The organism is Nocardioides sp. CPCC 205120 (assembly GCF_048654585.1).
Lineage (GTDB): Bacteria > Actinomycetota > Actinomycetes > Propionibacteriales > Nocardioidaceae > Nocardioides.
The window spans coordinates 562,747-620,417 of the sequence record NZ_JBMCYY010000001.1 but is presented as its reverse complement, the minus strand read 5'-3'; the positions used below and the strand labels follow the sequence as shown (position 1 = coordinate 620,417).

General features: G+C 70.2%; 39 protein-coding genes and 2 tRNA genes (2 of these 41 only partly in view). 15 read left to right on the top strand and 26 right to left on the bottom strand.

Features of this window, described 5'->3' with window-relative positions; genetic code table 11:
• The 3 genes from ACOACO_RS02890 to ACOACO_RS02880 form a co-directional block, all read left to right on the top strand.
• Positions 1 to 661 carry the 3' portion of a hypothetical protein gene (locus ACOACO_RS02890; protein ID WP_420294745.1) on the top strand. The gene continues 386 nt to the left of window position 1, outside the view, so the window shows 661 of its 1,047 coding nt (coding positions 387-1,047); its start codon lies beyond the left edge, outside the window; the stop codon is at positions 659 to 661.
• 63 nt (positions 662 to 724) lie between these two features.
• Complete coding sequence (locus ACOACO_RS02885) at positions 725 to 1,720, top strand: hypothetical protein (RefSeq protein WP_420294744.1); 996 nt, start codon at positions 725 to 727, stop codon at positions 1,718 to 1,720.
• 13 nt (positions 1,721 to 1,733) lie between these two features.
• Positions 1,734 to 3,002 carry an adenylosuccinate synthetase gene (locus tag ACOACO_RS02880; protein WP_420294743.1) on the top strand — a complete coding sequence of 423 codons (1,269 nt, stop codon included), beginning with the start codon at positions 1,734 to 1,736 and terminating at the stop codon, positions 3,000 to 3,002.
• A 199-nt stretch (positions 3,003 to 3,201) separates the two neighbouring features.
• Here ACOACO_RS02880 and ACOACO_RS02875 read toward each other — a convergent pair whose 3' ends face one another.
• The 11 genes from ACOACO_RS02875 to ACOACO_RS02825 all read right to left on the bottom strand — a co-directional run bounded on the left by ACOACO_RS02875 (position 3,202) and on the right by ACOACO_RS02825 (position 23,245).
• Positions 3,202 to 3,837: a DUF6308 family protein gene (locus ACOACO_RS02875; RefSeq protein WP_420294742.1), complete on the bottom strand. Its 636-nt coding sequence runs from the start codon at positions 3,835 to 3,837 to the stop codon at positions 3,202 to 3,204.
• 303 nt (positions 3,838 to 4,140) lie between these two features.
• Entirely contained in the window at positions 4,141 to 4,962 is an 822-nt protein-coding gene (locus ACOACO_RS02870) for a hypothetical protein (protein WP_420294741.1), read from the bottom strand.
• A gap of 498 nt (positions 4,963 to 5,460) precedes the next feature.
• Entirely contained in the window at positions 5,461 to 6,567 is a 1,107-nt protein-coding gene (locus ACOACO_RS02865; protein WP_420296288.1) for a DNA sulfur modification protein DndB, read from the bottom strand.
• 41 nt (positions 6,568 to 6,608) lie between these two features.
• Positions 6,609 to 8,312 carry a DrmB family protein gene (gene drmB, locus ACOACO_RS02860; protein WP_420294740.1) on the bottom strand — a complete coding sequence of 568 codons (1,704 nt, stop codon included), beginning with the start codon at positions 8,310 to 8,312 and terminating at the stop codon, positions 6,609 to 6,611.
• On the bottom strand, positions 8,299 to 11,538 hold the full coding sequence (locus tag ACOACO_RS02855; RefSeq protein ID WP_420294739.1) for a helicase-related protein: 3,240 nt from the start codon (positions 11,536 to 11,538) through the stop codon (positions 8,299 to 8,301). The genes drmB and ACOACO_RS02855 overlap by 14 nt, the downstream gene beginning before the upstream one ends.
• Positions 11,539 to 11,545: 7 nt before the next feature.
• The gene (locus ACOACO_RS02850) at positions 11,546 to 13,321 is read right to left on the bottom strand and encodes a UvrD-helicase domain-containing protein (RefSeq protein WP_420294738.1); all 1,776 of its coding nucleotides are present in this window, start codon (positions 13,319 to 13,321) and stop codon (positions 11,546 to 11,548) included.
• Entirely contained in the window at positions 13,318 to 18,030 is a 4,713-nt protein-coding gene (locus ACOACO_RS02845; RefSeq protein ID WP_420294737.1) for a DEAD/DEAH box helicase, read from the bottom strand. The genes ACOACO_RS02850 and ACOACO_RS02845 overlap by 4 nt, the downstream gene beginning before the upstream one ends.
• Positions 18,031 to 18,214: 184 nt before the next feature.
• Positions 18,215 to 19,267: a DNA cytosine methyltransferase gene (locus ACOACO_RS02840; RefSeq protein WP_420294736.1), complete on the bottom strand. Its 1,053-nt coding sequence runs from the start codon at positions 19,265 to 19,267 to the stop codon at positions 18,215 to 18,217.
• A 32-nt stretch (positions 19,268 to 19,299) separates the two neighbouring features.
• On the bottom strand, positions 19,300 to 20,373 hold the full coding sequence (locus tag ACOACO_RS02835) for a DNA cytosine methyltransferase (protein ID WP_420294735.1): 1,074 nt from the start codon (positions 20,371 to 20,373) through the stop codon (positions 19,300 to 19,302).
• Positions 20,374 to 20,516: 143 nt separating this feature from the next.
• Complete coding sequence (locus tag ACOACO_RS02830) at positions 20,517 to 21,623, bottom strand: very short patch repair endonuclease (protein ID WP_420294734.1); 1,107 nt, start codon at positions 21,621 to 21,623, stop codon at positions 20,517 to 20,519.
• Between the two features lie 608 nt (positions 21,624 to 22,231).
• Positions 22,232 to 23,245: a DUF4268 domain-containing protein gene (locus ACOACO_RS02825; RefSeq protein ID WP_420294733.1), complete on the bottom strand. Its 1,014-nt coding sequence runs from the start codon at positions 23,243 to 23,245 to the stop codon at positions 22,232 to 22,234.
• A 184-nt stretch (positions 23,246 to 23,429) separates the two neighbouring features.
• Between ACOACO_RS02825 and ACOACO_RS02820 the strand changes: the two genes are divergently transcribed.
• The 4 genes from ACOACO_RS02820 (at position 23,430) to ACOACO_RS02805 (ending at position 27,125) form a co-directional block, all read left to right on the top strand.
• Positions 23,430 to 24,713 (top strand): vWA domain-containing protein, encoded by a 1,284-nt coding sequence (locus ACOACO_RS02820; RefSeq protein WP_420294732.1) that lies wholly within the window; start codon positions 23,430 to 23,432, stop codon positions 24,711 to 24,713.
• A 31-nt stretch (positions 24,714 to 24,744) separates the two neighbouring features.
• On the top strand, positions 24,745 to 25,620 hold the full coding sequence (locus ACOACO_RS02815; protein ID WP_420294731.1) for a hypothetical protein: 876 nt from the start codon (positions 24,745 to 24,747) through the stop codon (positions 25,618 to 25,620).
• Between the two features lie 276 nt (positions 25,621 to 25,896).
• Positions 25,897 to 26,718 carry a hypothetical protein gene (locus ACOACO_RS02810; protein ID WP_420296333.1) on the top strand — a complete coding sequence of 274 codons (822 nt, stop codon included), beginning with the start codon at positions 25,897 to 25,899 and terminating at the stop codon, positions 26,716 to 26,718.
• On the top strand, positions 26,607 to 27,125 hold the full coding sequence (locus ACOACO_RS02805; RefSeq protein ID WP_420296287.1) for an SIR2 family protein: 519 nt from the start codon (positions 26,607 to 26,609) through the stop codon (positions 27,123 to 27,125). The genes ACOACO_RS02810 and ACOACO_RS02805 overlap by 112 nt, the downstream gene beginning before the upstream one ends.
• 37 nt (positions 27,126 to 27,162) lie before the next feature.
• Here the strand turns inward: ACOACO_RS02805 and ACOACO_RS02800 are convergent, their stop codons facing one another.
• The gene (locus tag ACOACO_RS02800; RefSeq protein ID WP_420294730.1) at positions 27,163 to 27,597 is read right to left on the bottom strand and encodes a helix-turn-helix domain-containing protein; all 435 of its coding nucleotides are present in this window, start codon (positions 27,595 to 27,597) and stop codon (positions 27,163 to 27,165) included.
• Between the two features lie 157 nt (positions 27,598 to 27,754).
• Here ACOACO_RS02800 and ACOACO_RS02795 point away from each other — a divergent pair, with 157 nt between their 5' ends.
• Both ACOACO_RS02795 and ACOACO_RS02790 read left to right on the top strand, forming a co-directional pair.
• Positions 27,755 to 30,244 carry an AAA family ATPase gene (locus ACOACO_RS02795; RefSeq protein WP_420294729.1) on the top strand — a complete coding sequence of 830 codons (2,490 nt, stop codon included), beginning with the start codon at positions 27,755 to 27,757 and terminating at the stop codon, positions 30,242 to 30,244.
• Positions 30,241 to 30,618, top strand: a complete 378-nt coding sequence (locus ACOACO_RS02790) for a hypothetical protein (RefSeq protein ID WP_420294728.1) — start codon at positions 30,241 to 30,243, stop codon at positions 30,616 to 30,618. The genes ACOACO_RS02795 and ACOACO_RS02790 overlap by 4 nt, the downstream gene beginning before the upstream one ends.
• A 21-nt stretch (positions 30,619 to 30,639) precedes the next feature.
• On the opposite strand, the gene ACOACO_RS02785 is transcribed toward ACOACO_RS02790, so the two are convergent.
• The 7 genes from ACOACO_RS02785 to ACOACO_RS02755 form a co-directional block, all read right to left on the bottom strand.
• The gene (locus ACOACO_RS02785; protein WP_420294727.1) at positions 30,640 to 32,634 is read right to left on the bottom strand and encodes a sigma factor-like helix-turn-helix DNA-binding protein; all 1,995 of its coding nucleotides are present in this window, start codon (positions 32,632 to 32,634) and stop codon (positions 30,640 to 30,642) included.
• Positions 32,635 to 32,677: 43 nt separating this feature from the next.
• Positions 32,678 to 38,032, bottom strand: coding sequence for a DUF4011 domain-containing protein (locus ACOACO_RS02780; RefSeq protein WP_420296286.1), 5,355 nt, complete (start codon positions 38,030 to 38,032; stop codon positions 32,678 to 32,680).
• 1,429 nt (positions 38,033 to 39,461) lie between these two features.
• Positions 39,462 to 40,337, bottom strand: a complete 876-nt coding sequence (locus ACOACO_RS02775) for an HD domain-containing protein (protein ID WP_420294726.1) — start codon at positions 40,335 to 40,337, stop codon at positions 39,462 to 39,464.
• Between the two features lie 47 nt (positions 40,338 to 40,384).
• Positions 40,385 to 41,236 (bottom strand): ARPP-1 family domain-containing protein, encoded by an 852-nt coding sequence (locus tag ACOACO_RS02770; protein ID WP_420294725.1) that lies wholly within the window; start codon positions 41,234 to 41,236, stop codon positions 40,385 to 40,387.
• Between the two features lie 81 nt (positions 41,237 to 41,317).
• Entirely contained in the window at positions 41,318 to 42,907 is a 1,590-nt protein-coding gene (locus tag ACOACO_RS02765) for an SIR2 family NAD-dependent protein deacylase (protein WP_420294724.1), read from the bottom strand.
• A 65-nt stretch (positions 42,908 to 42,972) separates the two neighbouring features.
• Entirely contained in the window at positions 42,973 to 43,992 is a 1,020-nt protein-coding gene (locus ACOACO_RS02760) for a PGN_0703 family putative restriction endonuclease (protein WP_420294723.1), read from the bottom strand.
• Positions 43,993 to 44,029: 37 nt separating this feature from the next.
• The gene (locus ACOACO_RS02755; RefSeq protein ID WP_420294722.1) at positions 44,030 to 45,178 is read right to left on the bottom strand and encodes a hypothetical protein; all 1,149 of its coding nucleotides are present in this window, start codon (positions 45,176 to 45,178) and stop codon (positions 44,030 to 44,032) included.
• Between the two features lie 173 nt (positions 45,179 to 45,351).
• Here ACOACO_RS02755 and ACOACO_RS02750 point away from each other — a divergent pair, with 173 nt between their 5' ends.
• The 3 genes from ACOACO_RS02750 (at position 45,352) to ACOACO_RS02740 (ending at position 52,855) form a co-directional block, all read left to right on the top strand.
• Positions 45,352 to 48,246 carry a PD-(D/E)XK nuclease family protein gene (locus ACOACO_RS02750; RefSeq protein ID WP_420294721.1) on the top strand — a complete coding sequence of 965 codons (2,895 nt, stop codon included), beginning with the start codon at positions 45,352 to 45,354 and terminating at the stop codon, positions 48,244 to 48,246.
• Entirely contained in the window at positions 48,239 to 51,532 is a 3,294-nt protein-coding gene (locus ACOACO_RS02745; RefSeq protein ID WP_420294720.1) for a UvrD-helicase domain-containing protein, read from the top strand. Before ACOACO_RS02750 ends, ACOACO_RS02745 begins: the two co-directional genes overlap by 8 nt.
• A gap of 90 nt (positions 51,533 to 51,622) precedes the next feature.
• On the top strand, positions 51,623 to 52,855 hold the full coding sequence (locus tag ACOACO_RS02740; protein ID WP_420294719.1) for a hypothetical protein: 1,233 nt from the start codon (positions 51,623 to 51,625) through the stop codon (positions 52,853 to 52,855).
• 505 nt (positions 52,856 to 53,360) lie between these two features.
• On the opposite strand, the gene ACOACO_RS02735 is transcribed toward ACOACO_RS02740, so the two are convergent.
• A tRNA-Ala gene (locus ACOACO_RS02735) sits at positions 53,361 to 53,433 on the bottom strand.
• 46 nt (positions 53,434 to 53,479) lie between these two features.
• Positions 53,480 to 53,602, bottom strand: coding sequence for a DLW-39 family protein (locus ACOACO_RS02730; RefSeq protein ID WP_420294718.1), 123 nt, complete (start codon positions 53,600 to 53,602; stop codon positions 53,480 to 53,482).
• Between the two features lie 165 nt (positions 53,603 to 53,767).
• Here ACOACO_RS02730 and ACOACO_RS02725 point away from each other — a divergent pair, with 165 nt between their 5' ends.
• The gene (locus tag ACOACO_RS02725) at positions 53,768 to 54,700 is read left to right on the top strand and encodes an esterase/lipase family protein (protein WP_420294717.1); all 933 of its coding nucleotides are present in this window, start codon (positions 53,768 to 53,770) and stop codon (positions 54,698 to 54,700) included.
• A gap of 72 nt (positions 54,701 to 54,772) precedes the next feature.
• On the opposite strand, the gene ACOACO_RS02720 is transcribed toward ACOACO_RS02725, so the two are convergent.
• Positions 54,773 to 55,411, bottom strand: coding sequence for a hypothetical protein (locus ACOACO_RS02720; RefSeq protein ID WP_420294716.1), 639 nt, complete (start codon positions 55,409 to 55,411; stop codon positions 54,773 to 54,775).
• Between the two features lie 44 nt (positions 55,412 to 55,455).
• Here ACOACO_RS02720 and ACOACO_RS02715 point away from each other — a divergent pair, with 44 nt between their 5' ends.
• Positions 55,456 to 56,037, top strand: coding sequence for a DUF7255 family protein (locus ACOACO_RS02715; protein ID WP_420294715.1), 582 nt, complete (start codon positions 55,456 to 55,458; stop codon positions 56,035 to 56,037).
• A gap of 46 nt (positions 56,038 to 56,083) precedes the next feature.
• On the opposite strand, the gene ACOACO_RS02710 is transcribed toward ACOACO_RS02715, so the two are convergent.
• Entirely contained in the window at positions 56,084 to 56,425 is a 342-nt protein-coding gene (locus ACOACO_RS02710) for a hypothetical protein (protein ID WP_420294714.1), read from the bottom strand.
• A gap of 71 nt (positions 56,426 to 56,496) precedes the next feature.
• Here ACOACO_RS02710 and ACOACO_RS02705 point away from each other — a divergent pair, with 71 nt between their 5' ends.
• Positions 56,497 to 56,820 (top strand): hypothetical protein, encoded by a 324-nt coding sequence (locus tag ACOACO_RS02705; protein WP_420294713.1) that lies wholly within the window; start codon positions 56,497 to 56,499, stop codon positions 56,818 to 56,820.
• Between the two features lie 48 nt (positions 56,821 to 56,868).
• Here ACOACO_RS02705 and ACOACO_RS02700 read toward each other — a convergent pair.
• The 3 genes from ACOACO_RS02700 to gyrA form a co-directional block, all read right to left on the bottom strand.
• Positions 56,869 to 56,945, bottom strand: a tRNA-Ile gene (locus ACOACO_RS02700).
• Positions 56,946 to 57,129: 184 nt separating this feature from the next.
• Positions 57,130 to 57,618, bottom strand: coding sequence for a DUF3566 domain-containing protein (locus tag ACOACO_RS02695; RefSeq protein WP_420294712.1), 489 nt, complete (start codon positions 57,616 to 57,618; stop codon positions 57,130 to 57,132).
• Positions 57,618 to 57,671, bottom strand: partial view of a DNA gyrase subunit A gene (gene gyrA / locus ACOACO_RS02690; protein WP_420296285.1) — the 3' portion only. It continues 2,637 nt past the right edge of the window; the window shows 54 of its 2,691 coding nt (coding positions 2,638-2,691); its start codon lies off the right edge, out of view; it ends in the stop codon at positions 57,618 to 57,620. Before gyrA ends, ACOACO_RS02695 begins: the two co-directional genes overlap by 1 nt.

Genomic DNA, 57,671 nt, shown 5'->3' with positions numbered 1-57,671 from the left:
GTTCGTCCGCAACGAGCGGGAGGCGCTGCAGGCCCTGCAGGACTTCACCGACCGGCCCGGCAACGGGTGGCTGGCGCCGTACTTCCCGCGGCTGATCGACACCGCCACCGTCGGCTCGCCCACCGAGCGCCGCGAGGCGAACGTGCTGGGGTCGCTGGGCCGCGCGGACGGCTTCTACTCGCTGGCGCACGTGCGGCAGGCCGCGCCCGAGGGGCTCGACGGTCGCGACTGGGCGTGGATGCAGCGGCGGCTGCTGCGCGCGCTGGCCGGCGCCCACGCGGCGGGCCTCGTGCACGGCGCCGTCCTGCCCGAGAACGTGCTCATCCACCCGCTCGAGCACGGCGTCGTGCTGGCCGGCTGGTCGTTCGCGACGCGGCCCGGTCGCCCGGCCGAGGGGCGGGTGGCGTCGCAGGCCGCGGCGTACCCGCCCGAGGCGAGCACCGGCGTACTCACCCCCGCGAGCGACGTCTTCATGCTCGGCGCCCTCGGCCTGACGCTGCTGCGGCCCGAGGAGCGGGCGCAGCGGCGGTTCGCGGAGGGCTGCATGCAGGCGGCGCCGGCGATGCGGCCGCGGGCCGCGGACCTGCTGGAGGAGTACGACGACCTGCTGGACCGCCTCTACGGCGCCCGGCGGTTCCGCCCCTTCGCCGTCGCGGTCTGAACCGCGACCCACCGACCAGCCACACAGACCGACCACACAGACCAACGAGAGAAGGAGACAGTCATGGGCAACGGAGCGTGGAGCGACCGGGACTACCGGGCGGCGGCGACGTTCCGCCGGCGCAGCGGGGCGGCGGACTTCGGCTACAGCGACGACGTGCGGCGCCGGCCGGCCTCGCAGTGGCGGGCGCACCCGACGCTGGACCCGAAGGACGCCGGCGTGCGCGAGTCGCGCGACTCGGTCGAGCACCCCAACAGCACGCCGATCGCGGTGTTCTTCGACGTGACCGGCTCGATGGGCACGGTGCCGCGGCAGATGCAGGCGGAGCTGTCGAAGCTGCACGGGCTGCTGCAGCGCAAGGGGTACGCCGAGGACCCGCAGATCATGTTCGGCGCGCTCGGCGACGCGGACACCGACTACGTGCCGCTGCAGGTGGGCCAGTTCGAGTCCGACAACCGCATGGACGAGCAGCTGCGCTCGATCTTCCTCGAGGGCAACGGCGGCGGGCAGCTGAGCGAGTCCTACGAGCTCGCGGCCTACTTCATGGCCCGCCACACCGCCACCGACGCGTGGGAGAAGCGCGGCAGGAAGGGCTACCTGTTCGTCATCGGCGACGAGATGGGCAAGCCGAAGCTGCGGGCGCGCTACGTGCGCGACCTCATCGGCGACCGGCTCCCCCGCGACCTCGACAGCGCGGCGCTGTGGCGGGAGGTGCAGGAGCGCTGGGAGGTGTTCTTCGTGCTCCCCCGGCAGACAGCGCACTTCGACAACCCGAAGGTCAACGGCTACTGGGCCGACGTGCTCGGCGAGCGGCTGCTGCGCCTGGAGGACCCGACGGCGGTCTGCGACCTCATCGCGCTGACCGTCGGCCTGCTCGAGGACGCCATCGACCTCGACGAGGGGCTCGAGGACCTGCGGGAGGTCGGCAGCGCCAGCGGCCCCGCGGTCGGCCGGGCGCTCGCGACGATCGGCGCCGGCGCGGGCTCGGGTGGGGCCGGAACGACAACCCTCCCCGCCGCGCTGGCTCGCGACCTCGACGCACCCGACGACCTGGCCTGAGAGGAGATCCGTCATGGCACAGCCGCACCGCATCGTCGTCGGCCTCGGGTTCGGCGACGAGGCCAAGGGCGCCACCGTCGACCACCTGTGCGCGCAGGGCGGTGTGAGCGCTGTCGTGCGGTTCTCGGGCGGCGCGCAGGCGGCGCACAACGTGGTGGTCGGGGACGTGCACCACACGTTCCGGCAGTTCGGGTCGGGGACGCTCGCGGGGGTGGCGTCCTACTTGAGCCAGCACGTGCTGGTGAGCCCGGAGGCGCTCGCGGTGGAGGCCGAGGAGCTGGCGGCGCTCGGGGTCGAGGATCCCCTCGGTCTCGTCGCCGTCAGCCCCGACGCCCTCGTGGTGACGCCGGTGCACCGCGCCGCGAACCGCACCCGCGAGGACCTGCGCGGCGACGGCCGGCACGGCTCGTGCGGGCTCGGGATCGGGGAGACGCAGTGGTACGCCCTCCCCGAGACCGCCGGCGACGCCGCGATCCGGGTGCGCGACTGCCTCGACTCGGCCGGGCTGCGCACGAAGCTGATGGCGCTGGTCGACTTCTACGCGCCGCTCCTGGCGCAGGGCACCCACGACGTGCCGAGCGTGCGGGAGATGGCGGTCGACCTGCTGGAGTTCGGCGCGGCGGTGGCGATCGTGCCGGACGCCGCGTACCTGCGGTCGGCCGCCGAACGTGGGTCGCTCGTGTTCGAGGGCTCGCAGGGCGTGCTGCTCGACGAGTGGCGCGGCTTCCACCCGCACACGACGTGGTCGACGGTCACGCCTTCGCCGGCTCAGGCGCTGCTGGCCGAGGCCGGGCTGGAGCGGGGCGAGGTCTGGGGTGCGACGCGCGCCTACGCCACGCGGCACGGTGCGGGGCCGTTCCCGACGCAGGACCCGGCCCTGGCCGCGCTCCTGCCCGAGCCCCACAACGGGTACGGCGAGTACCAGGGCTCCTGGCGCGTCGGCCACCTCGACCTCGTGCTGCTGGAGTACGCCGCGCGCGTCTGTCGGGCGAGCGGGGGGCTCGATCGGGTGACGGTGAGCCACGTGGATGTCGTCGAGGCTGCCGGGGGGCGGGTCGGAGTGGCGCGGGGGTACGCGTCGCTGCCGCTCGGGGACCTGGAGGACCTGGAGCACCAGGAGCGGTTGACGCGTGCGTTGCTCGGCGTGCGGCCGCGGGTGGAGGCGTTGGAGGGGGACGTCGCCGACGTCATCTCCGGGGCGCTCGGCGTGCCCGTCGGGTCCGTTGCGTACGGCGCCGCGCGTGCTGATCGGGTGGGTGCGGCGGCTGCTCAGGCTGCTTGAGGGGTGTTCGTCGAGCGGCGGACCAGCGCCCCAAGTACGGCTTCAACAGCCTCGCTAGCACCACTAGGGCGGAGGAATCAGCCCCACTTCGCCTTGGTCCACAGCACTACATCGAGCAGCCGTAGTTCACCGGTGTCGACAGGGTGCCGCGACGCGCGCTGCAACTCACGGAGTGGGCCGAGCACGTCGGAATGGGTGCTCAGGTACGCGTAAATCTGCAGGTCGGCGCTGAAGTTGCCGGGACCCGTTCGACCAGCGACTGGCCGCCGGCCAGGTGCTGGCACACCAAGGAGTCCCGCACCGGGAACAGGCCGGGGCGCTTCCGGGCGCACAGCTTGGAAGCAAACACCCACCGGTTGGAATCGCGATCGTCGGTGGACGTCAGCGTCTTGAACAAGAGGTGCAGGTCCCACATCCGGTCGAGCGTGACTGCCGACCCGAGCGGTGAATGTTCGAGGTCGGACAAGGCGGTGTCGACCGGAAGCGCGTGCAGCAGGCTAACGATGCGAGCGTTGCTGGCATCGAAGATCCTTCGTGCCTGCCGGCTGTCGACCTGGACACTGAGGGTCGACACGGCCCACAGGTCGGCGGCACTCACGTCGTACGCCGGATTGTCACCCGCCGTGGCGAAGAGCAAGCCGGAGTAACCGCCGTCGGGGTCGTAGTAGCGGTCGAGACGGTCCACGACTCCCGGCTCGAGCGCTGCGAGGGTCGCCTCGAGCGCGGTCGCGCGCATCGCCTCGGTCGTCTCCGGCCACCCGCTCGGAATCGCGTAGGTCCGGCCGTCGCCGTACGGCGCCATCCGTGTGGACGTGCCCTGCTGCTCGTCGAACATCGCTTTCCCTTGCTTCATCGGTGCGTCCTCTGGTGCGCGCTGCCGGTCTCCTGCGCTTCCGGGGGAGACCGAAGCGAAGGACGCGCACTCATGCACGCTGCGCACAGGCGCTGCGTTGGCTGGTGCAGAGGGCACCTTGGAGGCAGCGCACCTCGTCGCAGTCGTTCGCAAATTCGGGCGCATGGCCCACGTCCGGGGTGGAACGGGTATGCCACCACTCAGTCGACGGGGCAAGAGACGCCGCCGGACCAGGCGCGATGTGTGCGCCTCACCTGCACCACCCCGGGCCTGCTCGTGCCGCGCCTACCAGGAGAGTCTGTCGAACGGCAGGCCGTCGATCGCAGCGCGAGCCGACGCGGCGTCGACGCACCGCTCGCTGATCGCCCGAGCAAGCCCATCCACTTCCTCGTGACCGTCATCCGGCACATGATGCCCGTGGGGCGCCTGTCGACGGGGCTCATCGATCAGGCGCACCCCCTGCGGACTCGAGACCAGCCGGCCCGAGTCATCGAACTCGAAGCCGGCCTGCGCGAATCCCTGCCGTGCTCGCGGGACCGCCAGTCCGGCCCGCGCGACCCCGGCGTTCCGCCGCATGATCAGGACCGCGGGAACGAAATCCTCGACGTCCAGGTCCTCTTCGAGACCGTAGTCGAGACCGGCCGACGTGATCCATGCCGGCAGCAGCAGGGCTTCGAGCTCGGGGTTGTCGCACCCTCCGACCAGGGCCGCGAGAAAGCCGGGGTACCAACCGATGTCGCTGTTCCGCGCGGCGATGATCTCGAAAGCCTGGCGCCGATCCCGCTCGAGCAGGCGGAGCAGCACCGAAGCAGAGTGCTCGGTCCACTCGCTGCCCCCTTCTTCGTCCTCGCACTGCAGGAGTCGAACCACGGTCGCAGGGTCGAGGTCCGGACGCTGCCAGATCACGTCACCACCGAATGCCGCGCCCGAGGTCACCAGTTCGACCGCACGGCCCTTATCGGTGTTGGGGTTGACGGCCACCGCGGCGCCCGCGGAACGTCGAAGCCCAACAGTCGACCACTGAGAGTCATCAAGCAGCCTCGCGACCATGGCATCGATCGCGAGGCCGTTGAGCTGGGGAGAGGCAAGTACCTGTGTCATGCGCATGCCAGGAGTGTTGCGGGGACCACCGACGATCGAGAGCGAACAAACACCCCTGGTCTAGGCAGCGCTGGCTGGCCGGGTCGGGGCCCGGCCGGCGACGCGCGCATCTGCGCTGGTCTCCTTTACCGACCTGCCTCCACCTGGCCGATGTCGACGCCCCTGAGCCTCAGCACACCGGTTGGAGATGCGGCGAGCGGCGAGCTCAGGAGCCGACCGCCAGCACCCAGCGCTCGCCGCCCCCCGCCCTGAGCTCGGCGCGAGTCGACCGGCGTCTCGGAGCTCTTGCGCCGCCCACCTCGCGTCGTACTGCCACGTGTAGAAGAGGTCGCCGGAGCCGGCCAGGTCATCCGGATGCAGCGTCCAGATCTCGCGACAGACCTCGACCACCGACCCTTTCCGCCAAGAGGACGGTGCTTCGACAACCCATATTTCGAGGTCGGAGCGGACGGCCTGGACGACGTGGTGGGCACTCCTGACGCCGGGGTCAACGGTGCGGACCGATCACCTCGCGAGCACGGCCGCCAGTGCCCGCGTCGCCGCCATCACCTCCTGATTTCGAGCGCTCGGCGTACCCGTCCTGCCGACGAAGCCCGCCGCGTTGAAGAGCGGCGAGTCGGGGGTGAAATCCACCTGGCTCAGCGAGTAGACGTAACGCAATGGGTCGCTCTCGTTGTCCCGAGACAGAGCCTCACGTAGTGCTCCGGCGATCACGCGCAGCGTTGTCGTCGACAGGAGCAGCGTTGCCCGACGCTCCGCTGCCATGTATGCACCGAGGGCCGTGGGCGACCCGTCGTCCATCATGAAGGATCTGACCTGCGCCGTGACCGCCGCGAACTCGTCCCGGCTACTGGCGAGCGTGTCGAACAGCTCACCGCCGAGCTGGACGAGCGTGTCGACGTCCCTGTCACGTGGGCTCCGCCCCCGAGGGACGTTGGCCCCGAGGACGTACCGCTTGAGAGCGTCGTACACCCCGGCGAGGGAGAAGATCGCACCGCTCCGTGTGGTGATGCGGGCCTTCTCCTTCTCGACCACTCCCTTGAGCATGGGGTGCTCGTCGGCGAGACGCAGCGCGGCCAACGCATAAGGGTCACGGCTGTCGAACGCGACGTTGAGCGCCTTCGCGACGACCTTGGGGGTGGCATTCATGTCACTGAACATCTGCCGCCGCCGCATGTAGTCGTCCTCGACGTAGAGAACGACCGCCGTGTAGTCGTCCAGCAGGCGGGGATCCGCCTCGGACGCCTCCTTGATCGCCTGTCGGCGGTGCTGGCCGTCCAGGCATCGAAGCTCGGCGTCGAGCGGAAGGACCAGGAATCCGACCCCGGTTCCCTCCTGCAGCTCGACGAAGTGGTCCCGCGCGTCCACGACGTCGATCGCGTACGTGACGGCCCCGAGCACGTAGTCATCAGTGTTCTCGACCATGTAGGTCACGATGTCGCCCGCGTGTCGGGGGTCGAGGCTTCTCTGCGCCTTCTTGTCTTTCGTGTCGGCGGGTTCCGCCCCTGCCGAGAAGTTCCTCAGCAACATCGTGTTCTTCACGGACAGCAGGTACATGTCGCGATCGCCCTGCCGTCCCTTGAGTGCGGGAATGTGGACCCCACCGACCATGCTCAACGGAAAGTGCCTCTCGTCGTAGTTCGTTGCTGTTCTCACCCCGGGATCAACGCGCTACCAAGGCCGCCCTTGGTGCTGTCGATCGGGCCGACCAGGCTGACCCGGTCCAGGTAGGTGTTCCTGTGCTCGCAGCTGGTCTCGGGCAGGAGCAGGCACGTGTGGCACGCGGCCAGGTTGAGACCGTCACTCCCCGACGGCCCAGACTCGCCGCACACGGGGTCGTTCGAGCACCACGCCGCCCGGGCGAACGCGGCGATCAGAGTGTCGGCGAACCTCTCGGCATCGGCCAGCGCCGCGAGCCCGCCCAGGCTTCCAGCGGCATCGGACGACGCGGTGTAGATCAGGAGGCCGGCTTGGCCCTTCTCCGCGTAAATGCGCTCCCGCAGCGACCCGGTCGGGTACCCGGCATCGAGACTCAGCTCCTCGAGCAGCACGTGGGCGAGCGAGTGGATCGCGAGGAGGCGGTTGGAAGGCGATGCGGCCTCGTCGGCCCTGGAGTCCTCGGAGCGGCGTCGGAGGGATTCAGCCAGGAGGTCATGACGTGAACCGGCAAAGCCGCTCGCCTCCCACTGAGCGATCACCGTCTCGTCCAACCGCACGAATATGCCTTCGCCGAGTACCTCGGTGGCCGGCAGCCAGTCGCGGGGGGTTTGACTGAGTTTGGACGGCGCTCCTCCAGCTTCAGGAGACACACGGGAGAAGCTGCGTAGCGCGCGCACCTCCCGTAGTCGAGAAACCATCGACACCTGCGCGACCAACGGTCGGACGCGGCGGTCGACGTCGACCGACTCGCACTGGAACGTGTCGTGCGACCCACCATTGTTGCCGTCGATCAGGGCGCGGTACTCCTCCTCCCGCAGGTCCGCGTCCGTGGGCACCGTACGAGTCTCCAGACCCTTGCGTGTTCGCACCAGGTCGACGATTCCGTTGACGTCATACTCCGCTCGGCCGGCAATCATGGCGGGGAGGGCCAGGGCGAGGGCCCCTTCCGGAAGATGTTCAAGGACCGGCCAGTGCTTGGTGACGAACTGCGCGTTCGGACTCGACCACGGGGGGATGGAGATGCTCGATCGAACCTCGCCGAACCACACGTTGGACGAACCGCGCTGGAGGGCTCGGAGCGGCTTCTCGCACGGCTCGTCAGGCGCTCCCGGCAGCCATGGGCGTCGCCCCGCGCACTTCTTGATCTGGTTGAGGGCGTTTCGCCCGAACGATCCGTCCAGGTCGTGCGGCCTTACGCCGCAGGCGCAGCGGATGACGATGTCGGCCAGGGACGACGAAGCCCCCCTGGTCTCCAACGACAGCCTGTGGCCGGCTCCACTTCTCTCAGCTCCGCGGTGCACCCAGTTGAAGTAGGGAAAGTCCTCGATGTGACCGTTCTCGCAGCACGCCACGAAACGCGAAGGCGTCAGGTCGCGCAGGCAGTCGGGGCACATCATCTTTTTCGCGTCGAACCGCCTGTACGAGTCGAGGCGGCGGCATTCGGGGCAGTAGTGGTACTCCGGGAAGCGAACGACGGGCACGTCGCCTGAGCGCCTGCCGCTCGAGGGCGAGCGGAAGGTGTGAACTCCGAGAGAGCGCGCCAGACGCGGCTCCTCGACCGGGGGGGACCAGCGCTCGTCCCACTCGTCCGTCCCGCAGATCATGAAGCTCTGGTCGCCGGCCGGGAAGAGAGAACCCACGCCGTACGTCGTCACCAATTGACTCTGCCGAGCCTTGGGGCGCTCACTGGTCACCATTGTCTCCGGATCCCTTGCTCCTGTACGACGAGATGATCTTCAACGTGCTCTCCCTGTCGACGTTTCTGAGACTCGTCAGCGTGGGCCACGGCGCCTGGGTGGGAGGGAAGATCTCGCCGAGCGACTCGCCGCCCTCCGCCCCCGGGACCGAGCTACCTGCGGGAACCATGAGCGCCTTCAGGTCCGCGCTCTGCATCCCCCACCGTGCGTACTGCCGAACCGACCCGTCGCCGACCCCCTCTTTCCAGTTGCTGAGCAACGACTCGAGGGCGTCGCGGACCTCCGGCCCCCGCCCTGGTGCCACCTTCTCGGCTCGAGCGGCGATGACGTCGATCAGATCTGGAAAGGCCCCCGACTCCACCGGCACCTCCGCGGACTTGTCGCCGGCGGCACCCGGCACCAGGTGCCGTGCCAGGATCACGAGCAGGCCGTGGAGGCCTCGGTCCATCGCCCTGGACGCGAACGGGGTCGCGCCCGTGGCCTCGACCTGCTTGTAGAGCGATCGGTGATAGGACGTGAACGACTCGTAGTGCGACAGGTCCCGTGATCGAGATGCGTTGTACATCGCCAGGACCAAACCAGGATGACGACGCCCTACCCGACTCGTCGCCTGGATGTACTCCGAGGTCGTCTGCGGCTGCCCCATGACTGCCATGAGCCCGAGCCTGTCCACGTCGACGCCGACAGAGATCATGTTGGTTGCGAGGACGATGTCCGGACTGCCCGGTTCGGTGCACGGGGTCTGGAGCGCCTCGAGCTCCTGGGGGATCTCGGTCGACTTCTTCCGAGAGGTCAGCTCTCGCGGGTCGCTGGTCTCTCGCGGCGGAGTTCTGCTTCGGCCCGCGACCACCTTGATCCGGTCGCGGACGTCGTCGATGGACTGGATGTAGGCAGCTCCGAGCACCCGCAGACTGTTGAAGTATCCGAGGAGCGTCCAGTAGGCGTCACGGACCGTGTCCGGGGCGTCCAGGTCCTTCGCTCCCTGAAGCAGTGCTGCGTACGTCCGCACCAGCAGCGTGGCGTGGCTGGTGCTCGGCGCGAGAAGACCGACATACTTCCGGGTGCCCTTGACGGCCGGCTCGGCATCAACGGCGAAGAACGAGTCATCGGCATCCACCCCTGGGGGAGGGAACTGACGCGCTTCCCGCGCGAAGACGGCGGCCACCTGCTCGCCTGCCCGGCGGATCGTCGCAGTCGAGGCGACAACCTTTGGTCGCGCGCCGGTGCTGCGATCCGTCGCAAGATGATCGATCGCCGTCTCGTACAGCCCGACAAGCGTTCCCAGCGGACCGCTGATGAGATGAAGCTCGTCCTGGACGATGAGGTCTGGCGGGGCGTCGTGCCCCGAGCCGAACAGCCGGCCGCTCTGCTCGTTCCACGCCAGCATCGCGAACTTGTCGACCGTCCCGATCACCAGAGACGGACGCGCCCCGTAGACGTCTGAGTCGACGAGATGGACCGGCAACCCGTCCAGGCCCGCGAACCTGCACCCCGGTGCGGCGCACCGCACAGTCATCCGGTCCCGTTGCGCGTCGGCGTCGTAGTGCTCCGGCCCAAGTCGGCTCCCGCACCACGGGCATCGCAGCAGCTGCACGGGATCGCCGAGGTCGCCGGGTTCTTCACCTGCACGGCGCTTGCGGATCGCCTTCGCCGCATCCGCCACCTTGTTCGGGGTAGCGCCCTGACCGACCCACAGCCCGATGCTGAACCGCTCCCAGGTCGAGCTGTCACCTTGCTCCGAGCGCCACACCTCCAGCGCGCAGATTAGCCCAGCCGCGCGTTCGAACTGCTGGAGCGTCAGCAGTCTCAGCGTGTAGCGCATGAGGACCCCCACGCCCGCCCCGTCACCGTCCGCGCCGGCGCCCCGGAGGCGGCGGTGCACGAGGTTGAAGGCGATGAGGCCTAGGTAGGCCTCGGTCTTTCCGCCACCGGTCGGGAACCAAAGAACGTCGGCAAGCTCTCGATCACGGCTCGCGGGCTCAGCCAGACCCCTCAGGTTCAGGAGTATGAACGCCATCTGGAACGGGCGCCACACACCCATCACGTCGGTCGGCGCCTCGGTCAGACCGCGTCGGATCATCTCCTGGCGGACCCGCTGCTGCTGCATGACGGTGTTCATGGCACGGAAGGCACGCTCTGCATGCTCGTTGCGATCCAGGAGGTCGATGCCCTCCCGCATGCGTCTGGCGGCGATCCGCGCGTCGTCGAGGTGCCTGCGCGCCGTCTCGGCCTGCGTATCGCGAAGGGCGCCCAGCTTGCGCGCCTCACCGTCGATCCACGACTCGTACCGGTCGACCAACCCGTCGAGGGGCTCGCGGACGTGGGGCACCGCCAGCTCGGACATGGACAGGCCCGGAACGTCGTCCCGGTCAGCCAGCGCCAGTCTTAGGTCGTGCTCCGGGAAGAAGGTCGTCTCGACCTCGGTCACATGTTCGGCCTCCTCCCACGTGACCGACACGCCGTGGCCGACTGCAAGGTGACGTTCACGGCGGTACAGCAGCTCACCGCTGTGCTCGTCGGTGTCCATGTGTTCCAGCACCCGACGGGGACGTCGGTCGGCCAGCTCCCCGCCCACGGCCGACACCTTGACCCTCGGGCGGAACCAGCACCAGGCGTCGGAGCGGCCGCTCTCGGGCACGACGAAGGTGTTCACCAGTACGACGGTCACGCTGAGAACACCATCGAGCGCGGGGCGTTGCACGACCCTGAGCGCCAGACCGTCCGCGAGTGGCAGCTCCGGCCGAGCTGCCTCGCCGACGATGAAGGTCGTGGTGACGGGCCCGAACGAGGCCCGCCGCCACCGTTCGACGCGCCTCGTCCGGGACCTGCTCGCGATATCGCCCTCTCCGCCGGACGGCAGGTCACCCCCGTCAGCAAGAGGTTCATAACGGTGAGCCTCCACCTCGACGGTGAAGCTGCGGGTGACGTCGGTGAGCCCGACCGTGAGTCCCATGCTCGACGGGTAACGGCGGTGGGCGAACGAAACACCGGGGTCGACGCCCGCATCGGGTGCAGAGCCGCCCTCCTCGCCGTCGGGGGGCTCGTCGACGACCCCCACCATCGCCGCCTGGTGGCCCTGCTGGTCGCGCGGGTGCAGGATGCCGACGATGTATCTCTCCAGGGGCTCTTCGTCGAGCTCGTCGTCCTCCGACGTGCCGTAAAGGTCGGCGACGACCGCCTGCACCATGCGCTGCCGAGCCTCGTACCAGGCGTCGAGATCAGACATCACACCCTCATTTCCAGTTGATGTTCAGGAGGCCCGTGACGACGGGAGCAAGCAGGAGGCCGTGCCGTGAGCGCCCTCCCGGCTGCGGGTCGACCAGGGCCGTACAGACGTTCTCGACGTAGGCGCCACCCAAGGTCGGCCAGGGGCCGCGCCTACCGTCGCGGGGCTCGATGCGCAGGGCAAGGTCCTCACCGAACCTCAGGCTGGTCCGCCCGATCACTGCTTCATGCCGGAGCAGGTTGTAGACCGGCACGTCCAAGGTGGACGCCCGCGGATCGAGGCGTAGGTCCACGGGCCCGCCGAGCTGCGTCTCAAGCGCGGGGCGGGGACCTGCTTCGTCCAGTCCCTCGGGCCCGGGTTCAACGTCGCCGATACCGACCTCGTAGGCGAAGGTCATCCACGACTGCCGCCCGGCGAGGAACCAGCGGTTCTGGTGAAGGCCTCGTCTGCTGAATACACGCAGGGCGCGATCGTCCGGCCCCACCGCCCGGACCAGTCTCGTCCGAGCGCGCGTAAGAGCGACGAAGCGGGCGCGCAGTCGCTCGGTCTCGCCGGCCGGGTCTGCGTCCCGGGTGCGCTCCGGAAAGTCCACCAGTACGACGTTGTCGAACTCGAGCCCCTTCGCACGGTGGACGGTCGAGACGACGACCGTGCCCGTCGGCGCCACGAGCAGCTCGGGCGGCAGGGGCCTTCTCGTTCGCAGGCGCGTCGCGAGACGGGGGAGGTCGAGCTCCGACCCACGCCCACCGACGGCGCCGCGCAACGACCGCCACGTCGTGGCGACGTCGATGTCTGGGCGCCTGTCGGCAACAAGTTGCTCAAAGACACCTCGAGACACGGTGTCTGTCGTGGCGTCGCCGAATAGCTGGGCGATCCAAGGGGCGAGGACGCGCTGCTCGGCACCGCGACGTACCTCGACCGTCAACCCGAGGGAACGGAGGATTCCAGCCACGAGGAGTGCCTGCCCGTTCGTCGCGGTGAGCACCGCGGTAGTCCCGGACCACTTGCGAACCAGATCGGCCACGGCCTCCAACGAGTCTGCGACTGCGACGTCGTCGTAGAAGGTGTCGATGATCCCGGGATCCCCGCCGGGGAGGGCCGCCTCCCGCAGGCGCGCAGCGACCTTCGCCTCCCGGCTGCTTGCCCGGTACTGACCGTCGAGGTGCCGTCGAATCGCGCCGTGCCGCCCTTCGGCCGCGGACAGTAGTGACGCGAGGTCCGTTGTGGACCGCGCGGCGCGGCCCCTCTCGGGCGGGCGCAGCTGGAAGTCGTAGATCCCCTGGGCCGGGTCGCCGAGGAGCGTGAACCCGACCGTGTCGGGCAACGCGTCGATGATGGCCAGCAGGAAGTCTGCCCTCACGCCGACGACGTCCTGGATCTCGTCGACCACGAGATGGTCGAGACCGTCGAGGGCGTCCCAGCCCTGTTCGGCCAGGCAGCGGCTTGCCGCCACGACGCGGCCGTCGAAGTCGAGGCCGGAGTAATCGTCCGTCGCCAGATCTCGAAGTACCTCTGTCGCGAGGGAGTCCATGGTCTGCACGGTCACCGGCCCGAGGCCACGGGACGTGAGGCGGGCGTCGACGGCGTGGACGGCCGCGTTCGAGAAGCTGATGACGAGGACTGCGCCGGCGTCGCCAGCCCCGTCCAGGTCCACCAGTCGTTCGACGAGCGCCGACACGACCTCTGTCTTGCCTGAACCAGGGCCGGCGACGACGAGCTGCCTCTCCTCCGGCGAGATCTCGACCGCAGCTCGCTGGCTGGCGTCAAGGGCGGTAGAGGTCATCGCCGGGACCACAGGTACTCGAAGCCGTTGAAGGCGAGGAGCTCACCGTACTTCTGGAAGTTGTCTCGCACGTTCACGATCAGAACTTCCTCAGATCCCCCGTTCAGCGGCCCGCGGAGCCCGCGACCGATCATCTGCTGGTACACGTTCGGGCTGAAGGTCGGCCGAGCTACGTAGACCGCCTGCACCCGGGGCGCGTCGAAGCCCTGGGTGAGGACGTTGTAGTTCGTCAGCACCCGGATGCGGCCCTCACGAAACTCCTTCACGTAGTGCCGCCGGACCGCCGGCTCGGTGTCCGCGGAGACGGAGACGGCCGACACCCCCCGGTGCGAGAGGAGGGCCGCCAAGACACGTGCGTTCTCGACCGACGGCGCGAACGCCAGCACGGTCCAGTCCGCCGGCAGCCTCGCAATCGAGTCCACGACCCGCAGCGTCCGCGTCATATTGGTGCCGAGGCGCTCGACGACGGACGAGGGCAGCCGCCTCAGCCGTTCGATCTCGTCCATGTCGGACGTCGTCAGCTCGACGTCCGTGCCGCTGAGGACCTCGTGCCGCACCTGTGCCAGCACGCGCATGTCCTGGAGCTCCTCGTACGGGTCCTCCTTGAGGAACGCTCCCCGGTCCAACCGACTCTGACCGTAGCGGTTCACCAGCCGTTCGGTCTGTTCCTCGGAGGTCCCCCGGAACGGCGTCGCGGTGAGACCGATGAGCGGTTTCCGTGCAGCCTCTTCCTTCACGCGACCGGCCCGGCCCAACCAGTCGAGAACCCGGGTGTACGACGGGGCGGTCGAGCCGTGGGCCTCGTCGATGACGACCACAGATGCATCGCGAAGCCACTCGTACTCTCCGTCGGCACGAGACACAAGTGACCCCAACTTGTCGATCGTGGCGATGACCAGCTGGAAAGAACCCGGCTCCTCGGGTACCTCGTTCGTCCCCCACAGGCGCCCGAGTCTCATCGGGACCTGCGGTCCGATCGCACGCCAGACGTAGGTCCACGTGTCCGCGGCCTGCTCGCACAGCTCGTCGGTCTGGGCGATCCAGATCAGTGGTGCCTGTGCGGGCACGTCCTGCTGGCGCACCGCGTTCACCAGCGCCTGCACGGTGACCCGGGTCTTGCCGGCTCCGGTGGGCAACGAAACCATCGCCCGATCCGGTCCGATCCCTCGAAGGAGGCCGGTGATCCGGTCCGTGACGAACTCCTGATAGCCGTGGAGCGGCTTGAGGAGGGCGGGCCCGTCGATGAGCTCCACCGCCGCGCGTGTGCTCCCGGGGAAGCCGGCCCAGTCAGCAGGGAACCCGTGGGCGGCGACCCACGTGCGTGTGACCCGGCGACCGGCCCATTCGCGAGGAGGCTCCAGGCCCCTCTCCTCGAGCGCGGGACGAAGCTGTTTGAGGATGCCCACGCCGTGGACGGCCCGCGCCAGGGACGCGACCTCCACGGGGTCGGCGGGGCCGCCTCGACCAGCTTCGAGGGCCGCCAACGCCTGTGCAGGAACGGTCCTACGAAGCGCCTCCGCCCCGACCGCGACCACGAGCCGCTCGTCGTCGGTTGCTGCACGTTTGATGTCCCGCCGCAGCTGGCCGGTGGCAGCCTCGTCCATCTTTCGGAGCACGCCAGCCACGTCGTCGAGCGTGAGTCCCAGCCCGAGGGCGGCGGAGACCTGGACCAGCCGTTCGCCGGGGGACGTTGCCGTCACCAGGAGGGTGTCGCCCTCACGGCGGGTGGGGATCGGCTGCGCGACCTGCCCTCTCGGGGTGGCGATCATCTTCACCAGGCGACTCGCGGGCTGGAGCCGGATCTCCTGGTCGGTCGGGTCGATCCACAGCTTGAGCGGCGGGAAGAGGTCGGTCAGGTAGCTCCACTCCCCGGAGGTCTCGACGACCACCTCCTCCTGCAGCAAGTCCTTCCCCTGGGGCATCCCCCACGACTCGACGAACCGCTTCGCGTCATCCGCATCCGGTACCAAAATCGCCGGGACTTGGGCCTCGAGCATGGACTCGTACACCGACGGATCTTCGGCGACGCCGATGTTGCGCACATCGACGAGCTGCAGCTGCTTCCCGACCCGCACCAGGATCTGCTCGCACTCGAGACGTCCTGGGAGCCACGCGTAGAAGTTCGTCCGTCGAACGTCATCGTCGGGCCTGCGCCAGGAATCTGCGATCTGCTTGAGCGCCGACCACTCCGCGACGGAAAGGCCTTCCGGGTCGGTGAGCAGGCCCAGGGCCGACGCCCATTCGTCCGACGTGTCGACGGCGGGCAGCACCGTCGGGTCGACGTAGTCGCTGGAGGCCATGACCTTGGAGGGGGGCCGTAGACCGAAAGCCGTGCGCAGTCGCCCCGTCTTCCTGAGAAGCCACACCTCAGGCGCCACCACCGAGAACGTCCCGTAACTCGCGTTCGACGAGTGACGCACGCGCCACGGCCCCGGGACGGGTCGCGTCATGAGGTGTTGCGTCACCGCTGCCAGCCCTTCGCCGCTCAGACCACTCAGCGGCGCGAGCGGCCACGGCGGCGGTGCCCCTCGGGCGCCCGTGCCAACCTCGATCTTGGCGGGGTCAGGCTTGCTGCCGCCCCTGGGCTGCTTGGCCAGCAGGACTTCCCTCATCGCCTCCTCGTACGCGGACAACCATGCCTCCCGGGGGGCGTTGTGCCGCCACGTCGGGGCATCCACCGCGCCGACCTCGTGCAAGAGTTCTTCGTCGCTCGCATGGAACCTGGGGTCGATGAGTCGAGCTCGGTCCCGCGTGCCGTCGGCGGGGATGATCCGTCCGGCCAGGTACGCCCGCGACACCGGAACCCAGGCGCCGTCGGCGGTCCGGACACGAACTCCGAACTCCAGCCTCTCGCCCAGGTTCTCTGCGAGGATCTGCAAGCCCGTCTCCGTCGGTAGCTGACGGAGAACACCCCAGATCCCTGGCCATACGGTCCCCGGGTCCCGAACTCCCTCGGGCGCCTTCGCTCGCGCGAGGAGGCGGTGCAGCTCGCCGCTGCGGTCCATGACGACGATGCCCAGCCGGGTAAGAGCGTCGCGAACCCCTGGTTGCGACGTCAGCTGCGGATCGACGAAATCGACACCGGACGTCCGGTCGCCCTCGACACGGACGAACACCTGTCCCCTCTCGGGCGACCTGAACCTTCCGTCCTCGAGCCGGATGATCTTGGCGTTGCGGATCTTGGCGGCGGTGGCGGCGGCTCGCGCCGTGGTCGTCGACCGGCAGTCCTCCGCAACCCTGGCCGCAAGAAGGACGGCAGCCGCCGAAGACTTCGCGCTGCCGTCCCGCACGAGCGCCTCGAGCCATGTGTCGATCCCGGCCCCACCGTCGGTCGACTCGGCGGAGCGTTCGTCCTGGACGAGGCGAGAGATCTTCTTTCGACGCTCCGGGGTCTTGTACGCCGCCGGGTGCAGCCACTCGCCCAGTGGTGCACCTTCCACGAGTGACCACTGCGCCAGCCACTCGTCGGGGACGTCGCCTAGCCACTTGATCTGCGTCGGGGGCCGCAGCACACCCCGACCGTCCGGGAGGCAGGCGGTCGTCCGCAGCCGTCGGAAGATGGGCTCGTTGATGTCCCGATCGACCCAGTTGCGCGCCTCCTGTCCTCGTGCCGGCATGGCGTCGATCGCGGTCACCGCATCGGCCGACCCGCTGAGGACCTGGATTGCGCTGCTGAACAGTTCCGGCAGCGTCTGCAGCAGCTCTCGGTTGAAGGCACCCTCCAGCAGACCCGTCCGGTCGTCGCTCAGCTTCCACGGCGCGTTGACGAGACCCGTGAGCGTCGTCTCGAAGTTCGTGGGGAAGTACGCCCAGAGCCGCCCGACTCGGTGACTACCCGGAGGCACCGGTAGGGCGTAGTGAACCTCGACCTGCTGGCGGGAGGCGACATGACCGCCCTCCGCCCGCGCGGCTGACGTCGGAGTCAGGACCTTCCGCTTGACCACCCAACGCGTGGTCCTGTCCCCCGACAGCAACTCGACAATGCCGTCAGAGGACGACTCCTGACGAACGGTCCGCTCCTCCAGGCGGCGGCCGGACGTACCCGCTCTTGCGTCAGGGTCCGACTCCGCGAGGTTGCGCAGCCTGGCCCGCCTGATGTGGGGAGAGAAAAGGACGAACTCCGCCGGGAAGTTGTAGAGCCTGCGGGACAGACCGTTGAAGGGGACTGACAACGGCGCGACGACCACCGTGCTCGCCCATTCCATGAGTTCTCGGAGATGGGCGTCCTTGGCGGCGCCGTCCGACTCCGGGTCGAGGGTGCGAGCGAGCCTCATCGTCGGGTAGCTGCCCGAGCGAAATCCCAGGTCGTTCAGTGTGGCCGCAGACCATTCACGGTCGAAGCCGAATGAGACGCTGCGGCTGAAGATGCGGGGGCTGGCCGATATGGCGAGGACCGACTTGAACCCGATCCCGAACTTGCCGATGCGTTCGTCGTTCTTGGACGAGATATCCGAAGCCATCACCGCGCGGACACCGTCCGCGTCGAACGGGGCTCCGTCGTTGGCGACGTACAGGCAGTCCTGCGTGAGCAGGACTTCTACCCGCTCACCTCCGGCGCGAGCCGCGTCGACCGCATTCTGGATCAACTCTTCCAACTGGCGCGTGGCGTAGCCACCTTCGGAAATCCGTCGCTCGTTGTTGGCGTCCTGCAGGACCCGACTGGGGTCCTCCGCGTAGACCTTGAGGCAGACGTCGGTCTGCTCCCACACGACGTCTGCGAGAGGCGTCCTACGCCGTTCCCAGCCCTCCACGAGAATGCACCCCCAGGTCGCGCGCGGCACGACCCGCTCGTCCAGTCGACAACGCCACGGCGAATCTAAAGGACGACGGCGACAGTTTCAGGAGTTCGTCCGAGATCCCCGCTGTGCCAACCCTTCGACGCCCGGAGGGTACTCAGTCGAGGCTGGCTGCAAGGTGCGCCCCGAGAGCGGACCCGAGGGCGAGCGGAACCGCGTTGCCGATCTGGCGAGCAATCTGCGCCTTATCACCGACCCATCGGTAGTCGTCCGGAAAACCCTGCAACCGAGCGGCCTCCAGATGAGTGATCGGTCGGTGCTGGGTGGGGTGCAGGAACCTGCCCTTCTCGGCCTTGAAGAACTCCGTCCGTATGGTGACGGACGGCTTCTCCCAGACCAGGCGGCCCATCACGTCGGTCGCACTGCGTGGGTTCCTGCGCCAGCAGTCCATGGAGAGCTCGTCGGGAAGGTCGAGCCGACTGCCGCCGTACGGAACGGCACGGAACCGCGCCATCGACAAGTCGCTCCACACCGAGGTGATGTGCAGCTCTTCCGTCTTGAAAACTCCTGGCAGCCACTCGCCGTCAAAGAGCACACGACCGGGCCGAAGGTCGAGCTCGCCCGTGAAGGGCCGGACGCCATGCAGCGCGTCGCGAACGGTGACCCGCTGCGCCGACTCATGAGTCGGTTTCGGATGACCGGGGTGGGCGAGGTCCCGATGGACCCCGATAACGATGACGCGACGCCGGCGTTGAGGGGCGCCGAAGTCAGCAGCGTCGAGCACCTTCGCCCTGATCTCGTAATCCGCGAGCTCCCCGTTCGCGAACGCACTGACGAACGCGGCGTACTCGCCCGAGGTGAGGAATGCCGGGACGTTCTCCAGCACGAACACCCGCGGGTGACTGCGCCTGACGACCTCGACGTACTCGCGCCAGAGGGTGTTGCGAAGGTCATTGGGGTCTCGTTTGCCGATCAGCGAGAAGCCTTGGCACGGCGGGCCACCGACCACCACGTCGACCTGCGGAACCTCATGCGACCGCAGCCAGTCCTCGATCCCCCCTGCGTACACGACATCGCCGAAGTTCTGTGCGTAGGTTGCAGCCGCGGCGCGATCATGCTCGACCGCGCAGATGGTGGCGAACCGCTGACTGGCCTCGTGAAAGCCCGCGCTCAGTCCACCGGCACCGGCGAACAGGTCGAGCACGCCCACGTGCCCGCACGACCCACCGAGGTCAGATGGCGTCACGAGATGATTGGGCCCAGGTGGGCGCCGAGAGCGGCGCCCAGGGCCAGAGGGACGGCGTTCCCGATCTGCCGGGCGATGGCCGTCTTGCTGCCCACAAACTCGTGGTGATCCGCGAACCCTTGCAGCCGAGCGGCCTCAAAATGCGTGATGGCGCGGGGTTGGGTCGGATGGAGGTACCGCCCCTTTTCCGGTTTGAAGAACTCCGTCCGGATCGTGACGGAGGGCTTGTCCCAGGACAGACGGCCCATCACGTCGCCGGCGCCCGAACGGTGCTTGCGCCAGCAGGGCGCCTGGAGCTCGTCCGGGAGGTCGAAGCGGTTACCACCCGGGGGAATCGCGGCGAAGCGCCGGAGCGAGAGCTCGGTGTACGACCGGGCGAAGTGAAGCTCAGACGCCGCGTACGGCCCCCGAAGCACTCGGCCGCCGAAGCTCATCGATGTGTCAGGCAGGTCGACCGCCATCGCTGGTACGTGTTCCGGGATCGGACGAAAACCCGCCGGCCCGGCGAAGGCCTCGCGAACCGTCATGGCAGGCGTCAGCATCGGAGGGGACGGCAAGCTGGGTAGACCCACATCCCGCCGCACGCCAACGACCACGACCCGCCGACGTGCCTGCGGCGCACCATAGGCGGCGGCGTTGAGGACCGCGGCCTCGAAGCGGAAGTCCTGGAGCCGGCCGCCTCTTTCAAACGCGGCGGCGAAGATGGGAAACTGAGGCGACTTGAGGAACTGAGGAACGTTCTCCATCACGAACGCCTTGGGTCTTGCCAGGGAGACCGTTTCCACGTACTGCTGCCACAGCGTGTTCCGAACATCGTCGACATCCCGCTTGCCAAGCTGGGAGAAGCCTTGGCACGGTGGCCCGCCGACGACGAGGTCTACCTGAGGTACCTCCTCGTGCAGGAGCCAGTCCTCGATAGTTCCTGCGTAAACGACGTTGTCACCGAAGTTTGCCGCATAACTCGCCGCAGCTTCGAGGTCCGACTCGACCGCGCGCGCCGTACCGAAACGGCTGTCCCCCATGCGAAGCCCTGCGCTCAGGCCGCCGGCGCCGGCGAACAGATCAAGCACGCTGAGGGTGCGCCCCGTCGTTGCCGTCCGCGGCCCACGCAGGGTCGCGGATGAAGAGTCGGACGGCACGGGTGAACTCTAGCCGGCTGCCGGCGCCCTCCCGACCGTTGTCCACCGGAACGTCCGGCGTGTCCCGGTCGGCACTACCCACCCGCGACGGCCAGGCGGATTCGCACTGCCGCAGCGTGCGGGTCCTCGTGCTCCCACACCCTCATCACGCGCCAGCCGAGCGCACCGAGCAGCGCGTCGGTATCTCGGTCTCGAGCCTCGTTGGCGGCCAACTTGGTCCTCCACCATTGGCCGTTGGCGCGGGGGGCCGTCCCATGCTGAGGACAGCCGTGCCAGAAGCAGCCGTCGATGAAAACGGCCAATCTCACCCTCGTGAAGGCGATGTCGATGGTGCGTCGCCGATTCTCCGGAACGGGGAGGTTCACCCGGTAGCGGAGGCCCATGCGGTGGAGGATTCGCCGGATCTCGAGCTCGGGCGTGGTGTCCCGCCGGCGGGCGGTGCTCATGCGACGCGAGACTGCCGTCGACGACGCCCCCGGATGGGGCGGTACTCCATACGGGGAAGGACGTCGTTCTCGCGCGCCGTCTTCGTGGCCCATGCTCACCATGGTGGCACCAAGGGAACTGCCCACCCGTTCGGTGCACAACTCCATCGATAGCCACGGGCCGCTTGTCGGGGGCGACCTGGAATTGAGACCGCGATCTGTCCAGGCGGTGCTGGTAAGGAGAGCAATCCTGGCCGCGGACCCGACGTGGGGTGGCTGGAGCCTGTACGGCCCCGTGGCCACGAACGCGTCCTGCTCGGGGCCGGCTCCGAACCCCCAGCCCGGCCAGCCCTCCTCGAGCAGCCCCGCCGCGAAGAACGGTCGCACCTCCTCGGGCACGTTGGCGACCGTTGCCAACGGGGAGCCTGCGGCCTCACCGCACGCCAGGCCTGACAGCTCCCGTCGCAGCAGGCGGACCGACCGGGACTCCGGGACCCGCTCCTCCAGCACCAGCAGCTCGGCCAGGTGGTACCAGAGGAAGCCGTCACGACCGGCCTTGAAGCGTGTCCAGACGCCCGATCCGTGGAACGCGCGATCGGCCTCCGTGCTGCGCGTGTTGTGCAGCTTGTCGGCCGCCAGCACGAGCAGCGCCTCTGCGGGGACGTCGGCCACGTGCGCGATCGCCGCTTCCTTGCGCTCCTTCCACGGCGCCTTCTCCGCACCGGCCTCGTCGATCGAGTCCGAGCACGCCCGCACCAGCTCGGGCCGCGGGTCGAGGCCATCGGGGGGACGTCGTCGACGTCATCTCCGGGGTGCTCGACGTGCCGCGACGGGTCTGATGCGTGAGGCGCCCACCCGCGCTGCCCGACCACCAGCGTCGCGGGGCACGCTCCGTTGACGCCACTTCTGGCTCCTCAGGGTCGGGCACGGACCTTCACTCACAGCCGGTTCCTCAGGCTCGACGTCCGCGTCCAGCAGACTTGCGTTCTGGGTCACCTGCCGCAGCACATCGTCTGGTCCCAGGCCGGCCGGCGGTCGCCGTGCCACCTCGGCCGCCTCACGCCGCTCGCCAGCGGCGACCGCTCCGCCACCAATCATCTCGCAGCCGAAGCCACGCAGCACTCGTGCCGTGCCATCCTTCCCGCCACTGAACTCGCTTGTGGCGGCCGGTTGCCCGTCGGCGAACTTGAGCGCCAACCCGCGCACGGCCTCGGAGTCGTACTCACGGCCGTCGTGCCGCAACACTTACCCGCGGGCCGACCCGAACCCGTACTGACTTGAATGGTCCGGCGCCGAGATCGTCGCGCCAAGCGGTCGCCGCAGCACGTGCTCACGGCGTACTCCGTCGAAGGACGACACAACGACTACGCCGTCTCGTCATCCAGGTCGACGGGCGCGGCGGGGCTGACCCAGCCCGCCGGCGGCTGTCCCGTCGGCAGTCCACCCGTCGACTGGACCGCTGCACGCAGTCGCATCTGGGTGTCGACGAGCCATGCGATCACGTCCGGCCAGGTGCTCTCGTCTGTGATGACGGGACCCATCCGACGCATTTCGAGCCGGCACGCCTGCTTGGCCGGGAGGTACTCGAACCGAAGGTCGTGCTCGCCCAGGTGACCTGCCATCTCGGCCGCCCGGTCCTGGAACACCGACAGCAGGTACTCGTTGCGCAGCTTGTCTCCGGTGTCGATGTAGAGCTCGCTCCGGCAGCCGCCGATCATGTAAGAGACGCTCCAGGTGAGGCCTGGGGCCGTCGACGACAACGACCACCAGTTGGCGGCCGGCGCGGTGCCCGTCGTCCAACCGCGCTGGCGCGCCTCCTCCGCGAACTCCGTCCAGAAGCGCTTGTACAGCTCGTTCCGAGGGGTGGTGCCGGCACCGCCGGCGACCGCGTCCTGGCGAGCCAGCTTCTCCCAGTCGTTGGGCTTGCAGACCAGCTCGAGCCGAGGCGCGACGAGGTTCTGGTCAGCGCCGTCCATGCGGACGGCTCCCAAGGAGACGCCGAAGAACTTCAGGTCGGTGTGGGTGTTCAGGTTGAGCCAGTCGAGAGCTGCCCGGTGCTCCTCCCTGAAGATCTCCGCGATCCACACGATCACCGCGGGGTCGGTGCCACCGGCGTACGTCATGATCTGACCGAGGTGGGTGTGGTCGGTCGAGCCGAACTGGTTCTCCACGATCACGACCTGGTCGCTGCCGACGACCCGTCCGATGAGGTCGAGGGAGAAGTTGCCGACCTTGTGCTCCCGGTCCTCCAGCTCGACCTGCACCCCGAGCACCTCGGACAGCAGCTCGGAACTCTTCAACAGCCACGGCGTGAAGTTGTACGGCTCGGTGGCCCAGACCTGGCGGATGTCGACCGGCACGAGCTTGGTGATGTGCATTGATCCCCCTGGTGATGAACGTCGTGCGCTGGTCTACCAGACCTCACTGACACTCGTCGGCGATCGGCTGACAATGCTCGCGGCAACGATCTGACCCTGCGATCCGCTTGACACTTGGCTCTGCTCATCGCATAGTTCTCCCCATGCTCGCGGCGTACGTCGTGACCAACCACCAGGGGGAACCATGAAGATCAACGCACTGCTCGACGTCAACCTCGTCGCTCACGAGACCGCCGACGAGGTCGCCGTGCTGCTCGAGCTCGAGGCACCGGCCGCGCCCACGACGAAGCGCGCGCCTGCCTCGCTGCAGGTCGTGCTCGACCGCAGCGGCTCGATGGGCGGCGCGCCGCTGGAGGGTGCGAAGCAGGCGCTGGTCGCCCTCGTCCGGCGCCTGGAGCCGACCGACAACTTCGGCCTCGTCACGTTCGACGACACCGCCCAGGTGGTCGTGCCGGCCGGTCCCCTGACCGCCAAGGAGGCGGTGGTCGCGCAGATCTGCGCCGTCCACGCCGGTGGCACCACCGACCTCTCGGCCGGCTACCTGCGCGGCCTCCGCGAGATCCGGCGCGCCGCGACGACCGGCGGCACGGTGCTGGTCGTCTCGGACGGTCACGTCAACGCCGGCGTCAGCGCGCCCGATGCCTTCGCGACCATCACCGCGAAGGCCTACGCCGACGGCGTGGTGACCTCGACGCTCGGCTACGGCCGCGGGTACGACGAGACGCTGCTCGCCGCGATCGCGCGAGCCGGATCGGGCAACCACGTGTTCGCTGCTGACCCCGACGCCGCCGGTGCCGCGATCGCCGGGGAGGTCGACGGTCTGCTCGACAAGGTCGTGCAGGCGCTGGCGCTGACGGTGCGGTTCGCGCCAGCCGTACGGTTCCTGCGCCTCTTCAACGACCTGCCCGCCCAGCAGATCGGCGCCGGCGAGGTGATGATTGAGCTCGGCGACCTGTTCGCCGAGGAGGGCCGCAAGGTCCTGCTCAAGCTGGGAGTGCCGGCGATGGCGAAGCTGGGTCTGGCGAAGGTCGCCACGCTCGAGCTGGCGTACGTCGAGCTGCCCGGCCTTGTCGAGCACGTCGCCTCCCTGCCGATCACCGTCAACGTGGTGCCGGGCGACGAGGCCGCCGGCCGGGTCGCCCACCCGACGGTGTCGTCGGAGGTGCTCTTCCAGGAGGCGCAGGACATGAAGCGCCAGGCGTCCGAGGCCTTCGAGCGCGGAGACCTCGACGCCGGCCAGCGCCTCCTCGGCGAGACGACGTCCCGTCTGCGCCGGGCCCTCGATGTCTCCCCCGAGGCCGTCAAGCCGGAGATCCGCGCCGAGCTCGACGACGTGAACTGCATGGACCAGATGACGCGCGACGTGGGCGCGGCCCACATGTCGAAGGTCAGCCGCGACTCCTACCACCAGATGAACCGCAAGCGGGGGCGCACGCCGGTCCGCCCGGACGACGAGCAGGACCGATGATCGACACCCGCACCCACCACCAGGAGCAACGATGAGCGACACCCCCGCCCGCCCCGGCGAGCTGGTCCGGACCCACCTCGGCGCGTTGTTCGCGTGGGTCGAGACCCAGGACCCGTCCGAGCTCGACCGCCTGCTCGACGCCGAGTACACCCGCGTCACCTTCGGCCTCGCGTACCCGTTCGCGCGGCGCGTCGAAGACCTCACAGAGGCCGAGCACCGCCGGTACTGGGTCGGCGTCCACCGCGTCCTCGGCGTCGACGTCCGCGTGACCAACCACTGGTACGACGAGCACGTGCCCGACCTGGTCGCCTACCTGGCGGCGATCGGCGTCGTACCGGACGACCTCACCGCGGACGAGCAGCGCTGGACCCGCCCGCCGGCCCTGCCGGTGCCAGCACCGCCGACACCCGGCGTCGACCTCACCCAGCACGCCGTCAGCGAACTCCTGGCGCTGCAGGCGAGCGCGATCCGTGAGCTGCGACGTCGGGGCATCGTCCGAGGAGCCGGCTCCCCGCTCGGTGAGGCGGCCGAGCTCGTGGTGCACCGCGCGCTCCCGGGCAGCGTGCTCGCCGACCCGGCGACAAAGGCGTACGACATCACCGACGACGAGTGGGGTCGCATCCAGGTGAAGGCGCGCACGGTCTCGACCCCGCAGCTGCCCGGGCAGCGGCAGACGAGCATCTTCAAGAGCGAAGGCTTCGAGCACGCGGCGCTCGTGCTCCTCGACGACACGACGTATGCCGTCGTACGCGCCGTGTTGCTCCCGCTCGACACCGTCCGCGCGCGGTGGCGCCACCGTCCTCGCGAGAACGGCTGGACGCTGCAGATGAACGGGCCGACGATGAACCACCCCGCGGCCATCGACATCACCGAGGCCGTGCGGAGGGCGAGCCGCTCGCTCGGCTGACTCGGTGCCCCCGGGGTGGCACACTCCGGGGGCATGACGAGGTACGCGGGGCGCCTGTTCGTCGTCCACGGCACGATCTAGGCGCTGATCCACGACGCGGCCGTCGTACCGGTCGGCGCCGAGTGCCGCTTCCGGGAACACTGAGGTCCGCTCGTCGGAGAGTGACCCGTCCACCCCGACGCGTGGGCCGAGCGGCAGTGGGGCCGCATCCACAACGCCCCCGACCGCGTCTGGGCGGTCAGCGTGGGCGGGGCGACGGCGGACACCTACGACGTCGTGATCGAGCGCATCGTCAACGTGCTGCGCCGGATGGACGAACGCCGGCACCTGCACGAGTCACGTTGCGGGGCGTCCACCATCCCCCTCGTCGCCGTACCCGTCGTGGGTATCGGTCGCGGTGGCTACGCCCACAATCGCGGCGAGGTGCTCCGCGCCCTGGTCGAGCGGCTCAGTGTCGAGGCACGCGAGCTGTGCGTCGACGTCGCGCTCGTGGCACCGGAGCCGGCGGTGTACACGGCGGCGCAGTACGCGCGTCGCAAGCTGGTGCCGCGCCTGCCCGACGCGCTCGAGGCGTCGGCGGAGGAGCTCGGTGCCGCGGCGCGTGGCGGGAGCCTGGCGCTCGTTCTCGGAGCCGGGGTGAGCGCTGCCGCGGGGCTCCCGTCGTGGACGCAGCTGATCGAGACGCTCGCCCGTGACCTCCGGGTGACCGAGGTCGACTTCAGCGACAAGAAGTTCACGCCGACCGACCAGGCCGAGCTGATCGAGCAGTACGCGAAGGAGGACTTCCAGCAACGCGTCGCCAACATCGTCGGCAAGCGGTCAGCCGCCTCGCTCCTCCACGGCCTGCTGGCCGGACTGGACGCGCGGGAAGTGATCACCACCAACTACGACGTGTCTACGAGCGCGCCGTGGCGGCCACCGGGCGCGGCATCACCCGCATCCTCCCGTGGGCCACCGGCCGCGACGCGGACCGCTGGGTCCTCAAGCTGCACGGCGACGTCGCGCACCCGTCGACGATCGTCCTCACGAGGCGCCACATGGTGCGGTACGACGCTGCCTTCCGCCCGTCCGGCGCGCTCCTGCAGTCGCTGCTGCTGACCCGCAACCTACTCGTGGTCGGGACGTCGATGACCGACGACAACGTGATCCGCCTGCTGCACGAGGTGGAGGTCTACCGCCAGGAGCACCACGAGGGGCGGTCGGGGACCTTCGGGACCGTGCTGGACACCGACGGGGACAAGGTCCGGGCCCAGCTCTGGAAGGGGCAGCTGGAGTGGCTGTTCATGGGCGACGCCGCACCCGAGGTCAGTGGCTACCGAGGGGTCGAGCTGTTCCTCGACCGCGTGGCGCTTCACGGCTCGCGGGATTCGTCGTGGGCGCTGGACGAGAGGTTCGCCGGCCGCTCGACGAGGGCGACCAGGCCATCGCCCGCCAGCTCCGAGAGGCGACCGCCAACATCACGTCGCGGCGCGGCAGCAAGTGGGACCCCCCGGTCGAGCGGCTGATCGAGATGGGCGTGCGCCCTCCGGGGGACGATCCTGATCAGGTGAGGCGCCGCGCCTGATCGGTCGCCACGCCCTGCATGACCCGCAGCTGCACCTGGGCCAGCGCCTCGAGCCGCACCGACACGGGCAGTGCCTCGATCTCCTGCGTCGCGAGCTCGACCGCCTCGTGCATGGTCGCGCCCCCACGGCGCGGCGCGGTCCCGATCGGCGGTGCCGACATGCGCAGCGGCTCGACCGGCAGGTCGTCGGTGACGCCGAACAACTCGTCGAGGGACATGCCCAGCACCTTCGAGAGCATGGGCTGGTGCTTCGCGGACGGCATCCGGTAGCCCGTCTCGATCTGGGCGATATGGGGGTATGACAGACCCGTCACCTCGGCGAGGTCCTTGCGGCTCATGCCGAGCTCGCCGCGACGCGCGGCGATCCGTCGCCCGAGCTCGATGTCGCCCGTCCTGCGCGATGCCGTCGCCATGCTGCCTCCGATCGTCGACCTTCCTCAAAGCACCCTATGCTCCGAGCATCGTATAGGCGTCGTGCACCCGGCGCCCGCCATCCGCATGGTTCAAGACCTCCTCAACCGGCCCCGAACGTCCCTCGGGTTGTCGGTGGCCTCGTCTACGTTCACGGCCATGGGGGATGAACTGATTGCATGGATCGACGACCAGATCGCGGCGACGGGTCTCGACGACGAGGTGGGCCTGGTGGTCCTGGCCGCGTTGGCGAGCGACGCCGAGCTCGACGCGTTCCTCGATGGCGGGGAGCCGCCGACGAGCCGCGCCGAGCGCACACAGACTGACGCCACACCGGCCGGCGGGGCCGGCGGCGCGTTCCTGACCTCGATCGAGGTGGAGGGGTTCCGGGGAATCGGATCGGCTGTACGACTGCCGCTCGACCCGCGTCCCGGCCTCACGATCGTGGCCGGGCGCAACGGGTCCGGGAAGTCGAGCCTCTCCGAGGCCCTCGAACTGGTGCTGACGGGTGACACCTACCGGTGGCGACAGAAGTCGGGGGTCGCATGGCGCGAGCAGTGGCGCAACCTGCACCACCCGACGGCAGCTGTGACGGTCGGTGTCGTCGAGGAGGGCCAGGGTGCCCTCGAGATCCGGTCCCGGTGGTCCGAGGGCGCGACCGACGTGGGCGACCGCTCGCTCACCGTGCAGCGCGGGGGTCAGAAGCAGGTCGACGGCCTGGCTCAGCTGGGCTGGAGCGGCCCCTTGGAGCAGTACCGCCCGGTGCTGTCCTACGACGAGCTCGGCAAGATCCTGGACAGCGGTCGCAGCCAGCTGTACGACGCGCTCGCCGGCATCCTCGGGCTCGAGCAGCTGAAGGACGCACTCGGCCGCATCAAGGTCCGGTTGACGGCACGCAAGGCACCGGGCATGGCCGTGACGGCGGAGCGAAAGGCTCTGCTGCTCGCCGCGCGGGAGCTCGACGACGACCGGGCCCGTCAGGCCGCAACTCTGCTGAAGAAGGCCTCGCCCGACGCAGACGCCGTGGCGACGCTCGAGGCGCTCGCAACCGGGTCGGCCGGGGCCGACCAGGGCCCCGTGGCCGCGCTGCGGGTGCTGGCCCAGCTGTCCGTGCCGTTCGGGAGCCCCGACGAGGTCACAGCGGTGACGGCTCGACTCCGAGGCGCGGCCGACGACCTCGTCACGAGCGCCGCCGACACCTCGGCGCGCACGCGGGCGCGCCTGGACCTGCTCGAGCAGGCGCTCTCCGTGCACGAGACCCACGGCGACATGACCTGCCCGGTCTGTCAGGAGGGCAGCCTCGACGCGGGGTGGCGTACGGCGAGCGAGCAGTCGGTGCGCCAGCTGCGCGCCGAGTTCTCGGACCTCGAGACCTCGCGCCAGTCCCTCGACCTCGTCGTCCGCGAGGCACGGCGCCTGGTGACCCCCACCCCGCAGACACTGGTGCGTGCACCCGTGCCTGAGCTCGAAGACAGGATCGCTCGAGCACGCGACGCGTGGGACACCTGGGCCCAGGCACTGTCCTTCGACAGCGCGGAAGCGCACCCGCTCGCCGCCCACCTCGACCACCACGCCGGGGTCCTGGCTGCGGCCGTCACCGACGTGCGTACGGCGGCAGCCGAACACCTCGAGCTGCTCAACGACCGCTGGCAGCCGCTCGCCACCCGCATTGCCGCCTGGATCTCATCCTGGCGGGAATGGTCGAGGATGAAGCCCGGCGTCGACACGCTGGTGGCCGCCGAGAAGTGGCTGAAGGAGAACGACCTCCGTCTGAAGAACGAGCGGATGGCACCGATCGAGGACGGCGCCAAGCGGGCCTGGGCCAAGCTGCGCCAGGAGAGCAACGTCGACATCGGTTCGCTGAGCCTGGCGGGCTCGAACACGTCTCGTCACGTGCGCATCGACTCGACCGTCGACGGCGTGGACGCGACGATCGCCGTGCTCAGCCAGGGCGAGCTCCACGCCCTGGCACTCGCCCTCTTCCTGCCCCGCGCCACGATGGCCGCCTCGCCCTTCCGGTTCCTGGTGCTGGACGACCCCGTCCAGGCCATGGACCCCGCAAAGGTGGACGGCCTCGTCGAGGTGCTGAGCGAGATCGCCGAGCACCGGCAGGTCATCGTGTTCTCCCACGACGACCGCCTCTCGGCAGCCGTCCGCCGCTCACCGGTCGACGCGACGGTCCTCGAGGTCACCCGCGGGACGGGCTCCCAGGTGACGATCGAGAAGTCCGAAGACCCGGCGCAGCGCTACCTCTCCGACGCACGAGCTCTTGTCATCGAGTGGGAGCACGACCGACTGGCCGGACCCGCTCTGCGACGCACGCTGCCCGGCCTGCTCAGGTTCGCCGTCGAGGCAGCCGCGAAGGACACCTACTTCGTCCGCCGGCTGCGGGACGGCGACCCCCTCGCCGAGGTCGAGGCCACATGGTCCGACGCCGTGACGACTCGACGCCGGGTCGGTCTCGCGGTGTTCGGCGAGGAGCGCGCGGCGCACGAGCTCGTCGCCTGGGCCGGTGCGCCGTACCGGAAGCAGTCGCTCCAGACCGTCGGAAGCGGGATGCACAACGGGCTGCAGGCCCACCTCGATCCGCGCGACACCGTGCACGACGTGAAACGGCTCGTGGAGGACCTCGTGGCGGTCCGGTCGTGACGACGCTCATCGACGAGGCCGAGGGCCAGCTCGGCCGGCCGGGGCCGCTGGCGAACGTGCGTGCCTGCTGGCTGGCGCGGGCGGCACTCGAGGACGCGATCACCGTCCTGCTCCCGGACGACCCGGGTCACCTGGCCAGTGCGCGCAGCCGCCTCTCGTGCCTCCAAGTCGCCTACGCCGACCGCCCCGAGGTCGCGAGCCGCGCGGAGTACGCCTGGAGCCGGTTGTCCGAGGCGTGCCACCAGCACGCGTACGCTCTCTCGCCGACGTATATCGAGGCCCAGCACCTCGTCGGCCTCGTGCGCCAGTTCGTGGCGGCCGCTGAGGCGTGGAGGGCGGCGCCCCCGCCTGACGGCGGGGCCTCCACCGCCTGAGGCCCCGCGTCGAGGTGGGGATCAGAGCTGTGCGTACGCGTCCGCCACGGCGTTGTCCGAACGCTTCCGCAGCGCCTGCTCGGCCTCGTCCGGCGTGACGTGCAGCGTGTCGGCGAAGGCCGCCCGGCCCGCCGTCAGCTTCTCCGGCAGGCCCGTCAACCAGGCAAGGCGTTCGCCCGTTGCCGAGGACTCGACCGGCTCCTGGGGACGCAGGACGGCACGCAGCGAGCGGTCACGCCGATCCAGTCGCAGCTGGAACACGTCCCCCACCTGCGCACCCAAGTCATCGGCGATTGCCTTCAGCGAACCGATGCCCGGGCCGGTGTGGTTGGTCTCGACCCAGCCCAGGGGAACGTCGCGCACCTCGTTGCGCAGCTGCGTCCGCACACCGGGGGTCACACCGAGGAACGTGCCGATCTCCGGGGCGACGGAGCGTCCGCTCCCGCGCAGGATGTCGGCGTCGACCCCGACGTTCCAGTGCAGCACGTCCGGCGTCGACTGGAAGAGCCCCCACACCCGGTGGGGCTCGGCCCGCGGCACGTACGGTTCGGTGGCACCACGCAGTCGGATCAGACCCCTCGACGCGGCGAACACCGGGGCCGCCGCACACATGTGGACCGAGTTGGCCGACACACCGAACTGCGCCGCCAGCTCCTGCGCCAGATGATCCAGCGACAGCTCGTCGTTCTCCTCCAGCCGCCGCATCATGGCGTCGACGACCCCCGCGTACTCCTCGCCGCCCCAGGACTTGAGGCCGATCGTCGTCCGCGACATGCGGCTGAGCCGGGGATCCTCGAACAGGCGCTGACGCACGCTGCGCTCGCTGCCGCCCAGCACCTCGTACAGCTCGCCGAACTCCATGGCCTGGCCCCGGACCGCCAGCAGGCTGCACGCCCGGTCGACCACGCTCTTGGGCCACCGCACCAGTACGTCGTCCACGGTCGTGATGCCGGCGATCGACCGCGTGGCGAAAGCCAGGTGGGACTCGCGAACCCCTCGCTCGACCAGCAGCTGTCGGAGCGCGTCGGCATCGACGATGACGTCGTCCTCCTCGAAGGGGACCTGCTCGACACGTGGCAGCTCGAAACCCTGTCGGCAAATCGCGTCCTCACCGGCGATCAGGCCCGCGAACCACAGAAGCAGGTGCCGGTCGAACTGCTCCTCACCGGCGGACGACCGGGTGTCGACCTCCGAGCGAGGCGCGAACGCGCCGAGGTGCTCCTCCAGCAGGAAGCCCGCCCAGCGCACCTGGCGCCAGGCCGGGTCGGTGGCGTAGCGCTCCCGGGCGCCGGCCGCCAGGCGCGCCTCGAGCTGCCGCACGCGCTCGCGAGTGACGTCGTACGTGTTCCCGATCGTCTCGAGCGTCTTCGGGGTCACCCTGACGATGCGGCTCTCGAAGACGTCGCGTTCCCGGGCGTCGAGGCCGTCGATCCACTCGAGCAGCACCTCGCCAGGGTCGCCGGCGTCACCGAGGCCGGTCGACACCGCCCGCAGGGCGTCGCGTGCGGTGGCGACGTCCGCCGGAAGCTCGCTCCGGTCGAGAGCCTTCTCGACCTCGCCCCAGGTGCCCGCCCGGGCCGTGAAGGCGCCCCACTCGCGAAGCACCCCGAGGTGCGGCGCCAGGTCGGGGGCCTCTCCGACGGCCTCCTCAGCCGCGGCGACGCGCGCGACGAGCTGCGTGACCACGTCGGTGCTCGCTCCGGCGAGCAGATCCAGCAGGGCGAGGATGCGATCTCGCTTGCCGACACCGATGCCCGGCCACGAGAGCAGAGCCTCGACCTCGAGCTCCAGCGTCTCGCCGATCGTGCGGCATCCCCCGCGCTCCAACCAGGTGCGGACGAGCCCCCCTTCGTGGGTGCCGAGGTACGGCGCCAGCACCCTGTCGCCGAGGCCGAGCGCCCCCAGAGGCACCAGGCTCGGGTAGGTCGCGGCCAGCGTGGCGGAAGAGGTCACACCATCGTCGATCGGCGAGTTCTCCGACGCATCGAAATCGTCCCACCCTGCTACGTCGTCCAACTGACTCCCCCGCCCTCGTCCCGACCCGTCTCCTCGCCCGACGCTAGCGGTCCTGACCGACATCCGGAGCGGCCTTGGCGCCCGCCTCCGGACCGAGGCTCTCGAGCACGGCTGCCAACCGCGCCCGCACATGAGCCCCCAGTCGTGTGACGCCGAAGAGCTCCGCCGTACGACGCAGGACGTCGTCCCCGCTCAGGGCGCCACCCACCAGGAGTCCGCGCATGGCGTTCGCGATCTCCTCCGGGGCGACCTCCTCGAGAGGACGCCCTGCACCCGTGCGGTAACCCGCCCAGCCGGCGGGGTCGAGGTGCGACGGCCAGGCGAACGAACCCAGCGGACCACTCCTCACGGAAACGTGCGGAACGAGCTCGGCGATCAGCCCCGCGCGGGCGGCCCGCACCTTCAGCAGGTCGAACCGACGCGCGACCGTTCGCGTGAGCCGGCCGACCTCGACGGGACCCTCGGTGGCGATGACGTCCAGCACCTCGGTTCGCACCAGATCAGCGGCCCATCCGGCCGGCAGCGCGTCGAGCACCTGTCGACCGGCAACAGTGTCCGCGTGCGCGGCGACGAACGCGGACACCGTGGGCACGGAGGGCGCTGCGGGGCCCTCCTCCGAAGCAGGAGCGTCGCGGACCACGTCCACCGCGGCGGGAGCGCGCCATCCCCCCGCGTCGGGGATCTTCGCCACCCGCCACGTCGCGTCCGGTTCCTGGACAAGCTCGGAACTCGGAGGAGCCACGTCTGCCGGCCACACCGCGACCGGCTCCGCCTCCGGCTCCACCACCAACGGCACTGACTCCTCCACGGTGGCGACCTGGCGCACGAGCTCGTCGACGACCTGTTGGCGGTTCTGGAGCCACATCGGCCACCAGACCCGGAGCACGGTCGGCCACCCCATCAGGTTCTCGAGCACCTCGACGGGTAGCACGTCCCGGTCCGACACGGTGCTACGGGCCCGCCACCCCTCGCCGTCGAGCAGGACGGGCAGCAACGGGCGAGCGGGGTCGTCCGTGCGGCAGACGACAAGATCCAGGCGGAAGCCGGACATCCCCACGTCCGTGAGGACCGTCAGTCCCGCTGCCCGCAGCGCGGCCGCGACGTCGTCGCGGTGGCGGTCACGCAGGACGACCCGCGTGGCGTCGTCCTCGTCGGCGGGCGAGGCCGTTGCCTGGCCCTTCGCGAAGGCCAGGAAGGCTTTGAGGTCGCGCGGTCCGTTGTACGTCGCACCCGAGACGTCGAGCTCGCTGGGGTCGAAGCTGCAGAAGACCACGTTCCTCCGACGCGCGCGGGTGACCGCGACGTTCAGCCGGCGCTCGCCGCCGCTGTTGGACAGCGGCCCGAAGTTCGTGGGGATCCGACCGTTCGCCTGCTTGGAGAAGGCGACCGAGAACAGCACCACGTCCCGCTCGTCGCCCTGGACCTGCTCGAGAGCCTTCACGAAGAGCGCGTCGCCCCGGCCGGTGTGGGCCTCGTCCATCGCCCGCAGCACGCCGGGGTGCGCCCTCGTGACGAGCAGGTCCTCGACGAGCTGGCGCTGGCTCTCGTTAAAGGTGACCACGCCGATCGACGGGACGCCCTCGCCGGCCCGCTCGACCATCTGCTCGACGTACGCGACGATCTCGAGCGCCTCGACCGGGTTGGTGTTGTTGCCGGCGACGACACCTCCGCCGAGATCGGCCTTCTGGTTGCTCCCAGCGCGGAAGTACTGCCCCGCCTGGACCCGGCGGAAGTCCACGCCGGTCTCTGACGACATCAACGTCGGGGTGGGGAAGCTGCTCAGCCCGTTGCGGTAGTAGGTGCGGTTGCTGAAAGCGATGAGCGCCTCGTCCTGGCTGCGGTAGTGCCAGTCGAGCGCCAGCGTCGGCACCCGGGCGAGCTCGCACTCGCTCAGGATCGACTCCTGGTCCTCGACGACGTCGTCCTCGTCGTCCTCCAGCTCGCCATCGGAGTGCTGCGCGGCGACCACACGCGTCGGCGGCATCTGCTTGCTGTCACCGACGACGATGGCGGCCCTGGCGCGGCCGAGCGCCCCGACGGCCTCGGGCACCGTGATCTGTGACGCCTCGTCGAAGACGACGACGTCGAAGTCGAGCAGCTCGGGGTCGACGAGGTCCACGACGGACGAGGGGCTGCAGAGGAAGAGGGGGGTCACCTCCTGCACCGCTGCGCCGTACTTACGCAGGATCGCCCGTGTGCCGAGCTTGCGCGACGTCTTCTCGAGCTCCCGGGCAAGCCCCCCGGTGCTGTGTCCGGAGCCGCCGGTCTCCCGCCGTGCGAGCAGTCGCGCCGGCCCGTCGGTCACCCACTGACGCCGTACCTCGCCCTGCGCAGCCGCGTAACCGGTCACTCGCTGGTCGTGCGCGACGGGATCGAAGCGGTCGAGGCCGGCTGCGCTCATCCGTTCACCGAGCGAGGCCCGCGCGATGCCTCGGGCGAGCGCCTCCTCGGCGACGTCCGCCGCAAGACGCCCCTCCAACAGCTGGGCGCGAGCCTCGTCGAGGCCCACGGATCGCATCGGTTCGAGCACACCCACCAGGGCGCACCAGCGCTGGAGCGGCAAGAGCCGCTCGTGGTCGACGTGCTGGCGCCACACGCTCTCGTGCCGGGACACGGCCGCCACGAGGCCGTCGTCCGAGCGCCACGCGTCAAGATCGGCGACCTGCACGACGAGCAGCTCGCACAGCCGGTCCCACGACTCGGCGTACGCCGCCAGGTGGGCCCGTTCGGCTGCCAGGACACCGTCGCGGGTCGCAGCCGCCACCTGCCGCGACCACTCGTCCGAGCTCCGAAGCCGTTCGGTCAGCTCGGCCACAGCGTCCAGCCGCCGCTGGACGCCGTCCAGCGCCCCCGGTTCGAACGGGTTGCTCGGCCGGTGCGGGCCGAGCCCGGCCACGGTGCTCAGCACGTTGCGCACGTGGACCGCTGCGTCCTGAGCTGCGACGAGGTCGGTCAGCAGGACGCGGGGCTCGGAGGCGGCCACATCCAGTCCGGCGGGCGCCAGCGCGGACAGCGGCGCGAGTGCGGCCGCGCGGCGCTTCCCCCGGCCGAAGACGCCCGACGCGTCCGCGGCGTCCAGCTGGGCGACGACCGCGCGGAGATCACGGTCGACGACCGCCGGTGGGAAGCCGCGGAGACGAGGCGCGGCCTGGTCGAGCACCTGGCGACACGCGGCGAGCGCGTCCGCTGTCGTACGACGCCAGCGCGGTTCGAGAACGGCGTCCAGCTCGGCGCCGTGAGGCAGGTCGTCGTGCGCCCCGGCGGCGAGCACGCACAGCTGGTCCGGGTGCGTCGCCGCGTCGAGCAGACGTCGTACGACGCCTCCGGTCGAGCGGGCCCACTGGGTCTCGGCGAGCAGCGTCCGGACGATCTCTGCGACCTCGTCCGGAGCGAACGGGTCGCCGGCACCGCTCCCGGCCAGCCGCCACGGGTGGCCCGGCCGCGTGCCTGCCGCAGCGGTCCAGCGCGGCAGGTCCCGGCACAGCTCGCGCAACGCCTCGAGCTGGTCGGCGTGGTGCGCGACGGTGGTCGCGGTGACGGGCAGCGCAGGACCGTCTCCGAGCACGAGCAGCTCGTCGTGCGCGCCGTACGCCGACATCCCCGCGGCGTTGGGCTCGTGCAGCTGCGTCGGGTACTCGGCCAGCGCGAAGCGTGCGTTGCGCAGGCGACGACGGGCGCTTTCGGTCGCCGCCGGGTCCGGCTGGACGGTGGACTCGAGCGAGGTCCGGAGGTGCGAGCGCACCGCCGCGGCGTTGGAGCCCTCGTGGTGCAGGTTCAGGGTGAAGGGGCCGAGCCCGATCGCGTCGAGGCGGCGCTGGACGACGGCGAGCGCAGTGCCCTTCTCGGCGACGAACAGCACGCGCATCCCCGACAGCACGCACTCGGCGACGATGTTGGTGATGGTCTGCGACTTGCCAGTGCCCGGCGGTCCCTGGAGCACGAAGGTGCGACCCTCGCGGGCCCAGAGCACCGCACGCTTCTGGGTGGCGTCAGCAGGGATCGGGGTCTCGAGCTGGTCGAGAATGGCCTCGAGCTCAACACCCTGCGGGGTGGCCACGCCGACGGGGTCCTCGAACCGCTCGGTCGGGGTCTCGACCAGGTGACGCACGAGCGGGCGCTCGAGGAACCGCGTGCCCTGGGTGTCAAGGTCCTGCCACATGCGGAAGGCCGTCAGGTCGAGGGTCGCCAGACGTGCCTCGGAGGCGATCTCAAACGGCAGCCCGCGGTCGGCGACCGCACGTCGTACGTCGGCGAGGATGCCGTCCACGTCGATGCCCGCCCGGTCGGTCGCCGGCTCGTCCAGGCTCGGTACGGCGAGGCCGTGCTCTCGGCGCAGCCACTCGATGAGCGCGGCGTTGGCGGTGGTGCGCTGGGAGGTGTCGAGCGAGAGCGTGAACGTCTTGCGACCACGATCAGGACGCAGGTGGACCGGGACCAGCAGGAGCGGAGCCTCGGCCAGCGGTGCGCCGGGCTTGTGCTCCCAGCGCAGCAGACCGATGCAGAGGAAGAGCGGGTTCATGCCGCGCTCCTCGCGCGCCGTCCTCGCGTTGTTGGCCATCGAGCGGAGCTCGCGGAAGCAGGCGTCGGGGCCGACGGGGCGGTAGCCGTCCTTGCCTGCCGCCATGCGCTGGACGAAGAGCGTCCGGTCACGCAGCTGGTCCATCAGATCCTGCGGATCCGCGTCGTCACCACGGAGGGCCAGCACCGCGTTGGGGAGGTCGCGCGCACGCCAGACCTCGGGCACGTCGAAGCCGCTGCGCACCGTGAACGACGCATCCTGGTTCAGCCTGTCCTCGAGCACCCCGAGCCCCTCGGCCGGCAGCACCAGCGGCTGCACCCGGGCGTTGGCGCGGAGGTTCAGCAGTGCGTTCGTCGCGTTGAGGCTGAAGAGCGAGGCCTTCCAGGTGCGGTAGCGCGGCGGGTGGTCGTCCACGTGCCGCTCCCGGTCGGCGAAGTCGACCTCGTCCCGCTCGACCTCCGTGACGGTCCGCTCGCCGCCGGGGCGGTACTCGACGACCTCCGTCACCCCGTCGGCACGCTCGCTGACGGCTGGCAGTGGCGAGACGCCGGCGCGGCGGGCAGCAGCGACGTCGATGAGGTGGACCTGACCTCGGCTCAGTCCTGAGGTCAGACCGCCGGCGACGGCACTCGACCTCGCTTGATCCGCGCTCACGTTCTTGCCAGCCGTGAGCGTCGTCGTCTCGATGACCCCCAACCAGCCGCCGTCGACGAGGGTCCGGATGGTGGCAAGGTCATCGACGACAGGGGCACCCGGGTACCACTCCGGCGTTCCACCGTCGTTCCCGGCAGGATCTCGACGCCAGTAGCCGATGAAGATGTGACCGGGCACGAGCACGAGCACCGGCAGAAGACCGATCTGTTCGAGCGCGGCCGCCATAAGCACCGTCGTGTCCATGCACGTGCCGAGTCCGCCACGGGCGACATCACCGTGGTCGCGGATGCGTTGGCCCTCACGCTCGTAGTCCCAGCCCGGAGGCGGCTCGGAGTAGGCGATGCCGCGCGCGACCAGTGCTTCGTAGGTCGCCGTGACCGACTCCTCCACGCGCTTCTCGACCTCGGCCGGGTCGGTCATCTGGAAGGCGTGGAATCCCGCGTCGCCGACGTTCCGACCGAGCACCGTCGCAGCCTCACGGGCGATCACAGCGATCTCGGGGTGGTTGGGACGCACGAATGCGGCGAGAAGCGCCCGCGCCAGATCGTTCGACGACCTGTTCAGTGACGAGAACCGCCGACCGAGGTCGTCCATCTCAGCCTGGATCCGCGACTGTTCCTGGGCCGTGCCGGCGTCCTGCAGGCTCACACCGAGAGCCTGCATGCGCGACCGGAGCCGCTCTGTCTCGTCGTTTCGCCGAGGGTCACCCGTCCACAACCACAGATCGCGTGGCTGGACGTCGATTGCCTCCTCGTGCCGTGAGAGGACCTTGTCAGTTGTCGTATCCACGAGCTCGATGACGCACGACGCGGCCTGGCGCTCGGTCATCTGCGACATCACGCGCGCCGAGAGGGCAACGTGCACGGATTCCCGCACCCACGGACCCGCCGCAACCGGACCCTCGTACGCCGTGCGGGACCCGAACACGACATCACCGTCAGACACCGACACCGTCAGCCGCGCGCTCGCGACCGGCTCGACCAGCTCGACCAGCACGCCGGAGATCTGCGGGATCCGCGCCACCGACGACGCCCACGACCACTGGCTGCTGACGTCGGCTCGCATGCGCGCGGTGGCGCCGGCGTCGGTCATGGCCAGCTCGTCCGATGACGTGGCCGGGGGTTCGGTCGGCTCGTCGCCGTCCTGCCCGCGCCAGTGCCGGTACGACGACGCCATCAGCTCGACGATCTGCGCCTTGTCGCCGGACGCGACCCGGGTCAGGTCCACGACGACCTCGTGAAGGCCGTAGTCTCCCGCCGCCCCGACGCGGTCGACGTACACCGCGTCCGTCGGCGTGACCGCTGCAGAGCCCACGGGGAAGATCAGGAGACTGTCCCGCTCGGCCTCGACGAAGACCGCACCACTCTGCCGGTCGGCGACGGTGAGCCAGTCGTCCTGCGGGCCTCGGACGATCACAAGCGTTTCACGTCCGACGCGCTCGGTCAGAGCCATCACCAGCAGGTCGGCAGTCGGGTGAAGCCACACCCGATTTGGCCGCCCCGCCTTGACCGCGTCGTACGACGTGAGCCCGTCGTCGTCCATGATGAACCCACTTCCCCGTAGTCGCGCGTCAGTCTGCCCGAGTGAAGGCCGCACGTGGGCAAGTTCAAGCGGATGGGCGCGAACCTTGAGGTACACCGGCCGCGCCGTGGGGTCAGCCCCACACCCACTCGTCGACCCTCTCCACGACGCGCGCCCCGTACCGCTCGTTGACCGTGTCGGCGTGCGCGTCGTACCGACGCGCGTCGCTCTTGTAGTCCGCAAGATCCGCGGACTGCACGAGGCCGCACAAGCTTGTGACCTGGTGCCCCGCCACGAACGCGTCCTGCTCGGGGCCGGCTCCGAACCCCCAGCCCGGCCAGCCCTCCTCGAGCAGCCCCGCCGCGAAGAACGGTCGCACCTCCTCGGGCACGTTGGCGACCGTTGCCAACGGGGAGCCTGCGGCCTCACCGCACGCCAGGCCTGACAGCTCCCGTCGCAGCAGGCGGACCGACCGGGACTCCGGGACCCGCTCCTCCAGCACCAGCAGCTCGGCCAGGTGGTACCAGAGGAAGCCGTCACGACCGGCCTTGAAGCGTGTCCAGACGCCCGATCCGTGGAACGCGCGATCGGCCTCCGTGCTGCGCGTGTTGTGCAGCTTGTCGGCCGCCAGCACGAGCAGCGCCTCTGCGGGGACGTCGGCCACGTGCGCGATCGCCGCTTCCTTGCGCTCCTTCCACGGCGCCTTCTCCGCACCGGCCTCGTCGATCGAGTCCGAGCACGCCCGCACCAGCTCGGCTACGCCGGCTCCGAATCGCTCGGCGATCACCGTGAGGGTCGCCTCCCCGCCCTGGTCCTCGGCGGCGTCGTGCAGCAGGCCGGCAATGACCTGGTCCTCGGTGCCGCCATCCTCCGCGACCAGGGCGGCGACGCTCAGCAGGTGACTGACGTAGGGCACCTGCGTGCCCTTGCGCACCTGGCCACGGTGCAGGTGGGCGGCCAGCCCGACTGCAGCGGCGAACCGCTCGGTGTCCATCTCCTCGACCCACATGGGGCCTCCTCTCTTCCCGCGGGCGCGGGTCGGTGGCGGCAGCCGCGTCAGGCTGCCAGCAGCGTCGGGTGGCGCAGGTACGTCGTCCGCAGGTGCAGGGCGCGCCTCGTGCCGGCACCGGCTCGGAGCACCATCACGTCGAGCTGGGGGCTCGCCCCCCGGTCAACGGCGTCGCCCGGGCGACGGGCCACGTCCACCCGCCGCAGACGCTCCAGCATCCGTCGGGCACGTCGACCCGGGGTCGGCTCGGCCGGTCCCAGCAGCGCGTCCAGCGCGGCGCCCCGGACGATCGGGGCCAGCTGCTCCGCGAGCGTCCGCGGGTGGTCGAAGACCTCGAGCGTCAACGGCTGGCCCCCGACACCGACGAGCACACCGGTCTGGCCGGCCAGCGGACGCACCCGCCGCAGCAGGGCGTCGGCCGCGTCCTGCGGCGGGCGGGGCGCGTCGTACCGCTCGACGAGCGACCGGGTCGGCGACCCGGCGTCGAGGTTGCCGACCCGCCGCCAGACCTCGTGCTGGCCGAGGGCGGCCGCGCGGGTGACGTACGTCGGGGCGCGACGGCCGCTCGTCGTCTGCGTCGCGCCGCCGTGCCAGCGGCCCTCCTCGACGCACATAACGTCGATCCCCACTTGGGTGCGGGCGCCGACCAGCGTCGACGTCACCGCCATGCGGTGCTGCAGCCCGCCTTCCAGCAGCTGCCCCTCGAGCAGGAGCGCGGGGCGGCTGCCGGCGTTGCCGACCTGCAGGCGCGGCACGTGCGCTCCACCCGGCAGCTCGGTGATGGCGAGGCTCGCCCTGGTCGTGTCGTAGCCGCGGCGTGCGGCGACCGGCTGGTCGTGCCAGACCGGGAAGATCGTGATCGCGCCGGCCGTGGTGCCGTCGCCGAGGTGGAGTCGCATCTCCACACCTCCGTTTCTTGTCTGATTGACAAGATAACCGTACCACGTCTTATTGTCGCTACGACTTTTAATCTGCCCGGTCTAGTCCACCCTCCCGGTCGGCCGCATGTGGGGCGGCTCGCCCAGCCGCTCGAGCAGCTCGCGCACATGGGGCCAGGCGGGGCTGTCGGCGGCGTCCGGCCGGTCGCCGAGCGCTCGGAGCGCCGCCTTCAACGCCCTGTCCGCGGTGCCGAGGCTCGACTCGTAGGCGTCGTCGAGGAGGTACGCCGCGGAGTCAGCGCGCTGCGTCGCCGCACGCCACGCCACCCGGTCGAGGAAGATCTCGAGCAGGCGCGCCGCAGCGGACACGTCGTCCGTGCCGATGGGGACGATGTCCAGGCCGCGCGCAGCGCAGCTCTTCTCGAGCCGCTTCTCCTCGTACGCGCTCAGCGCCAGCACTGTGCCCGGTGAGCGCCCGGCAGGGGCAGCCCTCCCCCGGACGTCCACCACCCCCGCCGCCAGGTCCGCGAAGTCCTCGTCCGCCAGGCTGTAACCCACGAAGAGCAGGTGCGACGTGAGCATCAGGCTCTGCACGACGCCCCGTAGTGCGTGGTCCTCCCGCGCCAGGCGCTCGTAGTCCGCACGGGTGATGACGATGCGAACAGCGTCCTTCACGTCGCCGTGCAGCTTGAGCAACCACGGCCCGGCGCCCGACGGCAGGTGTCGCGTCATCACCCGCAGCAGGCCGTCGCCCTCGGCGACGTCCTCGCCGTCGCCGTCGCCCACGCCGGCGCTGGCCAGCTCGAAGCACGGGTCGTAGTTCGTCGTCACGACGCGGCCCGTGCGCAGGCCCGCGAGCAGGCCGTGGGAGATGGCGTGGACGGAGGTAGTGGTCGCGTCGGCGACCGCCTGCTTGAGGTCGTTCTCGCCCATCGTCGCGGCCAGCCGACTCGCGTGGTCCATCAGTGCGTCAGCCGTGTCGCCGGTGGGTTGTCCGCCGCCGATCTCCGCGAGCAGATCCTTCCACGAGGGCAGCCCGGTGGGAACGGAAGCGCCGGCGCCGATGAAGAGTGACAGCTCACCCTTGGCGGCCCACCCGCCGATGGTGTCGGCGCGGTCGAGCAGGTGACCGCCTGGCTGATCGAGCTGGGACCAGCCCGGTGTCGCGCCCCGCGCTGCCTGCATCGCGACGTGGTCGGCGCGGGTCCACGCCACCAGCACGATGTCGACCCCGCTCTCGGCCGCGACGCCCTGCAGCGCCGGCACCAGGTCGCGGACGACCTCGCCGCGCCGCCGCGCGAGCCCGCCCTGGCCGGTGCCGACCAGCGGCAGGGCCAGGAGGGGTACGGCGCGCCCGGCCCCCGTCGGCGCCGTCGCCAGGCGGCCCGCCGCCGACTGCACGGCGCCGGCGGTGCGCTCCACGACGTCGGCCGGTGTGAGCTCGGCGGCCTCGACCGCGACGAACGCGTAGACGGGCCGCTGCGAGTCGGCCGACGACACAGAGACGAGACCGTCGGACCCGGCGGGTCCGTCCAGCCGGATCCTGCCGAGGTGGGGCGTGGCTCCGGCGGGCAGCAGCCCGCTCCAGTGCGCACTCACGTCCAGGGCGGAGTCGCACGGCAGGAGGATCGCGTCGCAGCTCAGCCGGGTGAGATCGCCCTGCATCACGAAGAGGTGCCCGGTCGTCGTCATGCAGCCATCGTGCGTCAAGACGAGGTGCCGGCAGGGGTACGACGCCCGCGACTGGTGAGTGGGGTTCAGGGCCGCAGGACCGCTGGCGAGCTCAGGGCGCCATCGGTCGAGTACGACGGTGGTTGCGATCCGGCGCCGTAGCGGTCGACGTACTCCCGGCTCGTGACCCCCGGGTCGAGGAAGCGCGCCGGATCGACGGCGATGAACCGGTCGTCTGCCCGCAGGATGCGGCGCCACACGGCGTCCACGTCCTCGCCCAGCTCGCGGTGCTCGGCGCGTACCAGGGAGTGCTGGTACTCGAGGTTCTCCGGCGGGTGCACGTGCAGGACGCGCACGACGTCAGCACCCACCGCGCGGTCGGTCTCCAGCCGGTGGGCGAGCAGCTGCTGACGCATCAGCTGGTAGAACGGCTCGTCGAGCATGAGCTCGATCGGCAGCACGTCGGACCGCAGCGGCCCGTTCGGGTCGCCGAAGTCCGCGCCGTACCGCCGGATCCGCGTCTTGTCGTAACCGGGGTTCGGGTCGCGCAGCCGGCCGTACTGCTCCGTGTACTTCCACTCGACCAGCGCGAGCTCGGTGGTGCCGCCGCCTGTGCGGTAGCGGAACGCGGCGTCGACGCTCGTGCAGCGACTGCCACGGACGCGCGGCTTCCCGCGACCCTCGTCGAAGTAGTCGGTCGGACCGATGTACTCGAACGTCAGGTAGCGCCCGTCCTCGATCGACAGCACCTCGGCGATGTCCACGACGTCGCCGAACGCCCGCCGTACGAGCTCGGCGTCCTCGACCATCGCGAAGAGGGCGTTGGCGCACTGCACCTGCGACGACAGGAGGTTGTTGCCCGGCCCGTCGCCGACCCCGCAGTGCCACGGGATGCCGAGCTCGGCGAACAACTGGATCGCCCCCTCGGCCTCCGGCAGGAGGTTCGCCGCCGCATGCTCGGGCGGCAGGCAGTGGTCGTACCGCCCCCGGGGCCGACCGGCGTGGTCGATCCATGGCGCGGCCTGTCGCGCCGTCGCGGGCAGCAGCGGCGTCCGCGTCTTCCACGCGGCGGCGCGCGCCTGCTCCCGCTCGGTGAAGGTGGTCATGGTGTGGCGACCGTACGGCGGGACACCGACAGTCCGGTCAGTAGCGACGGGCGTGCGCCGGGTCGACCTCGACGAATTCGGCGCCGAAGTAGGCCGTCAACGCCTGCAGGCGGGTTCGCCACTTCTCCTGCGCGGGCGGCAGCCGGGGTACGACGACCGCGGCCTCGCACCGGGCCGCCTCCAGGCCCCGCTCCTCGAACCAGAAGTGCAGCGGCGTGGCGCGCCGGATGAACTCGCGGTAGAGCACGGCCTGCGTGACCGCCTGGCGGTAGTAGGAGCCGACGCCCGCGCTGCCTGCGACCTTCATCTCGATGGCCCAGGGGGTCGTCCCGTCGGCCAGGAGAGCGTCCAGGTATCGGGCGCTCCCGCCCGGCCCCCACTTGGTGGGGAACTGGCTGCCCCAGTTGACGACGTGGTGAGCGGGGACGCGAGAAAGCACGAGGCCGCGGACGGCGATGAGCGCCTCGCCTCGCAAGATGCGGGACTCGAGCGCGTGCTCGTCCTGCTCGACCTGACCGGCTCCCCGCTGCTGCCACTCGACGATGAACCGCGACACCAGCGCAGCCGCCTCGTCAGCTGACTCGGTCTCGACCGTGTCGGCCCGCTTCGTGGCGGCGATCCATGCGTCGCGTTGCCTGCTGCGGGCGTCCCCGACGCCGTCCTTGCCGACGCCGAGCGTCAGCCGCGACGCCGTCCCACGACCGACCTCCAATCCCTCGAGGCGAAGCGACCACTCCTTGCCCCTCGTCGACAGTCGCGGGTAGGCACGGAGGCCGGGTACCGCCACCCGCTCCACCACGTCGGTGACCAGGCCCGGGACCTTCCACTGCTGCGCCAGAAGGGCCGGCCACGTGCTGTACTCCGCGGGGTCGGAGGCGTTCCACCCGGTAGGAGCAGCGACCCAGTCGTCCCCCGCTGCCTCCAGGACGTCGATCGTCAGGGTCTCGTCGACCCGGGACTCGATGAGTGTCCCAAGCGCCCCGCGGGCCTCGCTCGCGAGCTGCGGCACCCGCAGGACCAGTCGGCCCTCGTCTGACACCCCGGGCAGGCTTGCGCCAGCGAGGTGCAGGTCGATCAGGTCGACCAAGGCGGCGATCTGCTGCTTGGCCGACGCGTCCGGCCGCACCTGGGCAGCGCGCGCCCCGTCGTGCACGAGCCGGCCCGTGGCCGAGCTGATGCTGTTCACTCGATCCTGGGCCCAGTTGACCGTACTCATCACCACGTCCCCTCAGCCGGCGCGTCGCGGCGCCACCTGGCGAACATAGTCGTCCGTGACGCACGGTGCTGGACTCCTGCCCATCGCGCTGCTCTTGGGCGAATGTCGGACCGCAAGGGCCGGACGAGACCTAGGCTGGCCGGGTGACGCCAGCCCGCCCCTCACCGGTGCAGTCGGCCCTCGAGCGCCTGGCGAACGCGGTGGATGACCTGAAGGCCGGGGACCCACTGAGGCCGGTCACCGTCCTCGCCCCGTCCACCCCAGCCGCCGTCACCGCTCGTCGGCACCTGGCCTCCCAGGGCGGTGTGGCGGCCGTGAACGTGACCACCCTGGCGCGTTACGCCGACCTCCTGGCCGCGCCGCTGCTCGCCCCGCAGCGCCCCGCCACGCGAGCTGTCGTCGCTTCGGCGTGGCGGGCAGCGCTCGGACGAGAGCCGGGGGCTTTCGTCGAGGTCGCCGACCACCCCTCGACCGTCGCGGCCCTCACCCGGGCCTACCGCGACCTGCGCGACCTGGACGTCGCAGCCCTCGACCTCATCAGCACGCTGGCTCTGCCGGCCCCGGACCTGGTGCGACTCCAGCGCGAGGTCGAGGCCACTCTGAGCTCGTCCTGGTACGACGAGGTCGACCTGCTCTGGGCCGCGGCCGACGCTGCGGGCACGGGGAACGAGCCTGTGGTCGTCTACCTCCCGGGGCGGTTCACGCCGAGCGAACGCCGGTTCCTCGAGGCGCTCCGGACGGCCCGCACGGTGGTCACCGTCGAAGCAGAGCACCCCGCACCGCGCGCCACCCGCGTCATCCACGCGTCCGATGCCGACGACGAGGTGCGCGCGGTCGTGCGGGACGTCATGGCGAGCCTCGAGCAGGGCAGGACGGCCGTGGTCCTCTACTCCGACCCCAGGCCCTACACCCGGCTCCTCGCCGAGCAGCTGACGTCCGCCGGCATCGCGTACAACGGGCCGGGCGCCCGCCCGGTGGCCGAGCGGGCCGTCGTACGCACGTTCCTGGGGCTCCTCGACCTGGCTCGTGACGACCTCCCGCGGGCTGCACTGTTCGACGCCCTCGGCGGCGCGGCGGCGCGTGATTTCGACGGCGAGCTCGTCCCGACCGCTCGGTGGGAGCGCCACTCGCGCTCGGCCGGCGTCGTCCGCGGCGACCACTGGGACCAGCGGCTGCGCACCTGGATCGACGACGAGGCCGCCGAGTGGGAGAAGGAGTCGGGTCACCGGCTCCACGCGTTCGCCGGCGAGCTGCGCCGCCAGCTCTCGCAGACGCACGCCACCTGGGCCGACATGATCGACTGGGCCCTCGGCCTGTACGCCACGCTGCTGGTGGACCAGGACCGGCTCCGGCAGTTGCCCCCCGAGGAGCAGCACGCGCACACGACGCTGCAGCTCGCTCTCCATGGTCTCGTCGTTCTCGACGACACGACGACACCGCCGTCCGTCGGCGCGCTGCACGAGCTGCTGTCGGTGGACCTCGAGGCGTCGATCCCCCGCGTGGGGCGGTTCGGCGACGGTGTGTACGTCGGCCCGATCGCGACCGGCGCGGGTCTGTCGGCCGACGTCACCTATGTCCTCGGCCTCAGCGAGGACCTCTACCCCGGAACCCCCCGGGAGGACGTCCTCCTGCCCGACCGGATCAGGGCCCGCCTGGACGGCGCGCTCCCGATCCTGCGCGACCGCATCGACGACAAGCGCCGAGCGCTCGACGCTGCCTTCTCGACGGCACCCGAGGTCGTCGCCACCCTCCCCCGGGGCGACCTGCGCCAGACCAAGGGGCGGCTGCCGAGCCGGTGGCTCCTGCCCACCTTGCGCCACCTGGCGGGCGATCCGGAGCTCTCCGCCACGCAGTGGGAGACCGCGACGTACGCCGAGCGCGTCTGGGCAGTCGGGTCGTTCGCGGGCGAGCTGCTGACGTCCGGGCGTCTCGCGACCGAGCAGGAGTGGCGCATTCGCGCGGCGGTCGCCGGCGTCCTCACGGACGTCGTCGTCGAGAGCGCCGGCGAGGTCCTGAGGGCGCGCGACGGCTCCGACTTCACCCGCTTCGACGGCAACCTGGCTGGGCTCGACGGGCTCAGCGACCTCCGGCTGGGCGAGGAGGCGATCTCCCCGACCGCGCTGGAGAAGTACGCCGCCTGCCCTCACTCCTACTTCGTCGAGCGCATGCTCGGCGTGCGTCCCGTCGAGAACCCCGAGGACGTCGTCACGATCCCGGCGGCCGAGCTCGGCACCTTCATCCACACCTGCATGGACGAGCTCACCAAGCGGGGCGGGCTGCCCGGCCCTGGGGAGCCGTGGACCGCGGAGCACCAGCTGGCGCTCCGCGAGATCGCCGAACGGAACGCGGCCGCCCTCGAGCAACGGGGGATCACCGGTCATCAGCGGCTCTGGGCGGTCGAGAAGGAGCGGGTGCTCATCACCCTCGCCGCCATGCTGGACGAGGACTCCGCGTGGCGCGCCGGGAACGCCTCCGCCGTCACGGCCGCCGAGCTCGAGTTCGGACTGAACGGCAAACCACCGATCGAGGTCGCCGTGCCGGGCGGGACGATCCTGATGCGCGGGAGCGCGGACAAGATCGACGTCGCCGACGGTCGGATCTACGTCACCGACATCAAGTCCGGCCGCAGGAGCGGGTACAGCTCCATCAAGCAGGCCGACCCCGCGCCGTACGGGAGCAAGCTCCAGCTGCCGGCGTACGCCTACGCCGCACTCGCGGTCCTCGACCTCGACCTGCCTGTGACGGCCGGGTACTGGTTCGTCCACAAGGACACCGGCCGGGTCGACCTGGAGTTCGACGACGACGTCCGGGACCACTACGGCCGGGTGCTCGCCGTGCTCGCTGCCGGCATCGCGGGCGGCCTGTACCCCGCCCGTCCCCCGACGGGTGACGACTTCGCCTTCACCCAGTGCGCCTTCTGCAACCCCGACGCCATCGGGTACGCCGGCCGCCGCCGCGAGTGGTCGTCCAAGGCCGCCCACCCCGACCTGGCAACCCTCGTGTCCCTCATCGTCGACAACGAGGTTCCCCATGACTGAGCCCGCGGACATCGCGGCGCGCAGGCGGATCCGCGAGCAGACCGACCGGACGCTGTTCGTCAGCGCCGGCGCCGGGTCGGGGAAGACCACCTCGCTCGTCGGACGGGTGGCGCACCTCGTGCTCGTGGACGGCGTGCCGATGCCGGCCATCGCCACCGTGACGTTCACGATCAAGGCGGCCGCGGAGCTGCGGGACCGGTTGCGCTCCGAGTTCGAGAAGGCCGCGCACGGCGCCGGGGACGTCGTACGACGGGAGCGTGCCCAGCGCGCGCTCGACGAGCTGGACCTGGCCGCCATCGGCACGCTGCACTCGTTCGCGCAGCGGATCCTGTCCGCCCACCCGATCGAGGCGCAGCTGCCCCCGGCGGTCGAGGTGCTCGACGAGGTGGCGTCCTCCATCGCCTTCGAGGAGCGTTGGTCCCGCATCCAGCAGCAACTGCTGGACGACGACGCGGTCTCCGAGGCGCTCATCCTCGGGATGGCGGCCGGGGTCACCCTGCGGCAGGTGCGGCAGCTGGTGCGGCTGCTCGGGTCGGACTGGGACCGGATCGACACCCACGTCCTCACCCACCCGCCCGCGCCCGTGTCGGTTCCCGACCTCGCTCCCGTCCACGACGGGATGACCCAGCTGGCGTCGCTGAAGTCCAGGTGCACGAACCCCGGTGACAAGCTCTGCGGCAAGATCGGCGCGCTCGCGGCACTGGTCGAAGAGGTCGCTGCGGCCCCGTCGGTGCGGCACCTGCTGGAGGCGATCCCGGCCGTCGAGACGTTCACGATGGGGAACACCGGTCGCAAGGCCGACTGGTCCGGCGAGGACCCGAAGGCGATCCGCGCCGAGGTGAGGGCCGTGCAGGAGAAGGTCGTCGCCCTGCGCGCCGCCGTCGTCGGGCAGTGCCTGCGCCACCTCGCTCACTGGGCGGGCGGTCGCGTCCTGGCCGAGGCGCAGGAACGACGGCGCAGCGGACAGCTGGAGTTCCACGACCTACTCGTGCTCGCCCGCGACCTCCTCGTCCGGTCAGAGGACACTCGCGCGGCGCTCCACGAGCGCTATCGGCGGCTGCTGCTCGACGAGTTCCAGGACACCGACCCGATCCAGATCGAGCTCGCCGTCCGCATCGCGGGCGGGCGCGACGCTCGCCAGGAGCGGTGGGAGGACGTCGCCGTGCCCGAGGGCCGTCTCTTCGTCGTCGGCGACGCGAAGCAGTCGATCTACCGGTTCCGTCGCGCGAGCATCAAGACCTACCTCGACGCGCAGGCCGCGATCGGCACCAGCACGACCCTGTCGACCAACTTCCGCTCGGACCCGGCCGTCATCGAGTGGGTCAACGCTGTCTTCGGCCAGCTGATCACGTACGAGAAGGACGGACAGCCGCCGTACGAGCCCCTGGTCGCCGACCGGCCCGTCGATCCCAGCCTGCACGGGCCGCCCGTCGCGATCCTCGGCGCGGAGCCGAACCCGAAGGTCGACGCGGAAGCCCTCCGGCGCTTCGAAGCCGCGGACGTCGCCGGGATGATCACGACCATCCTCGACGAGGGCTGGACCGTCTTCGACGACACCACGGAGGCGTGGCGCCCGGCGCGGCCTGCCGACATCGCCATCCTCATCCCGTCGCGCACCTCGATGCCGATGCTGGAGGACGCGCTCGACGACGCCGGCGTCCACTTCCGGGCGGAGCCGATGTCGCTGGTCTACGAGGCGCCCGAGGTGCGCGACCTGCTCATCACCGCCCGCGCGATCGCCGACCCGTCGGACCCGCTCGCACTCGTCGCGGCCCTTCGGTCACCCCTCTTCGCGTGCGGTGACGACGACCTGTGGCGCTGGAAGCACTCCGGCGCCCGCATCGACCTGTTCGCGAGGACGACGGACGATGCCCTGGCCGACGGGCCTGTCGGCCGGGCCCTCGCGTACCTGACCGCGCTGCACCGAGCCGCCCGGTGGCTCACTCCCAGCGAGGTTCTGAGCCGGATCGTCGACGACCGGCGGGCGCTCGAGATCGGCGTACATCTCCCACGCACCCGCGACTCGTGGCGCCGGCTCCGCTTCGTCGTCGACCAGGCCCGGGCTTGGACGGAGGTCTCCCACGGTGGGCTCCGCTCGTACCTGAGCTGGGTGGCCCACCAGGCCCAGGACAAGGCGCGCGTGTCCGAGGCCGTCCTCCCGGAGCAGGACATCGACGCGGTGCGGGTGATGACCGTCCACGCCGCCAAGGGTCTCGAGTTCCCCATCGTGATCCTCAGTGGCATGTCGACGCAGCCGCGGCGCGAGTACGGCGTACGCCTGCTGTGGGACGACAAGCTCGGTTACGCGGTCAGCCTGCGCAAGGACCTACGGGACCCCAGCTTCGAGGGGATGGCCGCCATCGACGAGCAGATGAGCGACCTGGAGCGCACCCGGCTGCTGTACGTCGCAGCCACCCGCGCACGCGACCACCTCGTCGTGTCGCTGCACCGCATTCCGCGCAACAACCCCGAGCAACTCACTCCGGCGGAGCTGATCGACAGCGTGGGCGGCTCCACCGTCGGCGACCCCTTGCTGTTCAAGGTGGACGCGGACGCCCGCCCGCGAACGCCGGCCGCCGAGTCGGCGGCCCCTCCTCCCGCTCGCGACGAGTGGCTCAGCGGCATCAGGACCGCTCAGGCGAACAGCCGGCGGGCTGGCGCTCTGACGGCCTCGGGTCTAGAAGGCACCGAGCCCGAGGTCGTGATGGCCGAGGCCGGCGAGGCGGGCGCCGCCAAGGGTCCTCGTGACCTCGAGCTACCGCCGTGGACGAAGGGGCGCTACGGCTCCGCTGTCGGGCGCGCCGTCCACGGGGTGTTGCAGGTGGTCGACCTTGCGACGGGCGCCGGGCTCCGTGACGCCGTACGGGCGCAGGTCGTCGCCGAGGCCATCGTCGACCTCGCCGACGTCGTGACCCGGCTCGTCGAGGCGGCCTTGGCAAGCGACCTCGTCAGGCGGGCGGCGGACCGGGAGCACTGGCGCGAGGTGTACGTCGGCGCTCCGCGGTCGGACGGCACGCTGGTCGAGGGCATCATCGACCTGCTCTACCGCGAGGACGACGGGTCGCTCGTGGTGGTCGACTACAAGACCGACGTCGTCACGAGCGCGACGCTGGATGCGAAGGTCGCCTTCTACCGCCCGCAACTGCTGGCCTATCGGGAGATGCTGGCGGCGAGCGTGGGCGGATCGCTTGAGACGCGGTTGCTGTTCCTGCACCCGACGGGGTGCTTGGACGTGGGCGTAAGCGGGATGTCGAAAAGTCCGCGAGTTGGGGTGGAGCCTGGCTGAACGCTGACAGGCCAGCCATCGGTGGCTTCGATGGGTGCCTCGGAAGCAAACGGCTCACGCCTCGCGCTCATCGCAACTACCCTCGGGGCCGTGATCCCCTCCCTCATCGCGATCTCGGCCGTCGTCTTGCTGGCCGTCGGATGTCTTCTGTGGGACGCGCGAACTAGGCGTCGTCGCAGGATCTCCGTCCCTGCGTACGCCACGGACGATAACGAGCACCGAGTATTTCCGACAGCGGGACTCCTTGTCTCGGAGACGATCCTCCAGTCTGCCGGATCCGACTCGGAAACCATCTGGGCTGCCCTCGAGACCGCGGCGGCACCAGTAGCTGTCGAGTACTTTCCGGTGAGCGCCTCGGAACTCACCAAGTACCGAACGGTGCCAGTCTCAGCGGTGCAGAAGCCCATGGTCGACATCGTGAACGCTCTCAACCCGAGCAGCCCGACCCTGTACCGCGTCGTACTGCCGAAGGGTGCCGAACTTGTCGAAGCAATGGGTGTCTCAGGGTTCAGGGGATTCTCCCGGACGGGCGGCAAGACGACCCACGCAGTCCTGAAGCCCGTCGCGGCCGGGGGCGCCATCGCGGCGGGCTGGCCAGCGTTCGCCATTGCGGGCGCCGTGATGGCCGTCGACATGATGGCTCAGCGAGAAGTCCGTGCCCATCAGCGCCGGGTGGAGAACACGCTCGATCGGCAAGAAAAACGCGCCTACGACGAGAGGGCGAGTGCCCAGCGCTCGGCCGACGCTCAGTTGACACGCGCTCTAAGTCTCATGCTCGACGGTCGCCACGTGGAGCTCGACCTCGCGCTCAAGAGCGCCTACGACGAGTTTCATCGCAGCCAGATCTTTTTGGAGACCCATCAGAACATCATCCAGAACCTCACGGACGTCGATGGCAAGGTCGACTTCCGTTGGCTGGAAGCGGCCCTCGGCCAGAAGATCGAAAATCTCGACGACTTCTTTCGAGAACTACATCTGGCACGCGGGGCCATCGCCATCCGAAGGAAGGCCTTAATCGCCGACGCTGCTTCGGTAGCGCTTGCCGACCCAAACAACCCCTACAAAGCGCTTCGCAAGTTCGTCGACTCGCAGAGGTATCAGCTAGAAGAAGCTGTGAGGATCGTGGACGAGCTCACCGCGCAGTTCACGGAGATTCAACTGAAGGGCGGCTGGTCGATATCAAAGGCGTTGGAGAAGCAGCGCCACGTACGCGCCGGCGCAGCTCCCCTGGCAGTCGACACCGAGCTCGAGATGCGGTTCTTGAGAACTGCATCGGGCGAGGTCGTCCAGGTAGTCTCTAGTGATGGTGAACTGGAGGACTGACCCGGCTCGTCGCAATTGAGATTGCAGGCGTCTGACATCTGGAGGACCTCGACATACCAGAGCGCCTCTACATCATCAGGTTCGACGAGCCCTTGAAGATCTCCCGCGGCACCTTCTAAACCAAGAACCTGAGTCAATTCGACCCTCGACAGATCGTCGACGAAGATCAGGCGTCGCGGGGCCGACGAACGTGATAGCTCTGAACCACGGACCTGGCTCCTTGGGCATCTGCGAGTCTCTCTCTGAGGATGCGGACAGCCAACGATGGAGGAAGGGCGGCTGAGAACTTGAAGCCCGAGACAGCGTCCATCTCTGGATGAGGCACGGCGTTGCAATCCGCGTCTTTCACGCTCACGTCTCGTGTCAGATTCACATCAAAAGACCCGGTCGTCGGCCCACGAACACCGAGCCACGGCGCCCGATCGGCTCACCATCTCGGCCGATTTCGCCGCCCACCGAAAACGTCAGGTAGATGAGCAGAATGGTTGCACCTCACTCCTCGCTGTGGAGCCTAGGGGACTCGAACCCCTAACCCCCTGCTTGCAAAGCAGGTGCGCTACCAATTGCGCCAAGGCCCCTCGTGCGTCGTACTGACGCAGCCGCGCCGCTCGCGCGGCGCGAAGTTCACTTCGAGACGGGGTCGGTGGCCTCGGCCCACAGGGCCTGCTCGGCCTTGCTCTCGTCCATCTTCTTCTTGGCCAGCACTGCGCCGCCGACGGCGAGCAGCGTGAGCACGATCTTCTTCATGGCGAGCCCCTTCCCAGGCGTCTCGAACGCGGGCGAATCTACCGCACGGCGCTGCGCCGTACCCCACCGCCCGATGCGAGCGAGGGGCTCCCCAGCGGAGTGAGAACGCCGTACTCTCAGTGGCCGGCGTCACAACGGGGCGGCGCCGCGAACCTCGGGAGAACGATGAAGCAGCTGCTGCGCACCGCCGCGTGCGCCCTCGCCCTCAGTCTCGGACTCGTCGCGGCCGGCTCGGGCACGGCGGCGCAGGCCGCTAGCTCGACGACGTACCGCGAGGGGGGCCTCGCCACGGCGGTCACGAACTTCGTGGTGAGCCCGGGGTACCTGCGGGGCGTCAACGACTGGGGCTGCGTGCCGAGCCCGGAGCACCCGGACCCGGTGATCCTGCAGCACGCGACGTTCGTGAACTTCGGGTCGAACTTCGTGAAGCTGGCGCCGCGGCTGCGCAACGAGGGCTACTGCGTCTACGCGCAGAACTACGGGATGACGCTCTCCTCCCTCGGCCGCATCGGAGGGCTCGGGCAGGTCAGCCGGTCGGTGACCGCGTTCGGCACGTTCGTCGACCAGGTGCGCGCCCGCACCGGCGCCGCGAAGGTCGACGTCGTCGGCCACAGCCAGGGTGGGCTCGTGCCGTACGCCTACATCAAGACCGCCGGCGGCGCGGCGAAGATCGACGACTACGTCTCGTGGGCCGGCAGCCAGAACGGCACCACGCTCAACGGCATCGCCACCCTCGGGCAGTCGCTGCGGCTGCTCGGCTTCGCCGAGGCGTTCGCGAGCCTCCTGCAGGCGCCGGGCGTCACCGACCAGGCGCGCGGCAGCCGGTTCATGAACGCGCTGCTCGCCGACCCGAGCGTGCCGGCCGGGCCCGACTACATGACGATCCAGACGCGCTACGACACCGTCGTCACGCCCTCGGCGACCCAGTCGATCCCCGGCGCCGAGAACGTCGTGCTCCAGGACCTCTGCGCCGACAACCGCGTCGGCCACGTCGGGCTGTTCCTCGACGAGCCCACGCTGCAGCTGACCGTCAACGCGCTCAACGACGGGCCCGAGGGCTTCCGGCCGACGTGCGGTGGGTACGGGCCGCCGCTCTGACCTGAGCAGGTACGCCGGAAGTCGCCGCCGCCTCGCCGTGCCGCGCGGATCACCCGTGGGGCGTTGCTGCGTTCAGGAGGCGGGGCGGCTGCGGACAGAAAACGCCAACCAGCGGAACAGCCCGTTGGCCCCCTCGAAGCGCCAGTAGTCGTGCCACTCGGCGGTATAGGTACCAGCGAGGTCCTGGTCGAACCGGGGAGCACTTCCGTTGGCCCACTGCAGATGCCCCGCGAGTGTCCTGCCTTCGTGGATCCGGAAGTCCGCATCACGGGTCACGCGACCCGCGGGCGGGTTCCACAAGCCCGGCACGTTCGTCAGCATGACGGCCAAACCGTCGGTGTTAGAAGCGGGCTCGGTGAACCGCTCCAGACGGTGCACGTCGTGGATGAAGTAGCGGCGGGCCAGGTCGTAAGCAGCGTGGTTCTTCAGCTGGAAGTGCTCGCCCTGGCCGTCCTCACCGCGCCAAGAGGCGGTGGCGTACTTGAGCTCGATCAACGTCCGCCGCTCCTTGGTCCGGCACACGATGTCGACGTATTCGGCGCGTTCGGCGGGCTGCCGCACCTCAAGGCGCACCTGGATGGAGGAATCGGCAGCCGCGATGGCTTGCGCCAGGGCGAACTGGAAGTCGGCCTCGGAGTGGAACACCGGCCGTTGTTGGCTCAGGTTCGTCATGACCGTGGCCAGGTCGACGGAGCCCGCGATAGGCGTCATGCGTCCCATGGTGGCAGTCCGGACCCGCCAATAGGGTGAGATTCATGCCGGTGGGTGACTGCGAACGGGCCTTTGCGAACGCCGCTGCTGCGGACGGGATCGCGCTGACACGCGCGAGGGTGCCGTGGCTGAACCAGCGAGGTCACTACGGTCTGCCCCTCGAAGCCCACGAGGTGCGCGAGACGCTCGGCCGGATCTTCGAGGCACTTGGCGGCGTGGAGACGCAGCAGCGGGCCAAGCGTCTGACCTCCCTGCCTGGCGACTTCTTGCACGAGCCGTCCGGCACGTTCATCGAGGTCGACGAGTCCCAGCACTTCACCTCCTGGCGGCTCCGCAGCCTCGACCTCTACCCGCCCGGGACCCCGCTCGGCTTCGACCTTGCCGAGTACCGCGAGCTCTGTGCCGATTGGGCACCCAGGTCGGACCGCTACCGGGCGTCAAAGCCCGCGGTCGGCTTCGGCGACGCGGGTCGGCAGCGTCAGCGCGCCTACCACGACGCGCTGCGCGACCTGGTGGTCCCGGCCATGGGTCACCCGCCGCTCATCCGGGTGCCCGCGCCCGCCCGGGACGGGTCCGCCGCGTACGAACGGGTTCGGCCTCGACTCGCTGCCCTCAGCGCCGAATGACGCGGCTCCGCCGATAGGCGTCCCGGCAGTCGTCCGACCTCGCCGCTCACTCCTCCCGCAGCATCCCCGCCGGCAGGGCGTCCGCGTCGACGTACCCCTCGGCCACGACGCGCTGCAGGAAGGTGGCGACGGCCCAGCGGCGCCCGCCCGGGTCGCTCATCTGCGACGCCGGGAACTCTTCCCGGAGCAGCATCCGCGGCCACGGCACGAACCCGAGCAGCCTCCGCAGCTCGTACAGCTCGAGCCGGTAGCGGAACTCCCTGTCCGGGGCCCTGCCCGGCGAGTAGAGGTAGTAGCGGAGGAAGTACGGCTCGGGCAGCTCCGGCAGGTCGAACTCCACCGCGGGCACCGGCCACCGCAACCGTCGCGACCGCGGTCCGCTGCTCACCCCGGGAACGCTACCGGCCCGGCCGGGCCCGGGTCGGCGTAAGACCACGCCGGGTAGAGCGTCCTTCCTGCGTGAGCACGCCAACCCCACCTCCCCACGAGCCTCCCGAGCCCTCCTCCTCGCGCGACGTCCTCGGCCCCCGGCGCGGCGACGCCCTGTCCGCGGTCGCCGCGTGCCTGCGCGACGCCATCGTCTCTGCGGCGGTCGCCGACCTCGACGCGCCCCACGTCGTGCTCCGGGAGGACGCGCGCACCGGACAGATCGGTGTCGCCGGCCCCTACCGCGACGCGCTGGCCGCCGCCGTCGCGGCCGAGCAGAGCCGGCTCGAGGAGGAGTGGATCGACGGGGCGGAGCACGCGGCGACCTACCGGATCGCGCCGCTGGCCGCGCCGTAAGGGCCAGGAACGCGACAACGCCCCACGGTGGTCCGTGGGGCGCTGCGGTGGTGGGCCTAACAGGACTTGAACCTGTGACCTCTTCCTTATCAGGGAAGCGCTCTAACCGTCTGAGCTATAGGCCCGGGTGGCGGAACGACGTACGCCGCGCGGAATGCTACCGGAGCGTGTTCGTCCCGCCAAAACTGGGTGACGCCGTGGTTTCGAGGGCCGCTGACGCGGCCACCTCAACCACCGACACCGGGCGCTGACGCGCCCGCCTCAACCACCGGTTCGGGCGCTGCCGCGCCCACCTCAACCACCGAGGGCTCAGCGGTCGCTCTCCTCCGCCAGGGTGACCTCGATGCCGCCGAGGAGCGCGGCGGCGAGGTTGTAGAGGAACGCGCCGAGGGTCGCCATGGCGGTGATGAGGATGACGTTCACCGCGGAGATCAGCATCGTCAGGCCCAGCACGCGGGACATGCCGACGTAGTTCTGCACGTCGAAGTCACCGCTGCCCTCGGAGCCCAGCACGTCGGCGATGGTGGAGTTGATCGAGTCCCACACGCCGGCGGCGCCGAGCACGCTCCACACGATGAAGACCGACACGACGGTCACGACCGCGAAGGCGATGGAGAGCAGGAACGCCGTCTTCATCACCGACCACGGGTCGATGCGGGTGAGCCGCAGCTGTGCCCGGCGTACCCGCCGCTTGCGCAGCTGGGTCGGCGAGGTGCTGCCCGCGCCCTGGCCGGGGGGCCGCTTCTGGGGCGGCCGCGGCGCCGTCGTCGTGCGGGTGGAGGTGGCGTCGTTGGCCATCAGACCTCGTCCTCGCCTTCTGCGTCGTCGCTGTCGCCGTCGGCACTTCCGGT

Excerpts from the sequence above, each read along its gene's own strand:
- ACOACO_RS02885 (WP_420294744.1), top strand. The coding sequence starts at position 725 with ATGGGCAACGGAGCGTGGAGCGACCGGGACTACCGGGCGGCGGCGACG.
- ACOACO_RS02880 (WP_420294743.1), top strand. The coding sequence starts at position 1,734 with ATGGCACAGCCGCACCGCATCGTCGTCGGCCTCGGGTTCGGCGACGAG.
- ACOACO_RS02875 (WP_420294742.1), bottom strand. The coding sequence starts at position 3,837 with ATGTTCGACGAGCAGCAGGGCACGTCCACACGGATGGCGCCGTACGGC.
- ACOACO_RS02870 (WP_420294741.1), bottom strand. The coding sequence starts at position 4,962 with ATGCGCATGACACAGGTACTTGCCTCTCCCCAGCTCAACGGCCTCGCG.
- ACOACO_RS02865 (WP_420296288.1), bottom strand. The coding sequence starts at position 6,567 with ATGGTCGGTGGGGTCCACATTCCCGCACTCAAGGGACGGCAGGGCGAT.
- drmB (WP_420294740.1), bottom strand. The coding sequence starts at position 8,312 with ATGGTGACCAGTGAGCGCCCCAAGGCTCGGCAGAGTCAATTGGTGACG.
- ACOACO_RS02855 (WP_420294739.1), bottom strand. The coding sequence starts at position 11,538 with ATGTCTGATCTCGACGCCTGGTACGAGGCTCGGCAGCGCATGGTGCAG.
- ACOACO_RS02850 (WP_420294738.1), bottom strand. The coding sequence starts at position 13,321 with ATGACCTCTACCGCCCTTGACGCCAGCCAGCGAGCTGCGGTCGAGATC.
- ACOACO_RS02825 (WP_420294733.1), bottom strand. The coding sequence starts at position 23,245 with ATGCACATCACCAAGCTCGTGCCGGTCGACATCCGCCAGGTCTGGGCC.
- ACOACO_RS02820 (WP_420294732.1), top strand. The coding sequence starts at position 23,430 with ATGAAGATCAACGCACTGCTCGACGTCAACCTCGTCGCTCACGAGACC.
- ACOACO_RS02815 (WP_420294731.1), top strand. The coding sequence starts at position 24,745 with ATGAGCGACACCCCCGCCCGCCCCGGCGAGCTGGTCCGGACCCACCTC.
- ACOACO_RS02800 (WP_420294730.1), bottom strand. The coding sequence starts at position 27,597 with ATGGCGACGGCATCGCGCAGGACGGGCGACATCGAGCTCGGGCGACGG.
- ACOACO_RS02795 (WP_420294729.1), top strand. The coding sequence starts at position 27,755 with ATGGGGGATGAACTGATTGCATGGATCGACGACCAGATCGCGGCGACG.
- ACOACO_RS02780 (WP_420296286.1), bottom strand. The coding sequence starts at position 38,032 with ATGGCGGCCGCGCTCGAACAGATCGGTCTTCTGCCGGTGCTCGTGCTC.
- ACOACO_RS02775 (WP_420294726.1), bottom strand. The coding sequence starts at position 40,337 with ATGTGGGTCGAGGAGATGGACACCGAGCGGTTCGCCGCTGCAGTCGGG.
- ACOACO_RS02770 (WP_420294725.1), bottom strand. The coding sequence starts at position 41,236 with ATGCGACTCCACCTCGGCGACGGCACCACGGCCGGCGCGATCACGATC.
- ACOACO_RS02765 (WP_420294724.1), bottom strand. The coding sequence starts at position 42,907 with ATGACGACGACCGGGCACCTCTTCGTGATGCAGGGCGATCTCACCCGG.
- ACOACO_RS02760 (WP_420294723.1), bottom strand. The coding sequence starts at position 43,992 with ATGACCACCTTCACCGAGCGGGAGCAGGCGCGCGCCGCCGCGTGGAAG.
- ACOACO_RS02745 (WP_420294720.1), top strand. The coding sequence starts at position 48,239 with ATGACTGAGCCCGCGGACATCGCGGCGCGCAGGCGGATCCGCGAGCAG.
- ACOACO_RS02730 (WP_420294718.1), bottom strand. The coding sequence starts at position 53,602 with ATGAAGAAGATCGTGCTCACGCTGCTCGCCGTCGGCGGCGCAGTGCTG.
- ACOACO_RS02725 (WP_420294717.1), top strand. The coding sequence starts at position 53,768 with ATGAAGCAGCTGCTGCGCACCGCCGCGTGCGCCCTCGCCCTCAGTCTC.
- ACOACO_RS02720 (WP_420294716.1), bottom strand. The coding sequence starts at position 55,411 with ATGACGCCTATCGCGGGCTCCGTCGACCTGGCCACGGTCATGACGAAC.
- ACOACO_RS02715 (WP_420294715.1), top strand. The coding sequence starts at position 55,456 with ATGCCGGTGGGTGACTGCGAACGGGCCTTTGCGAACGCCGCTGCTGCG.
- ACOACO_RS02695 (WP_420294712.1), bottom strand. The coding sequence starts at position 57,618 with ATGGCCAACGACGCCACCTCCACCCGCACGACGACGGCGCCGCGGCCG.